The following is a 57,671-nucleotide window of genomic DNA, read 5'->3' as shown; positions in this document are numbered from 1 at the left end:
CCTTGATAAGCTTGCTCGAAGGCCTCTTGTATCTGTTGTTCTGTCACACCGTCAGCCAGTTTCATGGTAATGGTCGCTAAAATGCCACGCTTAAAGTTGCCTAGGTGCGGGGTGAAAATCACATCACATCCTAGATGTGCAGCCATTTCAGGTTGATGACGGTGGTTGAATACACCATAAGCTTGCAGGCTTACTTCGCAGAAGCTGTTGACCATACTCGCCTTGCGGCCTGCTCCAGTGACACCACTGGTCGCGTTAATCACCGGCCATTGATTCTCATCCAGTAGCTTCGCTTCAACCAAAGGCTTAATCGCCAGCTGTGATGCCGTTGGGTAACAACCCGCGACGGCGACAAGTTGAGCCTCTTTGATTTCTTGTTCGTTCCATTCAGCTAAACCGTAAGCCGCTTTGTCTAGCCATTGTTCGTGTTGATGTTCAAAACCGTAAAACTCTTGATAGAAGTTTTCGCCTTTAACTCTGAATGCACCCGATAGGTCGAACACTTGGCAATCGTTCTCAAGGAAGATTGGCGCTAGGTCGTGACTTACCTCGTGTGCAGTGGCTAAGAAAATCACATCAGACTGTTTAGCCACTTCTTCCGGATTTGTTAAAGGTTGCACTGGCATATCAATCAGGCCAGCTAACTTACCGTGCAGTGCCGCGATAGGTTTGCCCGCGTCTACACTATTGGCTGAGACATATAAACCTGATAGCGTGAGCTCAGGGTGTCTGTTTATCATTAGAGCCAGTTCTGCTCCTGTGTAGCCGCTTGCGCCAATGATCGTGGTTTTCAACATCTCAACACATCCATTCTTGAGGTAAGTTACATTTCAAATTTGACTATTCATACTTAATTTTTAGCTTTATTTGATTTCTTATGCATTAAATATGATTTAATATGTGTTTTACCGACTTATGGTTTTCCTGTCAATAGTAGAAGTGAAGTTATTATGCAATTACCGAGTTTTCTTGAGGTCTATAAAGGCCTAATTTCCACCGACTCCATTAGCTCCACCGATCCAAGCTGGGATCATGGCAACGAGAAAGTGATCGAAAAAATGGCTCAATGGTTTAAAGACGTAGGCTTTAGTGTTGAGGTGGTAGAGGTCGAACCCGGCAAGCATAATATGGTCGCAAAGATGGGTTCTGGAGAAGGCGGCTTATTGCTTGCAGGACACAGCGATACGGTGCCATTCGATGAAGGACGTTGGAATTTCGATCCTCACGCACTAACAGAACACAACAACCGCTTCTACGGATTAGGCACCGCCGATATGAAAGGCTTTTTCGCTTTCGTTTATGAAGCCGCGAAGAAGATGGATTGGAGCAAACAGACCAAGCCGCTCTATGTATTAGCAACCTGTGACGAAGAAACCACTATGTTGGGTGCACGTCATTTCACTGAGAATGCGCCATTTAAACCGGACTACTGCATCATTGGTGAGCCAACCAGCCTCGTGCCGATTCGTGGTCATAAAGGCCATGTCGCTAATGCTGTGCGAGTAACGGGTAAGTCAGGCCACTCTTCTGATCCGGCATTAGGCGTCAACGCCATCGAGATCATGCATGAAGTGCTGTTTGCTTTAATGCAGCTGCGTGACAAGTTAGTCAAGGAGTACCACCACCCGGGTTTTGCAATTCCAAGCCCGACCCTAAACCTTGGTCATATCCACGGTGGCGACAGCGCCAACCGTATCTGTGGGTGTTGTGAGCTGCACTATGATGTTCGTCCTTTACCGGGCATTAGCTTAGATGGCTTGGATAACATGCTGCGTAGCGCGCTTAAAGAAGTAGAAGCAAAATGGCCGGGCAGAATTGAGATTACTCCCCTGCATGAGCCAATCCCGGGTTATGAGTGCCAGCACGACCATCCATTTATTGGTGGCATGGAATCAGTTTGTGAAATTGAATCGCAAACCGTGAACTACTGTACTGAAGCACCTTTCCTTCAAGAGTTATGTCCAACCTTGGTGTTAGGTCCAGGCTCAATTGACCAAGCTCACCAACCGGATGAGTTCTTAAGCTTCGATTTTATTGACCCAACAATTGATGTTCTGAGTAAATCGATCCGTAAATATTGTTTCTAGTTATTACTTCCCTTCCAATATTTTCGTATATAAGCCACCCAAAAAGGTGGCTTTTATTCTGTTATCCCTGACACAGCCTGATCTTGTAATTAAATTTCACTTTTTCTCTAAGTTTTGAAAAATTTACTTCTCCCGCATTTTTAAACCTAATAATTGCAAACTTAGAATGCTTTATTTGACTAGATACAGCACTTTTCGCTAGATTGTGTACTTAACAAGGAACAATGGATGTAATTTTTTTACGAGGCAGGATGACAATGAACGAGAAATACGCCGCTCTCAAGAGTAACGTAAGCATGCTGGGACGCTTGCTAGGTAACACAATCCAAGATGCACATGGTGACGTTATCTTAGAGAAAGTGGAGACTATCCGTAAACTTTCCAAATCCGCCCGCGCAGGCAACAAAGCTGACCGTGACAGCCTAGTTGAAGAAATCAAAAACCTGCCGAACGAACAACTCACTCCTGTTGCTCGTGCATTTAACCAATTTCTCAACCTCACCAACATGGCAGAGCAATACCACACCATCTCTCGCCACTGTGAGGAGCATGTTTGCGAACCAGACGTGCTGCAATCTCTATTTTCTAAACTAAATCAAAATGACATCAGCAAGCTAGACGCGGCTCAAGCCGTTCGCGACCTGAACATTGAACTCGTTTTGACCGCTCACCCAACAGAAATCACTCGTCGAACCATGATCAACAAGCTGGTTAAGATCAACGAGTGTCTGTCTAAATTGGAATTAAGCGACCTATCACACAAAGAGCGCGTGAAAACAGAACGTCGCCTAGAGCAGCTTATCGCTCAAGGTTGGCACTCTGATGTGATTCGTCAGCAACGCCCGACACCACTTGATGAAGCTAAGTGGGGCTTTGCGGTTGTAGAAAACTCTCTATGGGAAGCCGTGCCTGATTTCCTACGTGATATGGATGGCCGACTAAAAGGTTACCTTGGTGAAGGCCTACCAATCGATGCACGCCCAGTTCACTTCTCATCTTGGATGGGTGGCGACCGCGATGGTAACCCATTCGTAACGCACACCATCACCAAAGAAGTACTGCGCCTATCTCGCTGGAAAGCCGCTGATCTGTACCTAGGTGACGTGAACGAGCTGATTACCGAACTGTCGATGACGAAGTGTAATGATGCCGTTCGTGAATTGGCTGGCGATGAGCACGAAGCTTACCGTGCAATCCTTAAGAGCCTACGCACTCTGCTGAACAACACGCTAGAAGTGCTTGACGCAAAACTGCATGATGCTGAAGTACCGAAGAAAGAAACACTGCAGAACATCGACCAACTTTGGACACCACTTTACGCGTGTTACCAATCGCTGCACGAATGTGGCATGGGCGTAATCGCGGATGGTTCTCTGCTTGATACCCTACGTCGCCTAAAAGCATTCGGTGTGCATTTAGTTCGTCTCGATGTTCGTCAAGAAAGTACACGTCACTCAGATGTCCTATCTGAACTGACTCGCTACCTAGGCATTGGCGATTACGACCAGTGGAGCGAGCAAGACAAGATTGCTTTCTTAACCAATGAATTAAGCTCAAAACGCCCACTGCTACCACGCGACTGGGAGCCATCTGAACAAGTCAAAGAGGTTTTAGACACCTGTAAGGTCGTTGCTGCTCAACCTCGCGAAGCCTTTGGTGCTTACGTAATTTCTATGGCTCGTACAGCATCGGATGTGCTGGCTGTTCACTTGCTGCTGCAAGAATGTGGTTGCCCGTACCGCATGGACGTATGTCCATTGTTCGAAACGCTGGACGACTTGAACAACTCAGAAGCAGTAATGAAACAGCTAATGAGCATCGATTTGTACCGTGGCTTTATCCAGAACCACCAAATGGTGATGATCGGATATTCTGACTCAGCAAAAGATGCTGGCGTAATGTCTGCAGGGTGGGCGCAATACGACGCAATGGACAAGCTGGTTAAGGTTTGTGAAGAAGAAGGCATTGAACTGACTCTATTCCACGGTCGTGGTGGTACGGTTGGTCGTGGTGGTGCTCCAGCGCATGCTGCACTTCTTTCTCAGCCACCTAAGAGCTTGAAAGGCGGCTTACGTGTAACAGAGCAAGGCGAAATGATCCGCTTTAAACTTGGCTTGCCAGATGTTGCCGTAAACAGTTTCAACCTATACGCAAGTGCGATTCTAGAAGCAAACCTTCTGCCGCCACCTGAGCCAAAGCAAGAGTGGCGCGATCTAATGGAAGTGCTTTCTCAAGTTTCTTGTGAGGCTTACCGTAACGTGGTTCGTGGCGAAGAGAAATTTGTACCTTACTTCCGTCAAGCGACACCAGAGCTAGAGCTCGGCAAACTGCCACTCGGTTCTCGCCCAGCAAAACGTAACCCGAACGGTGGCGTAGAAAGCCTACGTGCGATTCCATGGATCTTCTCTTGGAGCCAAAACCGTTTGGTACTTCCAGCATGGTTAGGTGCAGGTGAAGCAATCCAATACTCCGTAGATCAAGGCCATCAAGCGCTGCTTGAAGAGATGTGTCGCGAATGGCCATTCTTTTCTACTCGTCTAGGTATGCTGGAAATGGTGTACTCGAAGTGCAACATGGAAATTGCGAAGTACTACGACCAACGCCTTGTTGATAAAGAACTGCTGCCGTTAGGTGAGTTACTGCGTGAACAGCTGCAAAAAGACATCAAAGCGGTACTAAATGTAGAGAACAACGAGAACCTGATGCAGAGTGACCCTTGGGGACTTGAATCGATTCGCCTTCGCAACATCTACGTTGAGCCACTAAACATGCTTCAAGCGGAACTGCTTTACCGTACTCGTAAGTGTGAAACACCACCAGCAGAGCTAGAAGAAGCACTAATGGTGACGATTGCAGGTATTGCAGCAGGTATGCGAAATACTGGTTAATTAGTGATTCCTACTATAACCTGATCAGCATTTACATCTAAAAAAAGAACAAAAGGTCGCCATGTGCGGCCTTTTTATTTCACCAGATAACCACTAGTAAGTATTTTGTCAGTTTTTTGGGTTATTTTGTCCATGTATTCTACTTTATGCTTATTATTTAGATATACTACTGCTCCGCTGCGGAAACACTCCAAAAAAATAATCTGCAGCAACTTGACCTATAAACTGGTCAACCTAGGTGATAAACGGCTTTGTAAGGTGACATAACCAACCGCCGAGTTGGTGCTACTTAGACATAACCAATATAACGTGCCACTAGAAGCACACTTGTTGTCTAAGTATTTGTTTACTGTTTACCATTTGGATTTCAGACATGTCATTACCACACGTAATTCTAACCGTTTTAAGTACACGCGATGCTACTGGTTACGATATCACAAAAGAATTCTCCTCAAGCATTGGTTACTTCTGGAAAGCTAGCCACCAACAAGTTTACCGCGAGCTAAATAAAATGGCTCAGAACGACCAGGTAACTTGCGTGCTTGAGCCTCAAGAAGGCAAACCTGATCGTAAAGTTTACTCTATCACTGACGCTGGCCGTGGCGCGCTAGGTGAATGGTTTGAACAGCCAACTGCACACCCAACCGTTCGTGACGAGTTCTCAGCTAAGCTAATGGCTTGTGCTGTACAACCTGCTGACGCTTACCGTGTACAACTTGCTGAGCTAGTTGAAGAGTCTCGCAAACTGGTTTCTCACTACAAAGAAATCGAAGCGGCTTACTACGCAACGCCATCTACACTAGACAAGCAAGCACGCCTAGAGCGTTTAACGCTTCGTCGTAACCTACTTATCCGTGAAGCATGGATTGTTTGGGCGGACGAAGTACTGCTTGAACTTGGTGCTCTTGCTTAAGTTAAGTTAGACGCTAGAAAAGCAAAAGGCTTGAACTCTTAGAGTCCAAGCCTTTTTTGTATCTATCGGATTTGAGATTTACAGCAAATAGCGCTTTAACAAGGCTGAAGCTTAATTACAGCGCAGCAACTTGTGGGCGAACACCTAGAGTATGGCAAAGTGCGTAGGTCATTTCTGCACGGTTTAGCGTGTAGAAGTGGAAGTCTTTCACACCTTCACGGCTCAGCGTACGAACCATATCGATCGCTTGGCTCGCACCGACTAACTGGCGAGTCGTTGGATCATCATCCAAGCCTTCGAATTGCTTCGCCATCCAGCCCGGTACTTTTACGTTATTCATCGCAGCGAAACGAGACGCTTGTTTGAAGTTAGAAACAGGTAAGATGCCCGGAACAATCTCAACATCAACACCAGCCGCCACACAACGGTCACGAAAACGTAGGTAGCTTTCTACATCGAAGAAGAACTGAGTGATGGCACGGTTAGCACCGGCATCCACTTTACGCTTTAGGTTAATTAGGTCAGATTGAGCGCTTTTTGCTTCAGGGTGAACCTCAGGGAATGCCGCTACTGAGATATCAAAATCGTGGCGAGATTTAAGTAGCTCGACTAGATCAGATGCGTACATCTCTGGCGCACCGCCGCCTGCTGGGATGTCACCACGCAACGCAACAATGCTTTCAATACCATTTGCCCAGTAGTCGTCGGCAATTTGAATCAACTCTTCGCGGCTCGCATCAATACATGTGAGGTGTGGTGCTGCCACTAGACCCGTTTGGTTCTTAATTTCTTTAATGATTGAGTGGGTACGGTCACGTTCACCCGAGTTTGCACCGTAAGTTACCGATACAAATTTTGGTTGAAGTGTTTTAAGACGGTGAACAGAGTTCCACAAGGTCTCTTCCATCTTCTCACTGCTTGGTGGAAAAAACTCAAATGACACATTGATGTTGTCAGAAAGCTCAGCGATATTCTGATTTAAAGCGTCGATATGACTAGCGTGTGTGTATCCCATCTTACTCTCCCTGTGGCAAAAGCAACCACTAAAACTCAAATCCTTAAACGACGTTTAGACGTCTATATGTCTGTAGAATGTATTGAATACGATTTAATGTCAACAGATCCATTATGAATTTTTCTCAAGTAGATCGTGAATAAAACTCAAGTCGTTAGATGGGTCGCAAAGCAGAAATAATGTAGAAAAAAGGCTGACAAACACATCGTGCTTTCAGCCTTATTTATCTTAGTGAATAGTATGCTATTTAGACACTAAACCAACCGATCTGAAAGTCAAAACAGGCTAGACATTCTGTTTAAGTCAGATTGAATTGCACCAGCAGTGACTTCACGCCCTGCACCTGGGCCACGGATCACCAATGGATTATCTTTGTACCATTTGCTCTCAATCGCAAAGATATTATCGCAAGGCAACAGGTTCGCCAGAGCATGCTCTTTAGACAGTGCTTCAACGCCTACGGTTGCCTTACCGTTCTTCTCCAAACGCGCTACGTAACGTAGAACTTTCTGTTGAGAGTGCGCTTTTTCCAAACGCTCAGCTAACTCTTCGCTCAGCACAGAAGCCTTATCAAAGAAATCATCCACCGATAGCTCTTGCAACTCTGCAGGTACTAACGATTCGACTTTGACGTTTTCAGGTTCAATATCCAAACCCGATTCACGCGCCAGAATCACCAGCTTACGCATGACGTCTGAACCATCAAGGTCAGCACGCGGGTCCGGTTCCGTCAGGCCTTGTTGCCACGCTAAGTCAACCAGCTCGCTGAATGGCACCGTGCCATCAAACTGTTGAAACAACCAAGATAAAGTGCCAGAGAAAATACCAGACAGCGCAATGATATCGTCACCGCTCTCACGCAGGTCTCGCACAGTGTGGTTGATAGGTAAACCAGCACCCACTGTCGCGTTGTACAGCCAGTGGCGGCTGATCTTAGCGAAAGCATCTTGTACCTGATGGTAATACTCGCTCGATGCAGATCCTGCCACCTTGTTAGCCGAGATCAGGTGGATACCTTGTTGTGCAATTTGTAGGTATTTTGCAGCAAGCACAGGGCTTGCAGTTACATCGAGTACTACTGCTTCATCGTAACCCTGAATAGAACCTAAACGCTCTAGCCAGTCGTTACCATTGTTGGCAATCGCTTCATCATCAAAACGTTTACCAACTGAAGTCGCATCAATGCCTTGATCGTCGAACCAATAGGTTTGGCTATCAACCACCGCAACCAATTCAAAGTTCATTCCACGACGCTTTTCAAGTTCCGCTTTTTGCTCAGCAAACAGGCTTAACCAGCTTGAACCAATGTTACCCTTACCACACAAGGCAATCGCAACACGCTTCTGCGCTTGGAACAGCTGAGAGTGAATGCCTTTCACTAGACTTGATGTTTCACTCTTACGAATCACAGCCACCAAGCTTAAGCCTGAGTTTGCTTCTGAGATAAACTCAACTGGCGAGCTCTTGAGCTGCTGGTAGAAACCGTAGCAATGGTTCGGGTTCTTAGTCACACCCGCACCCACTGCAGCAATCAGAGAAAAACCTTCTTTCAGTTTAATCTCAGCTTCAATCGCGTGGTCTTGTAGATATTCTAATGCACCACCAGCGATCTCTTCCGTGTAAGCAAGGCGCAAGCAGTGTTGATCGGGTTCTAATTCATAAGCAAGCGGCTCTAATTGAGCACGCTTAAGCCCTTCAAGGACTTCACTCTCCAGACGGTCGAAATCATGGCCGTGACCAAAAGTCAGTTGCACGATAAGCACTTCATCCAAAGAAGTAATGATTTTTGCACCACGCCCCGATGCCAATACTCGCTCTATCTGTGTAGAGCCCGCCTCCGGCTGATAGCTGCAGCGTAAGCTTAAGTCCATAGCACTTTGAGCGACAGGCTGTAGCGTTCGGCTATGAAGCACTGGAGCCGCAAGACGAGCTAACTCACTCGCTTCATCAAGACGAAGCAGAGGCAGTAAACACGCATCCGAAACCAAACGAGGGTCTGCGCTGTATACGCCCGCCACATCACTCCAGATTGTCACGCGTTCAACTTCAGCCAGAGCACCAATCACGGTTGCTGAGTAATCCGAACCGTTACGACCAAGCAGTACCGTTTCGCCTTCGCAGTTCTGAGCCATAAAGCCAGTAATTACCACGCGGCAATGTGCATGCTGCGCCAAGGCTTCTTTAATCAGAGGATAAGAGCGTGCGCGGTCAACTTCAGGTTGAGCACCCGCTTCTGCACGTAAAAAGGCACGCGCATCTTGAGCAACTGCTTGTAAGTCATGCTGGCACAACAAGGTCGCCAGCAAACGTGAAGACCAAACCTCACCATGACCCAGTACTTGTGCTTTTTGTGCTTCACTCAAGGGAGCCGTTAGCTCACCCAAAGCGGTAAATTCTTGTTGAATGGTTGCCGTTAGTTGCGAGGCGGCTTCACCTTCAAGCAGAGCCTCAATCAGTTCAAGTTGAAACTGACGAAGGGTTTGCAGGCATTCATGAGCAATACGACCATCTTTGTCGAGCGCTTCGACAAACTCAATTAAGCGGTTGGTTGTTTTGCCTGCGGCCGATACCACCACCAAATCCGTCGCTGATGAATATTCTCTAAGAATGTTGACCACGCGTTGGTAACACTCAGGGTTCGCTAAACTGCTGCCACCAAATTTATGTAGCTGGCGAAAGGTTGCCATTATTAAACCTCCCCTTCAGCAATAAAGCGTTGTGTTTTTTCAAACGCTTGCTTGAGATCGTCGATTAGGTCTTCCGCATCTTCAAGGCCAACAGAAAGGCGCAGTAATTGTTGAGAAACACCCGCTTCTGCCAATGCTTCTTCGCCCATCGCACGGTGAGTCATCGACGCAGGGTGACAAATCAGGCTTTCAACCCCACCCAGTGATTCAGCCAAAGAAAATAGCTCTAACTTATCTACAAAATATTTAAGTGCTTCAAAAGAGCCCGCAAACTCAAAGCTCAACATGGAACCAAAGCCCAACTGCTGTTTCTTCGCGATCTCGTGACCCGGGTGTTCAGGAAGGCTTGGGTGGTAAATAGTGCCCACCAGATCTTGTTGTTGCAGAGCCGTCAGAATTTCACGTGAACTCTCTTCGTGAACACGCATACGCGCACCTAGCGTACGAATACCACGTAGAGTCATGTAACTATCAAATGGTGTGCCGGTCGCACCAATACAGTTGCCCCACCATGCAAGCTCTTCAGCGTGCTCTTCAGTTTTCGTCACGACAACGCCACCAATAACATCTGAGTGTCCGTTGATGTATTTGGTGGTTGAGTGGATAACAAAATCAGCACCCAGCTCTAAAGGCTTTTGGAACACAGGCGTCAAAAATGTGTTATCGACAGCAACCAGAGCACCAACCTCTTTCGCTTTACGGCAAGTCTCTGCAATATCAACCACACGAACCAACGGGTTCGATGGCGTTTCTATTAAGATCAACTTTGGCTTGAGCGCGATCGCCGCATCCAACGCTGCTTGATCCGATTGATCAACGAACAAAACTTTGAAGTCACCTTTTAACGAGCGGGTATTAAACAGGCGGTAAGTACCACCGTAGCAGTCGTGTGGTGCGATAATAAGATCATCACCGCCTAAGAAAGCGGATACCCACAAGTTAAGTGCCGAAGTACCGCAGTTAGTCACCACTGCACCTTTGCCAGACTCAAGCTCAAACAATGCCGTTTCTAATAAACCACGATTTGGGTTACCAGAACGGGTGTAATCGTACTTTGGCACTTCACCAAAAGCGGGAAACCCATAGTTAGTCGAAAGATAAATAGGTGGGACAACGGCATGGTGTTGCGTGTCTGACTCGATACCAGTACGTACTGCGATTGTTGCTGGCTTCCGGCTGCTCATAGGTGCTTCCTTACAAGTTTTGCGTCTGAGAATCACAGCGGCTTGTCGGCATTCTGCGGCTGTGTTAGATATATGTTATTCACTTTACTTTCATAAATGTGAGACGTCAACACTTCTGGACGTCTATATGTCTTTGCTTATGGCAGTAAATCCCGCTAAAATCACCACTATTAATTTATTCTAACAACTAAAGTGATGAAGGTACGCAATGGCCGACTGGAATGGTGAATACATAAGCCCATATGCTGAGCATGGAAAGAAAAGCGAACAAGTAAAAAAAATTACAGTTTCTATCCCTCTAAAAGTGTTAAAGGTTCTTACTGACGAGCGCACTCGCCGCCAGATTAATAACCTACGCCATGCAACAAACAGTGAGCTACTGTGCGAAGCCTTTCTACATGCGTACACAGGCCAACCACTGCCAACGGATGAAGATCTCCGTAAAGACCGTCCAGACGACATCCCGACTGAAGTGAAAAAGCTGATGACAGAGATGGGTATCGAATTCGAAGCGTTTGACGAAGAATAAAAACAACTCAGTCACTGCCTTCAATATTGATTCGCTATAGCTGAACCTTATTTGTCACATCACCCACTACGTTATCGGTAGCTGCTCTGTGAATGATAGACATAAAAAAACCGACTCCTATGAGTCGGTTTTTTATTATTCTTTTTCGCTCAATAGAGCAACAGCTATTAAGCTATTAAGCTATTAAATTATTAAGCCATTAAGCCATTAAGGCATTAAGCCATATAGTTAGCAGGCATCTCAATACGAGCTACGCCAGATTCAACGGCCGCTACTGCAACCGCTTTTGCTACGCGAGGAAGTAGACGTGGATCCATTGGCTTAGGAATGATGTAGCCTTTACCAAACTCCAGTGCAGTCTCACCTGCAGCGGCGAGTACTTCAGCCGGAACTTCTTCTTTCGCTAGTTCACGAATCGCTTTAACCGCAGCCAGCTTCATCTCATCATTGATTTCGCTCGCACGCACATCAAGCGCACCACGGAAAATGAATGGGAAACAAAGTACGTTGTTTACTTGGTTCGGGTAATCGCTACGCCCTGTACCCATGATAAGGTCAGAACGAACTTCATGAGCAAGCTCTGGCTTGATCTCTGGATCTGGGTTTGAACATGCAAACACAACAGGCTTATCAGCCATCAGCGTGAGTGCTTTAGCTGGTAGCAGGTTAGGACCCGATACGCCCAAGAACAGGTCAGCGCCTTCGATAACATCTTCAAGCGTGCGCTTGTCCGTATTATTTGCGAATAGCGCTTTGTATTCATTCAAGTCTTCACGACGAGTGTGGATCACACCTTTACGGTCAAGCATGTAGATCTTCTCACGCTGAGCGCCACACTTAATCAGCAGTTCCATACAAGCAACCGCCGCTGCGCCAGCACCCAAGCAAACGATCTTACACTCTTCAAGCTTCTTACCTTGAAGCTCAATCGCGTTCAGCATACCTGCAGCCGTTACAATCGCTGTACCGTGTTGGTCATCGTGGAAAACAGGGACATCACAACGCTCAATCAGGCGACGCTCAATCTCAAAACAGTCAGGTGCTTTGATGTCTTCTAGGTTAATACCGCCGAATGTATCTGCGATATTCGCAACCGTATCAACGAACTCATCGATTGTGCGGTGTTTTACTTCAATATCGATAGAATCTAAACCAGCAAAACGCTTAAACAGTAGCGCTTTACCTTCCATAACAGGTTTAGAAGCAATAGGGCCAAGGTTACCTAGGCCAAGAATCGCTGTACCGTTAGAGATAACTGCAACCATGTTGCCTTTACCTGTGTACTTATAAACGTTATCAACGTTCTGTGCGATCTCGCGAACAGGCTCAGCCACGCCTGGGCTGTATGCAAGTGCTAGGTCTTCTGCAGAGTTTGCAGGCTTCGTCAGTTCTACGGCAATTTTGCCTGGAATTGGGAACTCATGGTAATCAAGAGCTTGCTGACGGAATTGTTCTTGAGGCGATAACGCTTGAGAGGATTGATCTTGGCGGCTGTCTTCAGACATAGGTGTAGGTTCCTAGGATATTATTATTTGGGGGATCTTGTTCATGTTAATAGATGTACTTCAAAGTTCCTAGGTGGTTAAAGCCTCTGTCTCATTAAAAAACGAGATTTCACTACTAATAAGACCAGTGAGCAGTTGAAATTACTATCGCTTGTTGAACTTTCGAGCGGATTTCAAGAATGAAGTGTTGGGTGTAAGTTATGAAACAAAATTCAAGCAGGTTGCCTGTCGTTTTCGATATGTTGATAGCTGAATAAGATTCAGCGTTTTCTTAAATTTCAGGCAACAAAAAAGGACACCGAAGTGTCCTTTTTATGTCTAAATAGCGAGAATTACTTCTTGCTAGAAAGAGCACCGAAACGCTTGTTGAAGCGATCAACACGGCCGCCAGTATCTACGATACGTTGCTTACCAGTGTAGAATGGGTGACATTTGTCACATACGTCTAGGTGGATAGATTCTTTTGCAAGCGTTGAGTTGAACTCAAATGTGTTGCCGCAAGAACAAGTTGCAGAAACTGCTTTGTATTCTGGGTGGATACCAGTTTTCATGGGATAACCTCAAGTAGGCCGTGTCGCTATACGATTCTAAGCCGTACACCACACGTAGTTAAAAAATAAAATAAAGACACCGCTGCATCACTAAACTGCGATAAAGCCATACCTTTAAGGCGCAGTATAGTAATGAATCTATAAGGCAGGATCAACTGATTTGATACATTTTTCACCAATAGCCTCTTTATTTCCTTTGTCGGCCTGAAATTTCGGGCTCTCGTTATCTTCCTGCGTTAACTCGATACTCTCATCCAAACTGCTCCTCGAATTTAACGCCCTTATCCATTAGACTGTTCGCTCTCGTCAACTCAGATAAAGCTGTCCCTTTATGCGTCCAATGATTGCCCGCGTGGCACTGCCTGTTCCACTAGACAAGCAGTTCGATTACAAGATTCCTAACCACCTATTCCCTATTATTGGTGGACGAGTCTCTGTGCCTTTTGGACGACAAACCTTAACAGGTATTGTTACAGCTCTGGTTAACGAATCTGAATTCGAGCTAGACAAGCTCAAGCCCATTAAAGCCTTATTAGACAACCAACCTGTTTGGCCAGAATCGGTCTACTCACTCTTGGTATGGTGCAGCCAGTTCTATCAGTATCCACTGGGTGAAACCTTGGCTAATGCTCTACCAAGCGCTTTACGAAAAGGCAAAGCTGCCGACTTCGCAACGCTTGTCGAGTGGCAATTGACCCCATCAGGCAGAGATCAACTGATGCAAGGCTTTGGTCGTGCGGTTAAGCAAGCCAAAGTGATGCACATGCTTGAGCACGGCCCTGTTCCTCATCAAGAATTCATTGATGAGGAAGTCGGGAGCGCGGTGCTTAAGACGTTGGAAGAGAAAGGTTGGATTGAGTCGGTAGAGAAAAAGCCAAAGCGCCAACCGTGGCCAGTTGAACTTGAAAACGAACAAGACAAGCCGAAGCTCAATGCTGAACAAGCGATCGCGATTGCGACAGTAAATAGCCAAACCGATTTTAGTTGCTTCTTGCTCGAGGGGGTTACCGGCTCAGGTAAGACCGAAGTCTACCTGAATATGATCAAGCCGATTCTCGAGCAAGGTAAACAAGCGTTAGTCTTGGTACCGGAAATAGGCCTCACTCCACAAACGATTAATCGCTTTAAGCGTCGTTTTAATGTGCCTGTTGAGGTGATTCACTCTGGATTAAACGATTCTGAACGACTGAATGCTTGGTTATCAGCGCGAGACAAAATAGCGGGCATTGTGATTGGTACGCGCTCGGCTCTGTTCACCCCCTTCGCTGATCTGGGAATTATCATTGTCGATGAAGAGCACGACGCCTCTTATAAGCAGCAAGATAGCCTACGCTACCACGCTCGTGATGTAGCGATCATGCGTGCTCATAAAGCGCAGATTCCGGTGGTCTTAGGCTCGGCGACTCCGGCCTTTGAGACGCTGCACAACGCACAGATCGGTAAATACAGTTACCTCACCCTGACCTCACGCGCGGGTGTCGCACTGCCGACCACCAATAAGGTGTTGGATGTTAAAGGTGAATATCTAGAAAGTGGCTTGTCTGCTTCTTTGATTGCTGAAATGCAAAGACACCTCAAAGCAGGCAACCAAGTGATGTTGTTTCTCAACCGTCGTGGGTTCTCTCCCGCATTGATGTGTCACGATTGTGGTTGGACAGCCGAATGTAAGCGTTGTGATGCCTACTACACCTATCACCAGTACAGTAATGAAATGCGCTGCCACCATTGTGGTTCGCAACAGCATATCGTGCACAATTGCCAAGGCTGTGGTTCAGCTAACTTGGTGACGGTGGGTGTAGGTACCGAACAGTTAGAGGCTCAACTTGGTCAGCTATTCCCTGAATACAAAACCATTCGTATTGACCGAGACAGTACCCGCCGCAAAGGCAGCTTAGAAAGTGCGTTAGAGTCGATTCGTAAGGGTGAATACCAAATACTGATCGGTACACAGATGCTTGCTAAAGGTCACCACTTTCCTGACGTGACACTTGTGGCGTTATTGGATGTGGACGCCTCTTTATATAGTAGTGACTTCCGCGCCTCTGAACGGTTGGCTCAACTGTTTACTCAAGTCGCCGGTCGAGCAGGCCGTGCCAGTAAGCCGGGTGAGGTTATCTTACAAACTCACCATCCAGAACATGGCTTGTTACAAGCGTTGCTGCACAAAGACTATAACCACTTTGCCCAAACCGCATTGGCCGAGCGTAAACAAGCGATGCTGCCACCTTATACCTTTATGACTCTGTTTAGAGCGGAAGCCAATGACACACGTTTGGTGGAAGAGTTCTTGCGTCAGGTTCGTCATACATTAGAATCGCACCCCTTGTTTGACCAATATTGCATGGTTCTAGGCCCCACCCCAGCGCCACTGGCCAAGCGAGCGGGCAAATCACGCTGGCAGTTGATTCTACAAACTCAGACTCGTTCGTTAATGCAGAAGTTATTAATGAGTGCCAAGCCGGCAATTAATATGTTACCTGCTGCGAAAAAAGTCCGTTGGTCACTCGATATTGAGCCGCAAGATTTGAGCTAAACCTACTTGGGTTAAAACTAATGATAAGTTTGTTCACAAATATTTCATATTTCTCGTGAGCAACCTCACACTAGTCATGTGATTTTTGTTAATCTAGCCGTAACTTTACACGGATGAAACGAATAAAATATTGCAATAAAAAAAGTGTTAGCAACACTTTCATAATATCTATCCGATTGTATTAATTATTCACGCCTTAAATACTTAGGCGACAAAGGAACTTAAAAGAGGGTTTAATTTATGGCGACAATGAAGGATGTTGCCCAGCTAGCAGGCGTCTCAACCGCAACGGTATCACGTGCATTGATGAACCCTGAAAAAGTCTCGGTTTCGACTCGTAAACGAGTTGAGACAGCAGTACTTGAAGCTGGATACTCACCCAATACATTAGCTAGAAATTTACGTCGCAACGAATCAAAAACCATCATCACTATCGTTCCTGATATCTGTGACCCTTACTTCGCCGAAATCATTCGTGGTATCGAAGATGCCGCTGTAGAGAATGACTACCTCGTTCTACTGGGTGACAGTGGTCAACAAAAGAAGCGTGAGTCTTCATTTGTTAACTTGGTCTTCACAAAACAAGCAGACGGTATGCTACTGCTTGGCACTGATCATCCGTTTGATGTCAGTAAGCCTGAGCAAAAGAATTTACCGCCAATGGTTATGGCGTGTGAATTCGCACCTGAGCTTGAACTGCCAACGGTTCACATCGACAACCTAACCTCTGCATTTGAAGCCGTGAATTACCTCGCTCAGTTAGGTCATAAGCGCATCGCTCAGATCTCTGGACCAACGACTGCAACCCTGTGTAAGTTCCGTCAACAAGGCTACCAACAAGCATTGCGCCGCGCTGGAGTATCAATGAACCCAGCTTACAGCACTGTGGGCGATTTCACCTTTGAAGCGGGTGCGCAAGCGGTTCGTCAATTACTAGCACTTCCTGAACAACCTACAGCGATCTTCTGTCATAACGATGCGATGGCGATTGGTGCGATTCAAGAAGCGAAGAAGCTAGGTTTACGCGTTCCTCAAGACCTATCGATTGTTGGCTTCGATGACATCCAATTCGCTCAATACTGCGATCCACCGCTAACCACTATTTCTCAGCCTCGTTATGAGATTGGACGCCAAGCGATGTTGATGATGCTTGATCTATTGAAGGGCAACGATGTGCAAGCAGGTTCGCGTCTGCTTGAAGCTAAATTAGTCGTTAGAGGCAGCACCGCACCACCTCGAATGTAACCCTCAGAAATACCCTTATAAATCTGCGGCACATTTTGATGTGCCGCTTCCATTTCTGCACTATTATCCTCGCGCAATCTGGATTACCATGAGGACAGAATCAGCAACTATTGAATTGTCTTGTGGCTAATAGAGATTATGTAAAGCGCGGTCGTGGCACGAAAAAACCGACCAAGAAACAAGCCCCTCGCCGTAAACCTTGGCGCAGTGGTCTTTTGGCGATCCTCCTTGCCGGTGGTTTTGGTTATGGACTTTACTTATTGAGTAATGATCCTGAGCCGCCAGCACCAACACCTGTGGCTACCAAACCAAAACCTAAGCCAAAACCAGCGAAAGTGATTCCACCGCCTCCAGAAGAGAAGTGGGACTACGTTGAAACGCTGCCAAGCCGCGAGATTGAAGTTAAAGCCAAAGAACAAGAGATCTCTAAGATCCCTTACGTGATGCAGTGTGGCGCTTACAAAACGTCAGCACAGGCAGAAACGCGCAAGTTAGATATTGCGTTCCAAGGTATCTCGAGTGAAATCCGTAAAAAAGACGGCAGTAGCTGGTACCGTGTGGTTCTAGGACCATACAAGTTGAAGCGTGACGCCGAGCGCGATCGCCATAAGCTGCAACGGGCGAAAATCGAACCTTGCGCTATTTGGAAAGACACCGATTAGATTTAGCGATAGTCGTAGTCTTAATCTTAGCAAAAGCCGAAAAACAAACTCCGAAAGCCTCCCATTGTGGAGGTTTTCTTTTATTTACTCCCTTTAGTCAGTTTTCCTTACAACTTCCGCCGATAAGTTGCGCGACATCACTCGCCCTTCCTTGAATTATCCGAGCACCATCCTCATATACTTTTTATACCCAAAGATAAGAAATATTAAGAGGCCCTACTCGTGACTACCATTGTATCTGTACGTCGTAATAATAAAGTCGTCATCGCGGGTGATGGACAAGTATCTCTAGGCAATACTGTAATGAAGGGCAATGCCCGTAAAGTACGTCGCCTATACAACAATAAAGTACTGGCAGGTTTTGCTGGCGGTACGGCAGATGCTTTCACGCTATTCGAAAAATTTGAAAGCAAACTGCAAATGCACCAAGGCCACCTAACCAAAGCTGCCGTTGAGCTGGCGAAGGATTGGCGTAGCGATCGTGCTCTACGTAAATTAGAAGCACTGCTAGCAGTCGCGGATGAAACCGCTTCACTGATCATTACTGGTAACGGTGACGTCGTTCAACCAGAGAACGACCTGATTGCGATCGGTTCGGGCGGTAACTTCGCTCAAGCAGCAGCGACTGCACTATTAGAAAATACTGATTTAGATGCGCGTGAAATCGCAGAAAAGTCGCTGAACATTGCTGGCGATATCTGTGTATTCACCAACCATCACCACACTATTGAAGAACTAGAAAGCACCGTTGAGCTGCCAAAGCCAGAGTAACGACCGCTTCCATCAATAACGTTGTATTCAACAGTGATTAAAGAATTAAGGAAAAACCATGTCTGAGATGACTCCTCGCGAAATTGTTCACGAACTCAATCGCCACATTATCGGCCAAGACAACGCTAAGCGTTCAGTGGCTATCGCTCTACGTAACCGCTGGCGTCGTATGCAGCTTGAAGAAAGCCTGCGTGTTGAGGTTTCGCCAAAAAACATCCTGATGATTGGCCCAACGGGTGTGGGTAAAACTGAAATTGCTCGCCGTCTAGCGAAACTCGCTAATGCGCCGTTCATCAAGGTAGAAGCGACTAAGTTCACCGAAGTTGGCTACGTTGGTAAAGAAGTTGAGACCATCATCCGTGATCTAACGGACGTTGCGATCAAGATGACACATCAACAAGCGATGGAAAAAGTACAATACCGTGCTGAAGAGCAAGCTGAAGAACGTATTCTTGATGCCCTTCTACCACCAGCACGCGATGCTTGGGGTCAGAACGAGCAGTCAACGGAAGACACCACCTCTTCAAACACTCGCCAGATTTTCCGCAAGAAACTGCGCGAAGGTAAGCTAGACGACAAAGAGATCGAAGTCGATGTAGCGGCACCGCAAATGGGCGTTGAAATCATGTCACCTCCTGGTATGGAAGAGATGACCAACCAGCTGCAAGGCATGTTCCAAAACCTAGCGGGCGACACCAAGAAAAAGCGTAAGATGAAAATCAAAGACGCATTCAAAGCACTGACTGAAGAAGAAGCTGCGAAGCTTGTGAACCAGGAAGAGCTAAAAGAGAGCGCAATCTTCAACGCTGAAAACAACGGCATCGTATTCATCGATGAGATCGACAAAATCTGTAAGCGTGGCGACAGCTCAGGCCCAGACGTATCTCGTGAAGGTGTTCAGCGCGACCTACTGCCTCTAATCGAAGGCAGCACAGTATCAACGAAGCACGGCATGGTTAAAACTGACCACATCTTGTTTATCACATCAGGTGCTTTCCAAGTGGCTAAGCCATCTGACCTGATCCCTGAACTGCAAGGTCGTCTACCAATCCGCGTAGAACTTGAAGCGCTTTCTGCACATGACTTCAAACGTATTCTTACTGAGCCAAAGGCATCACTGACCGAGCAGTACATTGCCCTGATGAAAACAGAAGATGTCGGCATTGAGTTCACTGAAGATGGCATCAACCAGATTGCAGACGCAGCATGGCGTGTGAACGAAACCACTGAAAACATCGGTGCGCGTCGTCTACACACAGTCATGGAGCGCCTAATGGATGAAATTTCATTTGACGCAACAGACCGAGCAGGCAGTAAATTGCTGATTGATGAAGCTTATGTAATATCTAAGCTTGGCGAGCTCGTAGAAGACGAAGACCTAAGTCGCTTCATCCTGTAGCACACAAAATTCCAACTTATTGCTCTATCTCAAAGAAATAGCAGCTAATAAGCGAATTCAAGGCCCACTTTCGAGTGGGCTTTTTATTACCCGAAAAATGGGCGTATACTCAAATCACAGTTTGAAACGAAGACTTACAAAGAAATAGACCTACGATGAAACAATCTCTACTGATTTGGCTTGATGCCGCACGACCAAAAACTCTGCCTCTCGCACTCGTCTCTATTCTTACAGGAAGTAGTTTAGCGTTCGCCGGCGGTCAGTTTTCTCTATCAATAGCCCTACTGGCTTTTTTAACTGCCACCTTATTACAAATCCTGTCGAACCTAGCCAATGACTATGGCGACGCAGTAAAAGGCACCGACAACGAAAACCGTCTGGGGCCAACACGCGCAATGCAATCCGGCGCGGTGACCGCGAAAACCATGAAGCAAGCCATCATCCTCAACATCGTGTTTACCATGCTCGCTGGGCTGATTCTTATTTTTCATGCCTTAACCTCGATTGAGAGTATCTTATCTTTCATTGCGTTAGGCGTATTAGCCATTGTTGCAGCCATCGCTTACACCGTGGGCAATAAACCTTATGGTTATATTGGCCTTGGCGACTTATCGGTATTTATCTTCTTCGGTTTGTTAGGCGTTTCAGGCACATACTTCCTACACACTGGTCACGTTGAACCAAGCCTATTTCTTCCGGCCTTAGGCTGTGGATTAATGGCGGTTGCGGTACTCAACATCAACAACATGCGTGATATAGAGAACGACAGTGAATGTGGTAAGCGCACCATGGCGGTTCGCCTAGGGCAACGCAAAGCCAAACACTATCATTTTGCACTGCTTGGACTCGCCCTTGCTTCTTTCGCTATCTACCTACTGATTCAAGAAAAACCGGTCTGGATCAGCCTGCCGTTTTTACTGAGCATTATTATTGTTTACAAACATGGCAAGGCCGTTTGGGAAACCGAAAAACCAGCGCAGATTGCACCAATGATGCCAGTGATTGTGAAATGCTCACTGGTCACTAACCTATTGTTTGCAGGGGTTGTCGTAGCTCAAACTCTATTGAGTTAAATGAGACTAATCATTGCAAAGGGATCAAGCACCGATATACTCAAAGTAAGCTCATTGTTCAAAAGGTATACTAATGGAATACAACACTTCAGCACTGTGCGACATATATTTGGATCAAGTTGATGTCGTGGAGCCCATGTTCAGCAACTTCGGTGGACGTGCATCCTTCGCAGGACAGATCACGACATTAAAGTGTTTTGAAGACAATGCTTTGATTCGCTCCGTATTAGAGCAAGATGGTCTGGGACGTGTGTTGTTAATCGATGGTGGCGGCTCACTACGCAAAGCGCTGATCGATGCTGAGATTGCCCTACTTGCCGAAGACAATGAGTGGGAAGGTATTGTGGTTTACGGCTGTGTTCGTGAAGTCGATGAGCTAGAAGACATGAACATTGGTATTCAGGCTTTGGCTTCTATCCCTGTTGGTGCGAGCCAAGAAGGTGTCGGCGAATTGGACGTACCGGTCAACTTTGGCAGCGTGACCTTCTTACCGGAAGATTACCTCTACGCTGACAACACCGGCATTATTCTTTCGGCAGAGCCTTTAGATGTAGAGCTTGATCTGGATGTTGAAGAAGAAGAGATCGAGTAACTCTCACTCAGCTTCAAATAATAAAACAAACCATAAGAACACGAAGTATAAGAATACAAACAAAAACGCCCGCTACTCAGTAGCGGGCGTTTTTTTAAATCTGAAGAGTCAATTACTCTACGTCATCCATTTTACCAAGAAGGTTACGGATGCGATCTTGCCACGCTGAATGCTCTTCCTGCATTTGCTGAGTTTTTTGCTCTAGCTCGTGACGGCTTTCTTTAAGCTCACCAGCTTCTGTTGCTAGTGCTTGTTTCTCTTCTTTAAGCTCTTCCACTTCCATTTGAAGAAGTGCAATTGTATCTACTGCTGTTTGAATTTTTGCTTCTAGCTGCTCTAGTACTTCAAAAGACATTCTGGCCTACCTTTAAGTTATCCGTTTGATGGTGAAGGTCTACTCCACTTATTTCCCCATTCTACTCAGCAGAGCAAGGATAAACACTCAATATATTCGATATTTTGCGCCATTCGATGAAAAAAACAGCGCTTTTTACCGAATATTGACGTGAATTATTACTACCGCGACAACAGACTGATTATTTTGATGAATATTACCTGTTTTCACCCGCAAATTGATCAAGAGCAATCCCCAAAAAACAAAAAGGCAAACGTTTCCTTTGGGATATGGTAAAATTCGCCGCGAAATTTCTATTCCCCTTTTGAAAATTTTGGAGTCCGCATGAAACGCGATTTAGCAATGTCATTCTCTCGTGTCACTGAAGGTGCAGCACTAGCTGGTTACAAGTGGCTTGGCCGCGGCGATAAAAACGCTGCAGATGGCGCTGCTGTAGAAGTAATGCGTAGCCTACTGAACAAAACCGAAATTAGCGGTGAGATCGTTATCGGCGAAGGTGAAATCGATGATGCACCTATGCTATACATCGGCGAAAACGTCGGTATTGGCGGTGATGCAGTAGATATCGCCGTTGACCCAATTGAAGGGACACGCATGACAGCAATGGGGCAATCAAATGCATTGGCTGTATTGGCTGCAGGCGAAAAAGGTAGCTTCCTAAAAGCACCTGACATGTACATGGAAAAATTGGTTGTTGGCCCTGGCGCAAAAGGCGTGATTGACCTAGAACTACCACTGACAGAAAACCTAGAAAACATTGCGAAAGCACTAGGTAAAACACTCGATACGCTGGTAGTAACCACACTGGCTAAGCCACGTCATGATCAAGTGATTGCCGACATGCAAGCAATGGGTGTTCGTGTATTCGCAGTGCCAGATGGTGATGTTGCTGCTTCTATCCTCACGTGTATGCCAGACAGTGAAGTCGACGTAATGTACTGCATCGGCGGCGCGCCTGAAGGCGTGGTTTCGGCTGCGGTTATTCGCGCACTCGACGGCGACATGCACGCACGTCTGCTTCCTCGTCATGAAGTAAAAGGCGATACAGAAGAGAACCGCAAACACGGTGAGCTTGAACTAGAGCGTTGTGCTGAAATGGGCGTAACGGCGGGTATCGTGTTGAAGATGGAAGACATGGCTCGTAGCGACAACGTTGTGTTCTCTGCAACGGGTATTACTAAGGGTGACCTACTAGAAGGCATCACTCGTACAGGCAATATCGCAACCACAGAAACACTGCTTATCCGTGGTCGCTGCCGTACTATTCGTCGCATCAAGTCTATTCACTATCTAGAACGTAAAGACCCAGAAGTGATTGGTCACATCCTGTAAACCTAAACTAGGTTCAACAGAACACGCGAAGGCTGATACCAAGTATCAGCCTTTTGTTTTATTGGCCATCAATAACCTGTGCATTTCACCTACGCCATAGTAAATGGTTTGCTTTATAAACACCTTGCCTCATAATAGTAAGGTTCATTAGGTAGAGATAGTATGAAAACAAGCGACAAAATCTTACAGACCATTAAGCGTCAAGGCGCGGTAACCGCGAAACAGTTGTCAGAAGAATTTGGCATGACGACAATGGGTGCCAGACAGCACCTACAAAGTTTGGAAGATGACGGTATTCTTGCGTTTCATGATGTTAAAGTAAAAGTAGGTCGCCCAACTCGCCATTGGTCACTGACTCAACAAGGCCATGGTCAATTTTCAGATCGACACGGTGAACTCACCATTCAAGTGATCGATGCTGTCGAGAACCTGTTTGGTAAAGAGGGGTTAGCTAAGGTTGCGGCCGAGCGCGAACAACACACTCTTAAGCAATATCAAACCGCGCTGTCTGATTGTGACTCGCTGATCAGCAAGCTTAAAAAACTTACCCAGCTGCGTGAAGACGAAGGCTACATGGCTGAACTTCAAGAGCATGACGATCACTACATCTTGATCGAGAACCACTGCCCTATCTGCAAGGCTGCGACTCGCTGCCCTAGCCTGTGCCAATCTGAGCTCAATGTTTTCAAAGAATTACTCAAAGATGAATGTCATGTGAGCCGCACTGAACACATCATTACTGGCGAGCGTCGTTGTACTTATACCTTAACGCCAAGTTACTGATCCTGTCTCAATATTGAGAAAACACCAATAGATTAAAATTTGTACAAATTTCTTTCTTAAGCTTAAAGCATATGAAACATGCTTAATGCTAAGGAAGGAATCATGGCACATCCACAGCCCAATCAAAAACTGCCCCCTTTTGATGAACTAGTCCAACTCGCGAAAAGCGATCCGAAAGCATTCGATCAATTCAAACACGAGATGTGCGAACAGATGATTTGCTCAGCCTCAGAGACCATGCAAAACAGGCTTCGCGCTCAACAAAGTCATATCGATTTAGTCGTCAGCCGCTGCAAGAATCCACATCACGCTAATGTTGTTCTGATGCAAGAGCTGCGCTGTCAGGTCTGTAAATTCCAAGATGCACTCAAAGGCCGCTGCGATTTTGAAGAATCTCTGCGTGAAAATGTCGTGCCTTTCAGGCCAAATACAGAGCCAAAAATGTACTAGCCGTTGAAATGGACTAGCGACAAAAACCCATTCAAAGAAAAAGGGAGCACAAGGCTCCCTTCTTACTTATCAATCATTCAACCTTTAAACGGGATCTTCGCCGTAATCATTGCGGCCTTCTGTGCCTTTCAACAAGCCACACTCAATCAGAATCCACAAGCCACACACTAATGCTGCAACGGTTGCCGCCATATGAACTGGCGATACCGGCTCTGTCGTGGTCGCTGCCATTGGTGATGCAAGTCGCCCGAGTACAAGCGGTACATTCAGCAATAGCCAGTAGTTAGACTTGTTGCGGTCATGCCAGCGCTTAGCGGTAACAGCAAGATCTGGAATAACAAGTAATAGAAGGAAGATTGGTAACAGGAGATAGGAGTATGCTGGGAACAAAACCGAGATACCGGTGGCAAAACCAGTAATCGCGATATAGTAGAAAATATTCCAAATCCAGTAAGTCTTACGACCAATTCTCCCTTTGAAAGAGAGCAGTAAATCTTTCATCGACATCTTAAATACTCAAAAAATTAATACGCTACCAAAAAGTTAGCAGCAAATAGTCAGTTAATCACTTTCAGTTCGTTGATTATTTTTAGCTAGTTAATCACTTTCTGAAAGCAACTTTTATCCATATCCCTTATGTTGACCGTTAGGCTGCGGATATGGCTTGCCTGTTCTTGTAAGGTTTGCATCAACAAACGCGACAATTCTCTTTTCTGTTCTTCGGTACGCCCTGAAAGTAACTCGAAGCTAATATGAACAAAATCCACATTGTCCTCTTCATCACCGACCAACCAGTTATGACAGCGCAGTGAACGAGACTTCACAGAAGGTACATCAAACAAACCACAGTTTAATGTAACTTGATGAAGATCTTCCAGTAAACCTTGGATATTCACTCGCTCATCCACTGAATTTGAGTACTCTAGAACTAGATTCGGCATTATTACTTCCTATTGTTAACGCAATCGTTTGTCCCTTAATAGCAACTAACGATAAAAAATCCGAGAAGTTAGCTATTATTCTGTCTGCCGGATCACTGATATATGCTCAAAATCTACTCTGACCATTGAGTAAGATCCAAGAAAGTCATGACCACAGTCATGATCTGTTGATATTATTCTGTTATATTATTTCGTAATAAAGTTTACTTTTTTACATTCGATTTATTTAAATACTTTGGAGATATTCCTATGCGTCATCCTGTAGTTATGGGTAACTGGAAACTAAACGGCAGCAAAGAAATGGTTGTTGATCTACTAAACGGTCTTAACGCTGAACTTGAAGGCGTAACAGGCGTAGACGTAGCAGTTGCTCCACCAGCACTTTTCGTTGATCTTGCTGAGCGTACGCTTACTGAAGCGGGCAGCGCGATCATCCTAGGTGCTCAAAACTCTGACCTAAACAACAGCGGTGCATTCACTGGCGACATGTCTCCAGCAATGCTTAAAGAGTTCGGCGCATCTCACATCATCATCGGTCACTCTGAGCGTCGTGAATACCACGCTGAGTCTGACGAATTCGTTGCTAAGAAATTCGCATTCCTAAAAGAGAACGGCCTAACTCCAGTTCTTTGTATCGGTGAGTCTGATGCACAAAACGAAGCAGGCGAAACTGTTGCTGTATGTGCTCGTCAACTTGACGCTGTTATCAACACTCAAGGTGTTGAAGCTCTTGAAGGCGCTATCATCGCTTACGAACCAATCTGGGCTATCGGTACTGGTAAAGCAGCTACAGCTGAAGATGCACAACGCATCCACGCTCAAATCCGTGCACACATCGCAGAGAAATCTGAAGACGTTGCTAAGAAAGTTGTTATCCAATACGGCGGTTCTGTTAAGCCAGAAAACGCAGCAGCTTACTTCGCACAACCAGACATCGACGGTGCTCTAGTTGGCGGCGCAGCGCTAGACGCGAAAAGCTTCGCAGCTATCGCTAAAGCAGCAGCTGAAGCAAAAGCTTAATTTAAACGTCACCGTTTAGATTAAATGAAAGGTCAACTTAGGTTGGCCTTTTTTATTGCCTGAGATTTGGTTTTAAAACAACAGGCACAAAAAAACCGCTGATAAATCAGCGGTTTTTAATATTTTAAACGAACGCTAAACGTGGCTTAGAACAACTCTTCTGCAACGCGGAACAGCTCAGAACGGTCTGGGTTCTGCATGTTCTCGATACAGTCGATGATGTCGTGGTGAACAAGCGCTTCTTTCTCGATACCAACACAACGACCACCGTGGCCTTCTTGAAGAAGGTGAACAGCGTAGTTACCCATGCGAGAAGCCAGTACACGGTCAAATGCAGTCGGGCGACCACCACGTTGGATGTGGCCAAGAACCGTTGCACGAGTTTCACGACCTGTTGAAGCTTCGATCTCTTTCGCTAGTTCATTCGCATCCATCATTAACTCAGTTAGAGCGATGATTGCGTGCTTCTTACCTTTCGCAATACCATCTTGGATATTACTGATAAGCTGATCTTTATCTAGGCCAGTCTCAGGTGTGATGATGTACTCACAACCACCCGCGATTGCTGACATAAGCGTAAGGTCACCACAGTGACGGCCCATGATTTCAACAATAGAAATACGTTGGTGAGAAGAAGACGTGTCACGTAGACGGTCGATTGAATCAATAACAGTGTTAAGCGCTGTTAGGTAGCCGATTGTGTAGTCAGTACCCGCGATATCGTTATCGATTGTGCCTGGAAGACCGATACATGGGTAACCCATCTCAGTCAGTTTCTTAGCACCCATGTAAGAACCGTCACCACCGATAACAACGAGTGCTTCGATACCGTGCTTCTTAAGGTTCTCGATGCCTTTCTCACGAACAGCAACGTCTTTGAACTCAGGGAAACGTGCAGAACCTAAGAAAGTACCACCACGGTTGATCACGTCAGATACGCTTGAACGGTCAAGCTTTTCGATACGGTCTTCAACAAGGCCTTGGTAGCCATCGTAAATACCGTAAACTTCAATGCCAACTGATAGCGCAGTACGAACTACACCACGAACTGCTGCGTTCATGCCTGGAGCGTCACCACCACTGGTCAAAACACCGATCTTCTTAATCATGCTCACCCTCGATTTTTGGGAATCTATTATTCAATTCTTATTCTTGCTGATTGTATATCAACAAGATTTTAAATCTATATTTGTGCGTTATGTTACATTTCCTCAACAGGAATAGCACTTAAATCGCGTAAAATTATGTAACATTTCTACTTCTGTAAGAGTATTACAGTTTTACTCAGTAACTTTGTTGATTCACATCAGAATCAACATTAATTGTTACTAAGGTGGTTTTTGAATCACCGAAGAATTAGTAATTTTTACTCACTTTAGTTCAAAAGCCACCTACTTACCATTTGCCAACCCTTTTTTAGCTCGCTTACCATGAGTGAAATTTCTGCTGCTTCTCGGGTCCAAATACGACCGAATACGGGTCTTGATGAATTAATACATCAGCATCAGGGAAAACAGAGATAAGCTTGTCTTCTACTTCGTCAGAAATGCGGTGCGCTTCAATAAGTGGGATATTATCTTCGAGTTCTAAATGCAATTGAATGAACCGAACAGGCCCTGAACGACGCGTTCTTAGTTGATGCACGCCAAGCACACCCTCCACACTCAGCGATGTCTCTTTTATCTGTTTTAATTCTTCATCTGGCAGCTTTCTATCAAGCAAAGATTGAATGGCTTCTGTTGCCATTTGGTAGGCACTGTAAAGAATGTAGATACCGATACCAATCGCGAATACCGAGTCCGCTTGACCAATGCCAAACCAGCTCAGTGCTAGCGCGAGCATGATCGCTGCATTCATATAAAGGTCGGATTGATAATGCAGTGAATCGGCGGCTATCGCTTGGCTGCCCGTTTTGCTGACAACATGTTTTTGGAATCGAACCAAACCAAAGGTCATTACGATCGCGAACAAGCTGACATAAATACCAATTTCAGGAGAGTTCAGCTCATGCGGTCGGAAGAAACGCTCAATACCATTAAGAATAAGGAAACAAGCGGAACCGGAAATAAACATTGCCTGCGCTAATGCAGCAAGAGACTCAGCCTTACCATGACCAAAGGTATGTTCTTTATCGGCAGGCTGAAGAGAGTAGCGAACCACCACTAGGTTGACGACAGAAGCGGCGATATCCAACAGCGAATCAACCACAGAAGCTAATAAACTGACTGAACCTGTCACCCACCACGCAGCAACCTTCACAACCAATAATATGGAAGCAATGATGGTGGCAGCCCAAGCGGCGAGCGTAACTAAACGTGCGTATTCTTGTTTCATAAATTGGCTATAAAGTGACTGATAGCACAAAGTATAACCCGCAAACAACCGATTGAATATGACAGCCATGATGTAATACATTCATTTTTAAAGATCAAAAAAGCGGCACTAGGCCGCTTTTTTCTAAACACTTTCAATCAATTCAGCTTTCTCAAGCCATGAATTACTTGTCTTTGTTCATGCGTTTTTCCATTTTGTCAGCACACTTCGCCATGCGCTCTTGTTGGATTTCTTTCAGCTGAGTCTTTTGCTCAGGCGTTAGTACGCTCATCATTTGGTGTTGCTTCTTAAGCATTGCTACGCGACGCTCTGTTTGCTTCTCAACCATTTGGCTTGCTAGGTCGTTTGCTGCAGCTTCATCAAAAGTATCAGCTAGAACTAGATCTTGAACTTTCTCGTGATGCGCTTTCATTTGCGCCATTTTATCTGCTTTGTTGCCTGAGTGTTTTGCTTTCATCTCAGCGCGGTTCGCTTCGCGCATCTCTTTTAGTTCTGTTTTTTGAGCATCCGTCAGGTCTAGTTGGCGCATCACTTTCTTATCGAAGCCACCACACTTACCGTGCATACCTTTGTGATCACCTTTATCACCACCGCCGTATGCAAACGCACTCGCTGTACCTAACATAAGTGGAAGTGCCGCTGCTACTAGTACAAGTTTCTTAGTCATTTTCATAATTGTTGCCTCGATTCGGTATAATAAGTCATGTATTGCGTCTGTTTCTCAGCGCTTAGATATAGATTAGTCTTTCCCTCGTAAAGTGACGTTTAGAAAGCGTAAAGAATCGTAAAGAGTGAAAGTTGACGAATAATTAGCAGTATTATTAACCTGTAAATAGTAGATAACCGATTAAGGCTTCCCAATGGCGAACATTCTTCTTATTGATGACGACACAGAACTAACCAGCTTACTGAAAGACATCCTGAGCTTTGAGGGCTTCACTGTTTCCGAAGCCAATGATGGCTATGCGGGACTTGACGCTATCAATGATGAGATTGATCTGATTCTTCTGGATGTGATGATGCCGCGCCTTAACGGTATGGAAACGCTAAAGAAACTGAGAGAAAACTGGGAAACACCAGTATTGATGCTGACTGCCAAAGGCGAAGAGATCGACCGTGTTATTGGCCTTGAACTTGGTGCAGATGATTACTTGCCAAAGCCGTTCAGTGACCGAGAGCTGCTCGCTCGTATTCGTGCCATCTTGCGTCGAACACAGACTAACACCGCGCCTAAATCAACCAGCGACACCATTCAATACCAAGACATCGAAGTCTTCCCTGGCAAACAAGAGGCTTACTGTAATGGACAGATTATCGATCTCACCACCACAGAATTCGCCTTGCTGAGCCATCTCATCCAAAACCCGGGGCAAGTGATCACCAAGGAAGCACTGAGCTTGGATGTTTTAGGCAAAAGGCTGGCGGCGTTTGACCGCGCGATAGACATGCACATCTCCAATCTACGCAAGAAGATTCCAGAGCGCAGCGATGGTAAGTCTCGCATCAAAACCTTACGAGGCCGTGGCTACTTATTGGTAGAGGAAGATTAATGCGCATCCCTAAAATCACCAGCTTATATGGACGTATCTTTGCCATCTTTTGGTTCACCATGTTACTGGTGCTTTTGTCGGTGCTGTCACTTCCCCATTTAGACCCTCGAGTGGCGCGAGATGTGCCCGCAGATCACCTAGATAAACTCGAGCGTATCGCTAAAATTACAGAGAAACGCTACGCCAAAGAACCTAATCTAGGCAAAATTGTGTTCCAACTTGAGGCACCACGTAGCCGCAAGGATTCTCGTGCTCGCATCTATTTAACCGACCTAGAAGGTGCTGTCCTTACGTCAAAAAGACATTCGGACTATAAGCTTAAGGCGATTCGCAACTTTGTTACCTCGATTGATAACCCTGAAGTACCAAAACAGAAACTATACGGACACTACATGGTGGCAGGGCCAGTACCTATCACACTCGCTGGTGAAGAATTACTGATGTATGCCGGAGTAAAATGGAACCAACCACCGCCATTTTTGCTACGACTGTTTGATAGACCCTTACAACTGTTACTTGCGGTAATGCTAGCAAGTACCCCGCTATTGCTATGGCTAGCTTGGGCATTGAGCCAACCCGCACGTAGGCTAGAGCGCGCAGCGCAACGCGTAGCAAAAGGTCAATTTGAGGTCGACCCTCAACTTGAAAAAGGCACCTCAGAATTCAGACAAGCGGGTGAAAGCTTTAACCAAATGGTGGAAGCGGTAAACCAGATGATTTCGGGGCAACAGCGCCTACTTTCTGATATCTCACACGAACTGCGCTCGCCATTGACTCGTCTACGCATGGCCAATGCACTGGCAATTCGTAAGCAAGGTGAGAGCCAAGAATTAGAACGTATTGATACCGAAGCGCAGCGTTTGGAACAAATGATCAGTGAGCTACTGACGCTATCTCGTATGCAGGTCGACAGCCACATCACTCGCGAGGTTCAACCTATCTCGAGCTTATGGGAAGAGATCTTAAAAGATGCAGAGTTTGAAGCTGAACAGATGGGTAAATTACTGACGTTTTCAGAGATCCCAGAGCGTTCTATTTCGGGTAACCCTAAGCTGCTGATGAGTGCCTTGGACAATATTACGCGCAATGCTATCTACTACGGCAAAGACCAAGTGGATGTGCAATTCCATGTTGTCCAAGATCAGCTGACGATTTGCGTCAATGACAACGGTGATGGTGTACCGGAGGATGAACTGGATTCTATCTTCAGACCGTTCTACCGAGTTTCAACGGCACGCGATCGTAATTCAGGTGGCACTGGGCTTGGCCTCACCATTACAGAAAGTGCGATTCGCCAACACAGCGGAACCATCACTGCAAGCCGTAGCCAGCTCGGTGGATTACAACTCGAAATCACCCTGCCAATCTTGCCGGTATAATACCCCCACAAAGATCACAGTTGATAATGATTGTTATTATCATTATGGTAAATCCTCTAATTAAGGAGGATTTACCATGTCACACACTTTCCCTGCTTTACCCTACGCTTACGACGCCCTAGAACCTTACATTGATGCTAAGACGATGGAAGTGCATTACAGCAAGCACCATAGAACCTACTACGATAAGTTTGTTGCGGCTGTTTCTGGCAGCGAGCTAGAGCAACAGTCTCTGACCGAGATCTTCGCTAACATTTCTCAGCACAGTCCTGCGGTTCGTAATAATGGTGGCGGTTACTACAATCACATCTTGTATTGGAACTGCATGTCGCAAGACGGTGGGGGTGAACCCACGGGCGAGCTTGGCGAAGCTATCAAAAGTACTTTCGGAGATTTCGAGACATTCCAAGATCAGTTCGCTCAAGCGGCAATCAATACCTTTGGTTCAGGCTTCGCTTGGCTAGTGGTGGAAGAAGGACAACTGAAGATCATCTCGACCTCAAATCAAGACAACCCGTGGATGGATACCGTTGCCAGTAATGGCGAGCCCATTCTTGCACTCGATGTTTGGGAACACGCCTATTACATCAGCTACCAAAACCGTCGTCCTGATTACATCAATGCTTGGTGGAACGTAGTGAATTGGAATGCGGTATCTGAAAACTACGCGCAGGCACTAGCGAACCAAGCCTAAGCTGAGGGTGGCGAACTGTACTCACTCAGCTTGCCACCGTATACTCTGGCTATCTTTGATTATTCTTGTGAACCAACATGTTTGATATCGCTCTATACGAACCAGAAATCGCGCCCAACACGGGTAACATCATCCGCCTATCAGCTAACTGCGGCGCAAACCTGCACCTTATCGAGCCGCTTGGTTTTGATTTCGAAGAGAAGAAGGTTCGTCGTGCGGGTTTAGATTATCACGACCTCGCACGAGTAAAGCGTCACAAGAACCTAGAAGCCTTCCTTGAGTATCTAGAGAATGAACGTGAGGGTGACTACCGTATCTTTGCTTGTACGACCAAGACCACTGGCCACCACGTTGATGCGAAATTCCAACAAGGTGATGTACTGATGTTTGGCCCTGAGTCTCGCGGCCTGCCTGCTGAGTTCATCGAAAGTATGCCAATGGAGCAACGTATTCGTATTCCAATGATGCCAGAAGCACGCAGCTTGAACCTGTCTAACGCAGTGGCCATTATTGCGTTCGAAGCATGGCGACAAATGGGTTTTGAAGGCGCGGTATAACCGAACGCTCAAGCTTATCTGTTATCTGTTATCTGTTATCTGTTATCTGTTATCTGTTATCTGTTATCAATAATAAACATTAAGTAACAGTAAGTAACAGTCGGCGACACGCAATAAAAAGGCTCTTACCATTATCACTTTCTTGCGAAGGATAACGGTAAGAGCCTTTTCTGTTTGTCTCTCTATATAAAGAGACAAACCATTAATTTAAGCGGTTACGATCGTTGTCATCGTCTTTCTTCTCAAATTCACCCTCAAAAGTGTTGCCGTCTTTTGATTGATCTGATGGGTCGCGATTGAATGGGTCTTGTCCAAATGGGCTCTGGCCAAAACCAGCCTGCCCACCCGCATGGAAACCGCCAGACATATTGGTCACCACCATTTTTTCCATCATTTTCTTGGCAATCATCGCTCTTGGTGCAGGCAGCAATACCAACATGCCGAGTGCGTCTGTCATAAAACCCGGAGTCAGCAGTAAAACACCTGCAACCGCAAGCATTACGCCTTCAAGAATCTGTTGTGCTGGCATTTCGCCTTGTTGCAACCGACCTTGAACAGACATAAGTGTCTGAATGCCTTGGCTACGAACCAGCGATGCACCCACAAATGCAGTGATCAAAACCAACGCGATAGTTGGCCACAATCCTAAGAAGCCACCAACTTGAATAAATAGCCCAATCTCAATGATGGGTACGAAGATAAAGAGTAATAATAAGATAGGAAACACACGCCCTCCTTTGTTACGTCCAGTTTACGCTGAAAGCCCTACCAATCTCAAATTTATCCTGTAAATAAGCGTGTTTATTGACCCGGAATAAGTTTGCTAAATATTGACGAAACAAAAACGAAAAAGGTGATCAACTTAATATTTTTATGCGCTAAGTACAGTATCATGTGCCACATAAGTCAGGACGGATTTATCAGCCCAATATTCTAGCGAACGGAGTATTTGCACACAGAATAGGCTAATAACTAACTATATAATCAGAATAATTCTCTAAGGATCCTGTTATGGCTACTCAATCAGAAGCTCAAGTTGAAGCTCCTCAAGCTACTCGTCTCGAAGAAGATCTATTAGGTCAACGTCATGTTCCGGCTGATGCTTACTACGGCATCCACACTCTACGCGCAGTTGAAAACTTCAACATCTCAAATGTAACGATCTCAGATGTACCTGAATTCGTTCGCGGTATGGTGATGACAAAGAAAGCAGCGGCTTTAGCAAACAAAGAGTTAGGTGTAATTCCAAGCGAAGTGGCTAAATACATCATCGAAGCTTGTGACCTCATTCTAGACACTGGCAAGTGCATGGATCAGTTCCCATCGGACGTTTTCCAAGGTGGTGCTGGTACTTCTGTAAACATGAACGCGAACGAAGTCGTTGCGAACGTGGCACTTGAACTTATGGGCAAAGAAAAAGGCCAATACGAGTTCATCAACCCAAATGACCATGTAAACCTCAGCCAATCTACAAACTGTGCTTACCCAACGGGCTTCCGCATCTCTGTTTACAACAGCGTTCGTAAACTGATCGATGCTATCGAATACCTAAAAGGTGCATTTGAGCTTAAGAGCCAAGAATTCAACACAATTTTGAAGATGGGTCGTACTCAACTTCAAGATGCTGTGCCTATGACGGTTGGCCAAGAGTTCCACGCTTGGGCTGTAACCATCAACGAAGAAATCAAAAACCTAGAATACACTTCAAAACTACTGCTTGAAGTTAACCTAGGCGCAACGGCTATCGGTACTGGTCTGAACGCAGCACCGGGTTATCAAGGCCTAGCAGTTAAGCACCTAGCAGAAGTAACTGGCCTAGAGTGTGTAGCGGCTGAAGATTTAATCGAAGCAACGTCTGACTGTGGCGCATACGTAATGACGCACGGCGCACTTAAACGTCTAGCGGTTAAACTGTCTAAGATCTGTAACGACTTACGTCTTCTTTCTTCAGGTCCACGTACTGGCTTCAACGAGCTAAACCTACCGGAACTGCAAGCGGGTTCTTCAATCATGCCTGCTAAAGTAAACCCTGTTGTACCTGAAGTAGTAAACCAAGTTTGCTTTAAAGTTCTAGGTAACGACAACACGGTTTCTTTCGCAGCAGAAGGCGGTCAGCTTCAATTGAACGTAATGGAACCTGTTATCGCACAAAGCATGTTTGAGTCTTTAGACATCCTGACAAACGCATGTGTGAACCTACGCGACAAGTGTGTAGACGGCATTACTGTAAACAAAGAAGTATGTGAATCTCACGTATTTAACTCTATCGGTATCGTAACTTACCTAAACCCATACATTGGCCACCACGAAGGTGACATCGTTGGTAAGATTTGTGCGGAAACAGGTAAGAGTGTTCGTGATGTAGTTCTAGAGCGCGGTTTATTGAGCGAAGAAGAACTTGATGACATTTTCTCTGTTGAAAATCTGATGCATCCTCAGTATAAAGCTAAACGCTACGAATAACGGTAGCGAGAAAGGGCTCCAAACGGAGCCCTTTTTTAGGCTCCAATACGGTTAACCCTGCTGATCTTGTGGATTTCCGTTAGTTGCGTTTTTGCTTAATTAAACCTAAACCATAGAACTATTATGTGAACATTCCAGTGGCGAATGTTCACATAATAAAATCTAAAATGAGGTGTTACTTATGATTGCAGTAGAACTATTTGTCGTCCTGCTCTTTATCTTTTTGGGGGCCAGAATTGGCGGTATCGGTATTGGTTTTGCCGGTGGTGCTGGTGTTATTGCCCTTTCATTAATTCTTGGTGTTCCAACAAGCCAATCTTTTATCCCGGTCGATGTAATTTTGATCATCATGTCGGTTATCACCGCAATTGCAGCAATGCAGGTTGCTGGCGGTATGGACTGGTTGGTACAAATTGCAGAAAACTTTTTGCGTAAACACCCTGAACGTATCACCTTTTACGCGCCGATTGTGACCTTTGTAATGACACTGATGGCGGGTACTGGTCACACAGCATTCTCTACGCTGCCTGTTATTGCAGAAGTAGCAAAAGGCCAAGGTGTTCGTCCTTCTCGTCCACTGTCTATCGCAGTTGTAGCCTCTCAAATTGCGATCACAGCTTCGCCTATTTCGGCAGCAGTTGTGGCTTTCGCAGCGATGCTGGCACCCTTTGGTGTCGATTACCTAACGCTATTGATGGTTTGTATTCCAACAACCTTCATCGCTTGTATGGTTGGTGCGGTTGTCGCGAACTACATGGGCAGCGAACTGAAAGACGATCCTATTTACCAAGAACGTCTAGAGAAAGGTCTAATCAAGCTAGCAACAGAAGAGAAACGCGAAATTCTACCAACAGCGAAGAAAGCGACTTACATCTTCCTAGCAGCGATTGGTTTCGTGGTTTGTTACGCAGCGGCTATCTCTAGCTCTGTTGGCCTAATTGAAAACCCAGCTCTAGGCCGTAACGAAGCGATCATGTCTGTGATGCTGGCAGCAGCAGCGGCAATCGTGATGTTCACTAAGATTGATGCAGCGAAGATTTCTTCGGCTCCAACATTCCGCTCTGGTATGACAGCATGTGTTTGTGTACTGGGTGTGGCTTGGTTAGGTTCAACGTTTGTGAATGCACACGTTGCTGAAATCAAAGACGTTGCTGGTGCTCTACTTGCTGACTACCCTTGGATGCTGGCTCTTGTTCTGTTCTTCGCTTCTATGCTGCTTTATTCTCAAGGCGCGACAACGGTTGCACTGATGCCTGCAGCTCTAGCGATTGGCGTAGCACCACTAACAGCCGTGGCTTCTTTTGCTGCGGTAAGTGCACTGTTCGTACTTCCAACTTACCCTACGCTACTGGCAGCGGTTGAGATGGATGACACAGGTTCAACTCGTATTGGTAAGTACGTATTTAACCACCCATTCTTCATTCCTGGTGTGGCAACAATCAGTACAGCGGTAGCACTCGGCTTCGCATTCGGCGGTCTGTTTATCTAACACTCGCTGAAAAACCAAACCTAAAAGGAAGCTTCGGCTTCCTTTTTTCTTTTCTGCACAATGTGTTTATTTGATACGTATCAAATAAACATTATAAACCTAAAAATCCGAACAAAAATAAAGTTTGAATAAAATTCCAATAATATTCACGCCATTCATTAACAATGCCTGCCAACGCAACCACCCCTTGTTTTCCTATAATTCACATCGAATATTAATCCAAGCTAACTAACCAAAAAACCTTGCTCTTTTTCTAACGTTTTTCAGCCTATTCATTGGTCACTATTTTTGTGAACAATACCAAACTTAAATTCCGACGTAAGGAATAAAATAACCGCAGTTAAATTAAATCTTAATTCATTTGGATATATAAATATAAAGATACTTATATTTAAAGTCGGCAACGTCATATAGATGCTCGCTCTATAAGGGCAAGAATTTTATATCGTTGAATGCTTTATAAATGTCACTGTATTTACAATCTATAAACATTAGTCGCTAATTCACGTCAATTCTATTTAGGATGATGTAAGGAGATAGCCATGACGACTCAGACGATACCAAGCGAGAAAAAAAAGGGCGGCTTCTTTGCCAACTTTAAATTCCCTTCTGCCTACACCATTCTATTTATTCTAATTGCATTCGTAGCCCTGCTTACCTGGGTTGTTCCAGCAGGCCAATACGACCGAGCAATGAATGAAGAGTTAGGTCGAGAAGTACCGGTAACCGGCACCTATCAAGCAGTAGAAGGTAACCCTCAAGGTGTGATTGACGTACTGCTTGCGCCTATTGACGGTTTCTACGACCACAATAGCTATGAAGCTGCAGCAATCGATGTTTCGCTGTTCATCTTAATCATTGGTGGTTTCTTAGGGCTAGTAACCAAAACTGGCGCCATTGATGCCGGTATCGAACGCGTCACCGCCCGCCTAGAAGGGCGAGAAGAGCTGATGATACCGATACTGATGGCATTGTTTGCTGCTGGCGGTACCGTCTACGGCATGGCGGAAGAATCACTGCCATTCTATACGCTGCTAGTACCTGTAATGATGGCCGCTCGCTTTGACCCTCTTGTTGCCGCTGCGACCGTACTGCTTGGCGCAGGGATTGGGGTGCTAGGGTCAACGATTAACCCATTCGCAACCGTGATCGCTGCCAACGCCTCTGGTATCCCATTTACTGACGGTATCGTGCTGCGTATTGCCATGCTCGTTATTGGTTGGATAATTTGTGTTGCCTACGTCATGCGTTACGCAAGAATGGTTCAAGCTGACCCAACAACATCGATTGTCTACGACAAATACGAAGAGAACAAAGCGCACTTCCTTGGTAACACGAGCGACGAAAAACTTGATTTCACCACAACGCGTAAATTAATCCTCACTATTTTCGGTGGCTCTTTCGCTGTGATGATTTACGGTGTATCGGTTGCTGGCTGGTGGATGGCAGAGATCTCAGCGATGTTCTTAGCCGCGACAATCATTGTCGGTATTGTGGCTCGCATGAGCGAGGAAGAGTTTACGACTAGCTTCATTGATGGTGCCCGCGACCTACTTGGTGTAGCGCTTATCATCGGTATCGCGCGTGGTATCGTGGTCGTGATGGACCGAGGTATGATCACCGATACGATTCTGTTCTCTGCAGAACAAATGGTAACGGGGCTTTCTTCAGTTATCTTTATTAACGTGATGTTCTTCTTAGAGATTTTGTTGTCCTTCTTAGTGCCATCAACGTCTGGTTTAGCCGTACTCACCATGCCTATCATGGCACCACTGGCCGACTTTGCTGGCGTAGGTCGTGACCTCGTTATCACCGCTTACCAATCGGCATCTGGCTTGGTGAACCTAATCACCCCGACCTCTGCGGTTGTGATGGGTGGCTTGGCGATTGCCCGCGTCCCTTATGTTCGCTGGGTTAAATGGGTAATGCCATTAGTCGGTATCTTAATGGTGTTCTGCATCGTTGTACTAAGTATTGGTGCGCTGATCTAACTTAAAGCACTTCACTCCGTTCTCATCCAAAGCCGCTTCCATAGCGGCTTTTTTTATTGCTATCTAATCCAACTCCAACCCAATCACCAAAACAACCTGCCGAGCTGCACACGCTTCATTTAACGCCTCTCTATGACCTATCTCAGTAGCAAAGCTTAAACAAGCAAAAACCACTTGCGACAAAGAGTCAGCCAACGTTTAAACATCAAGGTTAAAGCTAATAAATCGCCAACTATTCTTCGCTCTTATATTTATACAAATATTTAGTCATTTATTAGCGTTAATTATATTTAAAGTAATTTACACAGTAATAACCAAAGAGAAAATAGTAGTAATTTTTATAGGAAACTGGCTTAAAAAACCCAATTATAAAGTGTGACCACAATAGCTTTATTCGCATTTATTTTGTTAACAACTAATTAATTCCACATCCAAAATTAAATATCTAAATAAAAACACTGCATACTTCCAAACTAAGCACACTCTTATCAATAAAACTATTCTGCATATAATCCCTCACAAATCGGATTCTAGCTAGGCGAATGAAAAAAGCATGCATAATATTCCCAAGGAGTTAACTATTTAGAAAAGCCTGACAATAGTTGAAAGTGCATAAAGTTTGTTAAAACCCTTGATTTTAAAGGGCTGCGGGATAAAAAACGATTTGTGATAGATCTCTAAGAATACCTGACTAGCAGGCGTAATATTAATTCCAGACAAGAGATATGAATAAAATAATTCATTATTCTCAACTGAAAATAAATAATTACTCTTAGCAATAAAAGTAATTCAAATATATAAGAGAGAGACGATCATGAGTAAGTTCTATGTAGGTTCTGAAATAGGTCAATTACGCCGCGTTCTAGTTCACCGCCCAAGACGCGCACTGACTCACCTAACACCCTCTAACTGTCACGATTTGCTATTTGATGACGTACTGGCTGTTGAGCGTGCAGGTAAAGAGCATGACGCATTTACTCAAACGCTACGTGATCAAGGTGTTGAGGTTCTTCTTCTTACTGACTTACTAGCCGACACACTAGCGGTGTCAGAAGCGAAAGATTGGCTACTAAGCTGCCAAGTATCTGATTACCGTTTGGGTAAAACATTCGCCAATGATGTGCGCTGCTACTTGGGCGATTTACCAAACCTAGAGTTAGCAAAAATCCTAACGGGCGGTTTGTCTTACGCTGAGATGCCAATGAAATCATCTTCAATGATGCAAGGCATGCACGCACCAACTGACTTCATTATCGAGCCACTACCAAACCACCTATTTACTCGCGATACATCTTGCTGGGTATATGGCGGTGTATCTATCAACCCAATGGCGAAACCAGCTCGTCAACGTGAAACAAACCACGTTCGCGCTATTTACCGTTGGCACCCAACATTCGCAGGCCAAGACTTCATTAAATACTTCGGCGATGAAGAAAAAATCAATTACGACAACTCAACGATTGAAGGTGGTGACGTTCTTGTACTTGGTCGTGGCGCGGTGCTTATCGGTATGTCCGAGCGTACAACAGCACAAGGTGTTGAACACTTAGCATCTAGCCTATTCAAACACGGTCAAGCGACACAAGTTATCGCAATGCAGCTACCAAAACACCGTTCTTGCATGCACTTAGACACCGTAATGACTCACATGAACGAAGATACGTTCTCTGTTTACCCTGAAGTGGTAAGTAAAGACGTGCAGTGCTGGAACCTAACTGGCGATGAGTCTGGCGCTGTAAAAGTGAAAGAAGAAGGCTACTTCGTAACGGCTATCGAAAAAGCACTTGGCGTAGACAAGCTAAACCTAATCACAACCGGTGGCGACAACTTCCATGCAGAACGTGAACAGTGGAACGATGCAAACAACGTTCTAACGGTTAAACCTGGCGTCGTTATTGGCTACGAAGGCAACACCTACACCAACGAAAAATACGACAAAGCAGGCATCACGGTTCTTCCGATTCCAGGAGACGAACTTGGTCGCGGTCGCGGTGGCGCACGCTGCATGAGCTGCCCAATTGAGCGTGATGGTATCTAATCACTAAGACGAAAACGGCCAAGTTGAACGATCTTAAATAATCTCAGCTTGGCCAGAATGAGAGAACACAATTATGACTAAGCAAACTGTTGTTGTTGCACTCGGCGGTAACGCCCTACTTCGTCGCGGTGAGCCGTTAGAAGCCGATGTTCAACGCCGTAATATTGAAACCGCGGTTAAAACCATCTCTGAAATCGCGAAAGTGTACAACGTGGTTCTGGTACACGGTAATGGCCCACAAGTTGGTTTACTTGCTCTGCAAGGTTTGGAATACAAAAAAGTAAACCCGTATCCGCTGGATGTATTGGGCAGTGAAACTCAAGGCATGATCGGCTACATGCTGATGCAAGAGTTCAAGAACTACCTACCTGACCGCAACATCTCGTGCATGTTGACGCAAATGACGGTTGATCCAAACGATCCAGCATTTGCGGATCCAACAAAGCCGATTGGTCCGATCTACGAAGAAGCAGAAGCGCGTGAATTGGCAGAGAAATTCCACTGGATAGTAAAACCTGACGGCCAACATTTCCGTCGCGTGGTACCAAGCCCACGCCCTACCGGCATTGTTGAGCACGAAGCGATCACACAGCTTATCGATGCAGGCCACCTAGTAATTTGTACTGGCGGTGGTGGCATCCCAGTGAAAAAAGAGAATGGCAAATTAGTGGGTGTTGAAGCGGTTATCGACAAAGACATGTCAGCGGCTTTCTTAGCGAAACAACTGGATGCGGATGCGCTGCTTATTTTGACCGATGCTGAAGCTGTGTACCTTGATTGGGGCAAACCAACTCAACATGCACTGCGCAGCACCACACCAAGCGAATTGGCGAAGTTCACATTTGATGCAGGCTCAATGGGGCCAAAGATTGAAGCATCGTGCGAATTCATTCAGCAAGGCGGCAAAGTAGTGGGTATCGGTGCACTCGAAGATGGTTTGCAAATCCTGCAAGGCCAAGCGGGCACCAATATCACCAAAGGTTAACGTACTAGCGAGCTTTATCACCTTGAAAAACTTAAAGCTTGCGAAAACAGAATTAAACGAACAAACAGAACCGAACAAATTTAACTAAATATTGAATCGCGCTTTCTTGAATTTTCTTTCCCTGTAACAAGGAAGCGCCTAAATCTAAAAAGGAATACATCATGGCTTTTAACCTACGCAATCGTAACTTCCTAAAACTACTAGATTTCACTCCACGCGAAATTCAACACTTGTTAGATCTTTCTATGGAGCTAAAAAAAGCGAAGTACAACGGTTACGAACAGCCAACACTGACTGGCAAAAACATTGCGCTTATCTTTGAGAAAACCTCCACTCGTACTCGCTGTGCATTTGAAGTTGCCGCATTCGACCAAGGTGCTCGAGTTTCTTACTTAGGCCCATCTGGATCTCAAATTGGCCACAAAGAATCAATGAAAGATACCGCTCGCGTTCTTGGCCGTATGTACGATGGCATTGAATACCGCGGCTTCGGTCAAGAAATCGTTGAAGAGCTAGGCGCTTACGCAGGTGTACCGGTATGGAATGGTCTGACTGACGAATTCCACCCAACACAGATCCTTGCTGACTTCCTAACTATGACGGAATACGGTCGTGGTAAACAACTGCATGAAATCAGCTTTGCTTACCTAGGTGATGCTCGCAACAACATGGGTAACTCTCTGATGGTTGGCGCTGCGAAAATGGGCATGGACATTCGCCTTGTTGCTCCAAAACAATTCTGGCCACAAGAAGAGCTATTAGCTCAATGTCGTGAAATTGCAGAGCACACGGGCGGCAAAATCACACTGACAGAAGATGTTCAAGAAGGCGTACAAGGTTGTGACTTCCTATACACCGACGTTTGGGTATCGATGGGCGAAGCGAAAGAAGCATGGGCTGAGCGCATCAACCTAATGATGCCTTACCAAGTCAATATGGACATGATCAAGGCAACAGGCAACCCACATGTGAAATTCATGCACTGCCTACCGGCTTTCCACGGCGAAGATACCACAGTAGGCAAACAGCTTGCTGCTGAATATCCGCAGCTTAAAGATGGCGTAGAAGTGACAGATGAAGTGGTCGAGTCTGAATTCTCTATCGTGTTCGATGAAGCAGAAAATCGCATGCACACCATCAAAGCAGTCATGGTTGCAACGTTAGGCAGCTAATTACCTAAGAAACTAACCAGTTAAGACGTTAAAAATTAAGAAGCTAAGCACTCACTTGTTGGCAAGACGTTAATAAGTTAAGTGCAATGACAGGGAAATGCGGGTGGCGTTCTTGGGATTTTGACCTTGGATAAAGCTCGCATTTTTTTTCATGTAGTTGAATAGATTATTACCTAAAAAAGCCTGAGATTCTCAGTTCCAACAAAGGCTTAAATGGAAGCTTAAAACGGACGTTATTTCGCATAAAAATCCATTAAATGAATACTTTACAGAAAGTATTGCATGGCCTTTTTATCTGAGTATAATCCTCCGCAATTTGTCTTAAGAGAGCAAAAAATGAACCGCAATTTTGTCGCACATGATTGTCAACCAATACGCCTTAGAATGGCGTTGGTGTCATTTTTATTTTGCTCTATTGATCGTTTCGAAGCCTCCTATTTTTAGGGGGCTTTTTTTTGTCCGCAATTTGACTGTATGCATAGAAAAAGGAAGACCCGTTATGGCGCATTCGTTATTTAACAAGCACATCATCTCCATTCCAGAGCTCTCTCGTGATGAACTGGAGCTTATCGTCGATACTGCCGCAAGACTCAAAGCAGAGCCAAATCCAGAGCTGCTGAAAAATAAGGTTGTCGCGAGCTGCTTCTTTGAACCTTCAACTCGAACTCGCCTTTCATTTGAAACCGCAGTTCAGCGCCTTGGCGGCACCGTCATCGGTTTTGATAATGGCGGAAACACATCACTGGCTAAGAAAGGCGAAACACTTGCCGATTCGGTGCAGGTCATTTCTTCTTACGTCGATGCCTTTGTGATGCGTCACCCACAAGAAGGCGCAGCACGTTTAGCCTCTGAATTCTCTAACGGTGTGCCAATTGTGAATGGTGGCGACGGTGCGAACCAACACCCAACGCAGACCTTGTTGGATCTATTCTCGATTTACGAAACGCAAGGCACGCTCGATAACCTCAATGTGGCATTCGTCGGTGACCTAAAATATGGCCGCACCGTGCACTCATTGACGCAAGCACTCTCAAAATTCAATAACGTGCGTTTCTTCTTTATCGCGCCAGAAGTGTTAGAGATGCCAGATTACATCTGTGAAGAACTGGAAGAGATGGGTATCCAATACAGCACCCACAGCAGCATTGAAGAAGTGGTGCCTGAACTGGATGTGCTGTACATGACTCGCGTACAGAAAGAGCGCTTTGATGCGTCAGAATACGCACACATGAAATCGGCTTACATTCTGACGGCCGATACGCTGAAAGACGCTCGCCAGAACATGAAGGTGCTTCACCCACTGCCACGCGTCGACGAAATAACAACTGACGTCGATAAAACGCCACACGCTTACTACTTCGAACAAGCTGAAAACGGTGTGTATGCACGTGAAGCTTTATTAGCCCTAGTTCTAAACGACACTTTATAAGCAGGAGATACAGTCATGGTTAAACAAACTCAGCTACAAGTAGAAGCGATCCGTAATGGCAGCGTGATTGACCACATCCCTGCTCATCTTGGGATTAAAATTCTCAAACTGTTCAAGCTGCATAAAACAGAACAACGCATCACGATGGGGTTAAACCTGCCATCATCAGCGCTCGGCAACAAAGACCTAATCAAGATTGAGAACATCTTTCTGACCAAGGAACAAGCCAACCAATTAGCTCTATACGCTCCACAAGCGACAGTGAATCAGATTGAAGAGTACAAAGTGGTCAACAAGCTAACACTTGTGCTGCCAGAACAAATCAACAGTGTGTTCGCCTGCCCAAATAGCAACTGTATTTCTCACGGCGAACCTGTCGAAAGTAGCTTTAAAGTGCAACTAAAACACGAAAACGTACAGCTAAAATGTCACTACTGTGAAAAAGTATTCTCTCGCGAGATCATGAGTGAAATTCGCTAACCCTTAGCGCTATTACCTCCGCAACAAAAACCCTTTATAGTTTATGGATATTTATTCCCAACACGGAATAAATATCCATTTAACCAAAGAATAAAACTCCACAATAAAAGCAATTAACCAGAATTTTGTTTGGTGATCGCCCTCAAAAAGATAACTATCCTTTAGTGTTAGACTCAATGAATAGATGATCATACATCTCGCATACCCTCCCTCTTATTTCGGGGTTCATCGGTAAGCCCTAATTAACAATCGTACTCTACGGCTTTGGGAGTGCGTTCTGCGCTATGGACAAGCGATATCAACACGTTGACCTTAAGGAGTTGTTCATGAACCAAATCACTGAGCACGGTTGCTTGTATTCAGCTGAAGATAAAACACTGACTGCCGCGTGCAAACGCTTACTACAACAACAAAGCTTCTCGACCCAGAATCAACTGCGCGAGAAACTGGTCGACATTGGCTATACAGGTATCAGCCAATCGACTGTCTCTCGCATTTTGTCACAGCTTGGCGTTGTCAAAATTCAGAATGCCTGTGGTAAAAAGGTTTACTGCATCACGGTTGAAAGCGCGCCTGTGCGTGTCGATGCCTCAATCTCATCACAAATCGAATTAATTACTCACAACCAGGCGATGGTGATCGTAAAAACAAACCCTGGTTGTGCACAGTTGGTCGCAAGATTAGTCGATATCGACCCACATACCGAGATTATAGGTACGGTTGGCGGCAATGACACCGTGCTAATTATCCCGAAAGACACGATGAACATTGATGCTTGCGAACAAGTAGTAAGAGCACGCTTGGGTGTTGCCTAAATGTCTTATTGGCAAGGGCAGTTCACTGCAGTTGCACTGCTAACCCTCTCTCGATTGCCTAAGAAAGCGGCTCACCCGCCCTAGCGGATATTTGCTGGTCGATGAAACTAATCACAAACTATTACGGTCTGATTGAGTTAAGATACCTTCAACTCCATTTTGATGACTAAATAGTATGCGACGACTTGCCACATTACTTTTTGTTTGTGTTTCCCTGTTCACCCAGCCTGCGTGGGCGCTTTTTGGAAACGACAACGCCGAGCCAAGCTTCGGAGGCAATAACAACGGTTTTGTCCCTGTAGACCAAGCTTTCCCTTTCAATTACTACCAGCAAGACGGCAAGGTCCTTCTCGACTGGCAAGTAAAAGAGGGCTACTACCTCTATCAACATAGCCTCTCGTTCACTGGCCAAAATCTCGCTATCGGCAATGTTGAAATGGAAGATGGCCAACCACACCAAGATGAATTCTTCGGTGAGGTGAGCATTTATACTCAGCCGTTATTCGTGCAAGTTCCACTACAGAGCTACCAAGATGGCTCACAGCTGATCGTTAAGTATCAAGGTTGTGCAGATGCTGGTTTCTGCTACCCACCAGAAACTCGAGTAATCGACATTGAACCGTTTACTTCGACGAATCCTGGGGATATAAAAAGCAGTGATGTGCAAAACAGTGGTGATGCCCAAAATAGCAGTGTCTCACAAGGTTCATCTGCTGCAGCTGGTGAAGCAGACAATTCAGTACAACCCTCTTCTCCTACAGCTGACACAGCAAGCAATGCCACTCAACAAACCAATGCTCCCGTTTCAAAAGAAGCAGGCTTAGCCGATAAGCTCGGTGACAGTTGGTGGACTCCATTACTATTCTTAGCACTCGGTGTTGGCTTAGCCTTTACGCCGTGCGTTCTGCCAATGTACCCAATTCTGACGGGTATCGTCTTGGGTGGCGGCAAGCTCAGCCAAGGCCGCGCGTTAATGCTGTCGTTCATTTATGTGCAAGGCATGGCGTTAACCTACACCTTATTAGGTTTAGTGGTTGCTTCAGCAGGCATGCAGTTCCAAGCGGCCATGCAACACCCTTACGTATTAATCGCGCTGAGTGTTCTGTTCGTGACGTTGGCGATGTCGATGTTCGGCGTTTATAACCTACAACTACCAAGCAGTATCCAAACCTGGCTCAACAATCAAAGCAACAAACAACAAGGTGGCAATACCTTGGGCGTGTTCGCGATGGGCGCTATCTCGGGCTTGGTGTGTTCACCTTGTACCACCGCGCCACTGTCAGGTGCGCTGCTGTATGTCGCTCAAAGTGGTGACCTATTAACGGGTGCGATTGCTCTGTATGCGTTAGCTATGGGTATGGGTATCCCGCTGATCTTGGTTGCGGTATTTGGTAATAAGCTACTGCCAAAAGCAGGCAGCTGGATGGATAAGGTGAAGATCGTATTCGGCTTTATCTTGCTGGCAGCGCCTATCTTCCTGCTAGAGCGAATTATTCCTGAATTATGGGCAACCGTGCTTTGGTCTGGATTAGGCTTCATCGCCTTTGGTTGGCTTTACCACAGCAAGAATGCACTGCCATTCGGCGGCTGGAAGCAAAGCGCTGTTGGTATCATCGCGATGCTCGGTCTGTTCGCTTCAGCGCAACCTGCACTCAATTACTGGTTCGCAGAAAAGAGCGTTGTGGTTGAGCAACAAATCCAATTTGCACGCGTCAACACGGTTGAAGAGTTAGAAATCCAGCTCATCGAAGCCAAGAAACTCGGCAAGCCAGTGATGCTCGATTTCTACGCCGATTGGTGTGTGGCATGTAAAGAGTTTGAGAAGTACACCTTCCACCAAGCTGATGTTGAGAACAAGCTTTCTGATTTCGTCCTACTTCAGGCTGACGTAACGAGAAATATGCCTCAAGACATTGAACTGCTTAAACAATTACAGGTACTCGGCTTACCAACCATAGAGTTCTGGGATGGCGAGGGTAACCATGTTCCAAATGCTCGTGTAACGGGTTTTATGGCTGCCGATGTATTCTTGAAACACATGCAAGACCACCAGCTATAACGGCACTATTCACCGGAATATCTGCCTAAACGAAAGCCGCACTGCCCCTCATTAACGAGATGGCAGTGCGGCTTTTTTGCTATTCAGAGTAACGCTTTCTTATTCCGGGGATAAAAGTCGATATGGTTCAGACTTTTCATGCATAGATATTGTCCACATACTCAATCAGGATGATAATAAATATTAACTAAATTGTTAAAAGTATGAACGTCATGGACTCGACCTATACCATCATCATTGCTGATGACCATCCTCTTTTTCGCAACGCCCTGTTTCAGTCAGTTCATATGGCGATCAGCGGTGCGAACCTGCTTGAGGCTGATTCTCTCGATGCCTTACTGACTCTGCTAAAAAAAGAAGATGAACCAGACCTGTTGCTTCTCGACCTTAAAATGCCGGGAGCAAACGGGATGTCTGGCCTAATTCAACTGCGTGCTGAATACCCAGATTTACCAATTGTGGTGATCTCTGCCAGCGAGGATGCCAGCGTTGTCACTCAAGTGAAGAGCCACGGTGCCTTTGGCTTTATTCCTAAATCGAGTGATATGCGTGAATTGGTCAGCGCACTCAATCAAGTGCTGAATGGCGACCCGTTCTTCCCTGAAGGGCTGATCACCAACAATGCAGCCTGTAGCGACCTTGCGGAAAAGCTTTCCACATTGACGCCTCAACAATACAAGGTGTTAGGAATGCTATCGGACGGCCTACTGAACAAGCAAATTGCGTACGAATTGAATGTTTCGGAAGCGACCATCAAGGCACATATGACAGCCATCTTCCGTAAACTGGATGTGAAAAACCGAACTCAAGCAGTTATCTTGCTACAAGAAATCCACAATTAAGCTTCGTTTACATCCTCTTCTAAAGTCGTCTTAGGCAAACATAAACCCAGCTTGACGACTTTATGATCATCTATATCTGCAACCACCCAAGTGATGTCATGCCACTCAAAGCTGTCACCTAATACCGGGTGTGCCCCAAGCTCTTGATCTACCAATTTTTTTAGCGTCATCTCTCGCTCTTCTTCCGAGCCAAGTTCAATACCATAACAATCGCTTACCGCAGCGACCGATAACCCAACATCTAAGAAGAAGTCACCAAAGAATCGAGCGGCTTCTTCTGCCAAAGGAGCCTCACTGAAGAGCTCACTTAGGCTATCTAGATCTTTATCTTGACCAAGTACACAGAGAATATCGTTCGCCTCTAATATGGTACTGCCCGATGGGTGAAGCAAGGCATCTTGTCGAAACAGTGCGGTAATGCGTGTCCCTTCTGGCATCGATAAACGCTTGAGCGGTTCACCGACACACCACTTTTCCTCTTTCAGCTTGTAGACAAACATCTCCCATTCACTGGTCGGATAAATCTCGATACCGGTGCGAGAAATCGGTGTTGGCGTTGGCGGTAGAGTCACTTTAGCGAGTCTTGCGACTTTCATTAAGCTGCCACCTTGAACAATCAGCGAAACCATAACCACGAAGAAGGCGATATTGAAATACAGCTGAGCATTTGGCAGACCAGCCATCATCGGGAAAACCGCCAAAATGATCGGAACTGCACCACGTAAACCGACCCAAGAGACAAACCAGCGCTCCTTGGTGGTAAAGCTTCTGAACGGCAGCAAACCCAACCAAACCGACACTGGACGAGCAAACAAAATCATACCGAAAGCCAGTGCTAACGCAGGAAGTGCAATGTCCATTAAGGTCGATGGTGTCACCAATAAACCCAACACCAAGAACATCACGATCTGACTTAGCCACGTCATACCATCAAGAACATTAAGAATAGAGTGTCGAGAACGCGTTGGACGATTACCAATGAACAAACCCACAAGGTAAATCGATAATATGCCACTACCGCCAAGCATGTTAGAGAACGCAAACAGAGCCACGCCCCCACTGAGTACCAGAATGGAGTAAAGGCCATCAGCCAGTTGTACTCGATTGATTAAGCTCCATAGAACCCAGCCGCCGCCAATACCAATAAGAGTACCGATACCAAACTGCATCGCAAAGCTTTGCAGTAGGAAGTTCATTCCCATCTCAGCGTCAGGGTTACCTAACAGCGCAATTAAGGTCACCGTCAGGAAGACCGCCATTGGGTCGTTAGTGCCCGATTCGATCTCTAGAGTTGAACCCACACGCTCATTGAGACTCTGTCCTTTCAGCAAAGAGAATACCGCTGCCGCATCGGTTGAACCAACAATCGCCCCGACCAAGATGCCCTGCATTAATGACAAGTCAAACAGCCAAGCCGCCATTAATCCGGTTAAGGTTGCTGTACATGCGACACCTATCGTCGCCAGCGAGAGCGAAGGCCAGAAGGCGACCTTGAAGCTAGCCACCTTGGTTCGCATACCGCCATCCAACAGAATCACGGCAAGCGCAAGGTTACTCACCAAGTAGGTCAGTGAGTAATCATCGAAATGAATATTACCGGGTCCATCTTCACCCGCTAACATACCAACGAACAAAAAGATCAAAAGAATAGGAACGCCCAATCGAGAGGACACTTGTGAGAAAAGCACGCTGATGGCGATGAGTACGGCACCAGTCAAGAATAAGTGGTTAATGGTTATTGCGTCCAATTCGTTCCCCCAAAGAATAAAATCCGAGCTTTAAGCCTGTTGATCTTTTGCCACTAGCTTGTTGATCTTCTGCCGTTTAGCAAGGCACGGTCGGTGAAAGTGCCGTAGTTACTATAACAAACTTATGTTTCGCTTCGTGTCATAAGCAGGGCTAAATACCGTTTCTCGGTCATTTAGTTGTTAAATTTTATGACTCGCAGTCTAATTCATCCCTTTTTGTTAGACCTTTGGCTAATTTAACAATACTGTAACATCACATTTTTCTATGGTTATGTCTCCTAGCTCCCATATTTCAGTACATTAGCGCTAATACCATCCCGACTAAAGTTGCACAGATCCCTTGACTTATCCTTGCTACATTCTAAATCGTAACATTACGTTAACACGCTATTTTACAAAACGGTTTCACAAAAACGGTTTCTACGAAAACGGAATAAAGGAGAAGGCAATGGCGTTCGAATCTACGGAACATGCTCAAGCCTACTGGAAGGAAAACTTGGGAATAATGGGAACACTACTCGCAATATGGTTTGTGGTGTCTTACGGCGCTGGCATCTTATTTGTGGATGTCCTCAATACCATTCAATTTGGCGGATTTAAGCTAGGTTTTTGGTTCGCTCAACAAGGTTCAATTTATACCTTCGTGGCGTTGATATTTATTTACGTTGTTCGCATGAATAAGCTGGACAAAAAATACAACGTACAGGAAGACTAGAGGCTAGAACATGGATATTCAAACTTGGACGTTTATTCTCGTCGGTATTACTTTCGCAGTATATATCGGCATCGCAATCTGGGCTCGCGCTGGAACAACCAGTGAATTCTACGTTGCTGGCGGCGGCGTACACCCAGTAGCAAACGGCATGGCAACAGCCGCTGACTGGATGTCGGCAGCATCATTCATCTCAATGGCAGGTATCATCTCATTCGTTGGTTACGACGGTGCGGTTTACCTTATGGGTTGGACAGGTGGTTACGTACTACTTGCGCTATGTTTAGCACCTTACCTACGTAAGTTCGGTCAGTTTACGGTTCCTGATTTCATCGGTGAACGTTACTACTCGAAAACAGCACGTATGGTAGCGGTATTCTGTGCAATCTTCGTATCATTTACGTACGTTGCAGGCCAGATGCGTGGTGTTGGCGTTGTATTCTCTCGTTTCCTAGAAGTTGATATTAACCTAGGCATCATCATTGGTATGGGTATTGTGTTCTTCTACGCAGTGCTTGGTGGCATGAAAGGCATCACTTATACGCAGGTAGCTCAATTCTGTGTCCTCATTTTCGCCTTCCTTGTTCCAGCAATCTTTACCTCAATCATGATGACGGGCAACCCACTTCCACAAGTTGGTATGGGTTCAACGCTATCAGGCACGGATGTTTACCTTCTTGATAAACTGGATGGCCTAACCGAAGAGCTCGGATTTACCGCCTATACCGAAGGTAACAAGAGCATGGTAGATGTATTCTTCATCTGTGCAGCTCTAATGGTCGGTACTGCGGGTCTTCCACACGTAATCATTCGCTTCTTCACAGTACCCAAAGTACGTGATGCTCGTATCTCAGCGGGTTGGGCACTACTGTTCATCTCATTGCTATACACAACAGCACCCGGCGTTGCAGCGTTCGCTCGTGTAAACATGATTGAAACGATTAACGGTCCTGACATGCAAGGTGTCGCAGCAGTAGACGCACCAAGCTGGTATAAAAACTGGGAAAGCACTGGCCTAGTAGGTTGGGAAGATAAGAACGGCGATGGCAAAATGTTCTACTCGGGCGATGAACGCAACGAGATGAAGATTAACCGTGACATCATCGTACTGGCTTCTCCAGAGCTAGCAAAACTACCTAACTGGGTTGTAGCACTACTTGCAGCCGGTGGCCTAGCAGCCGCACTATCAACAGCCGCAGGTCTACTATTGGTCATCTCAACGTCGATTTCACATGACTTGTTGAAGAAAGGCTTTAGACCAAACATGACCGACAAGCAGGAGCTATTAGCCGCTCGTTTGGCAGCGATGGTCGCGATTGTCGGTGCTGGTTACTTGGGTATTAACCCACCAGGCTTTGTAGCACAGGTAGTAGCGTTTGCCTTCGGCTTAGCCGCAGCATCCTTCTTCCCTGCCATCATCCTAGGTATCTTCTACAAGAAGATGAACAAGGAAGGCGCTATTGCAGGTATGTTGTCAGGTATTGCCTTCACAGCAAGCTACATCATCTACTTCAAGTTCATTAACCCAGCAGCAAGCACACCGGAAAATTGGTGGTTTGGTATCAGCCCAGAAGGCATCGGTACGCTAGGTATGTGTCTAAACTTTGTAGTATCAATTGCAGTGAACAAAGTGACCGCTGAAGTTCCTGAAGATGTACAAGAGATGGTTGAATCTATCCGTTATCCTAAAGGTGCTGGTGAAGCTCACGACCACTAAGAAGCTCGCGACTTAGTGACTAGGATAATAAGCACTTAGAAAATGCATCAGTACTTACATTGTAGGGATTAGGTACTGACTCAAGAAAGCCGATACTTTATGTATCGGCTTTTTCTTTTTCCCTGCTATTTTATAAAAAGACTAAAGAAAGGGTTGTTTTTAAACTTTCATTTGATAATAATTATCATTAACATCCATTAAAGAGATGCAAATGATGATGAAAGAGCAGCAGGTTCTCTATTCAAGATTTTACAAAGCACAGGATCGCTTTGCTTCATTAGAGCAAGTTCAAGGTAACGAACCGTTTGTGATTCGAGACTATATCGAATGCGCACTCACTCTGTCGGCTTACTATGAAAAGCATGCCGCTCAAGAAAATATCTTGTTGTGTGAACTGTACCTGCGCCAAGTTTTCTTTCATTTAATTGAAGCGATTGAGTCTCCTGACCACAGTTTCGCCTTTCGTCATATCTGCCTAGACTCTATTCACTCTCCACTATTTTATTTAAAACGCCACTACCGCCAGCAACCGCACGGCCAAGCGCGTTTTTTGAATATCAGCCAGACACTACAACAAGTCCAAGCCCCACTTGGCTAACAAGGATAGAACATGACCCAAGAATTTCGAATTGAGAAAGACAGCATGGGCGAAGTTAAAGTCCCTGCCGATGCGCTATACCAGGCACAAACTCAACGTGCCGCGGATAACTTCGCGTTTAGCTCGCACAAGATGCCTACTAGCTTCATTCAAGCACTGGCGTTAATTAAGCTGGCCGCCGCCGATACTAATGCTCAGCTAGGTTTACTGGAAGGTGATATTGCGAACGCGATAGCCGAAGCAAGCCAAGAGATCATCGATGGTAAACACCTCGAGCAATTCCCTATTGATGTATTTCAGACGGGCTCTGGCACCAGCTCCAACATGAATGCTAACGAAGTGATTGCCACGCTCGCTTCAAGAAGCTTACAAGGCGACGTAAACCCCAATGATCATGTAAACATGGGGCAAAGCAGTAACGATGTAGTGCCAACAGCAATCCAAGTCAGTGTCGCTTTGATGGCGGAAAATAAGCTGCTGCCTGCACTTACTCACCTTTCTGCGGCGCTTACCGTAAAACAGCATGAACTTGCTGAAGTAGTAAAAACAGGCCGTACTCACCTAATGGATGCGATGCCGATTACCTTTGCTCAAGAGCTTGGTGGTTGGAAGTTCCAGATTGAACACGCTAAGCAAGCCATTGAAAGCAGCTTGCCAGCAATCAAGGCGCTTGCTCAAGGTGGCACAGCGGTAGGTACGGGGATCAATGCCGACCCACGCTTTGCCGATAAGTTTGCAAGCAACCTGTCTCAATCGACAAAGATCCGTTTTACCTCCAGTGAAAACTTCTTTTTTAACCTCAGTAGTCAAGACGCGATCGTTGCGTTTTCTGGTCAGCTTAAAACTGCAGCAGTTGCGATCCTCAAGATCTCAAACGATCTTCGCTGGATGAACTCAGGCCCGCTGGCTGGCTTAGGGGAAATTGAGTTACAAGCGCTGCAACCGGGCTCGTCTATCATGCCAGGAAAGGTCAACCCTGTGATTCCAGAGGCTGCAGCCATGGCAGCAGCGCAAGTGATTGGTAATGACACCACGATCACGATTGCTGGCCAATCGGGTAACTTCCAATTGAATGTGATGCTGCCGGTTATTGCTCATAACGTTCTAGAAAGCATAGAGTTGTTAGCAAACAGCTCAGTCGCACTGGCTGATAAAGCGATTGCTACCTTCACCGTGCGCCAAGACAATCTCGATTTAGCGCTTTCAAAGAACCCAATTCTAGTGACGGCGCTCAACCCTGTGATTGGCTACCTAAAAGCAGCAGATATTGCCAAGAAGGCCTACAAAGAAGGCTTACCGATTCTTGATGTGGCAGAAAGAGAAACCGATCTTAGCCGAGAAGAACTCAGCAAACTGCTCAACCCAACCACACTGACGCAGGGTGGTATTGCTGGTTAGTTAATCAATGAACAAGAATTAACGCTCCTTACCGAAACAAAAAAGGCCTCATACGAGGCCTTTCCACTATCCGCTCACAAGTCCGAACGTGCTAATCCGAACCTGTTAATTCAAGTTAACTCACTCGATTCAATACCGCTCTAAGTTTTAGCGGTTTCACTGGCTTGGCTATAAAACTAAAACTATTGGCCTTTATCGCTGCCAACATGTCATCGGTTCTATCAGCACTGATAATGACCCCTTCAAAAGAGTCCCCAAGGCGTAAACGACACTGCTGCAGGACTTCGAGTCCGGTTCGACCATTATCCAAACGATAATCAGAGAAAATCACATCCGGCTGCCAACCATCATCTAGGCACTTCAAGCTTTCAACTAGATCAACGGCTGTCTTAACCTCACACCCCCAACGACCAATCAAGTTCTCCATACCGACTAAAATCTCTCGTTCATTATCGACACACAATATTTTCAGATGCTCGATGTCGCTGGTCGCCATTGGCGTCGAAGCTTGCACAACCGGAGCCACTTTTTCCGCCCGAGCCAAGGTGATGGAAAAGACGCTACCTTGCCCCGGCCATGATCGCATCGATATTTGATGACCAAGCACATGGGCAATACCTTTGGAGATGGCTAATCCTAGCCCTAACCCCTGATCAGCACGCACTTGGCTACCACGAGTAAATTCTTCGAAGATCTCTTGTTGCTTGTCTTCATCGATACCGGTTCCGTTATCCCACACATCAATTCTAACCTGACCATTCACTCGTCTCGCACCCAGTACTACTTTCCCTTCCGGGTTGTAACGAAACGCATTGGTCAAAAAGTTCTGAATCACTCGTCTTAATAATTTAGGGTCAGAATGAATGAACAATGACGATGGGATCATTTGAAACTGGATTTTTTGTTGTATCGCTAAAGCGCTAAATTCCGCATTCAAATTGGTTAGTACATCATGCACGGCAATCGCATGAATGTTGGTTTCTAACTTACCGGATTCCAAGCGCGAGATATCCAACAAATCACCAATCAGATCTTCAGCCGCACCAAGGGCACTCTCGATGTGGGATGAAAGCTGTTTGACCTCTTGTTCTTTTGCCGCCTCAGATAGCGAAGAAGCAAACAAGCGAGCAGCATTTAATGGCTGCATCAAATCGTGACTCACAGCCGCAAGAAAACGACTCTTGGATTGTGATTCTTGGTCAGAGATTTGCGTCGCCTTTACCAAGCGATGGTTAAGCTTCTCGAGTTCTTGAGTTCGTTCATGAACTCTCGATTCCAAACTTTCGTTAGCATCTTTTAGCGCTTGCTCTGCTTGTCGGAATACCGTGATGTCGGTAAAGCTCATCACAAAGCCACCGCTTGGCATCGGATTACCTTGTACTTCAATGACTCGACCATCAGGACGAATACGAGAAGAGGTGTGTCGAGTGCCTTGTTCAAGGTGATAAACACGGCGGCGAACGTGATCTTCCGGGTCGCCCGGACCGCACAAACCTTGCTCAGCATTGTGACGAATCACATCTGAAATGGGTCGACCAACCTGAATCAAGCCAGCAGGGAACTCAAACAGTTCTAAGTAACGTTGATTCCACGCCACCAGCCTCATTTGTTTGTCTATTACTGCAATGCCTTGGCCAATATGTTCAATCGCGCCTTGCAGTAAACCACGGCTGAAGTCGTACAATTCCGAGGCTTCATCAACGATGGTCGCCACTTCTTCAAGCTGCATGTTTCTGCCTTGCAAAGCAGAAGTGAGTACTAACTTAGCAGACGAAGCACCGAACACACCAGCAAGCACACGCTCTGCGTGTCTAATCAGGCTTGCGGGCGCCTGTTGATTGGGAAGTAACGGCTGACCGTGCTGCTGCCAATAGCTGTGTAAGGCGCTTTTCGCTCGCTTGCGACCCACAAAACGTGATGCCAACATCTCTAATTCAGCGACTGTCACACGGTTTTGATAGAGGCTGATGTTCTCATTTTCAGGCAGTGGTGTACCAACAAATGCTGCCGATTGTAAGCGCTCACTTAGGCTTGGTCTGGTCGTCATCGAGACCACGGCATAGCACAAGGTATTGAGTAAAATACTCAGCACTATGCCCCAATTTGAGCTGCTAACATCCCAACTTCTCAGCAGTTCTGGCGGCGTGATAATCCACAGCAGTAAGTTACTTTCGCTATCGCCCGCTAGCATGCTGGTTTGACTCATCAGGGTAATCAGCCAGATCACCGAACCGACAAGCAAACCGACATAGACACCCTTACGGTTTCCGGGACGCCAGTACAATCCACCAATTAATGCAGGAGCGAACTGAGCAATCGCAGCAAAAGAAAGAAAGCCAATCGCCGACAATGAATGGATAGTATCGAGGGCCTGATAAAACAACCAAGCACCAAGTAACAGCAGCAAAATTAACCCACGTCGAATCACCAGTAACAGGCCAGAAAAATGTCGATGTGTTCTTTGGGTTAGACGCATACGACGCAGCAGCAATGGCATCACTAAATCATTCGATACCATGATCGCTAATGCTATGGTCGATACAATCACCATGCCACTCGCCGCCGAAGTACCTCCGAGGAAAGCTAACAAAGCAATGTGATTCGCACCTTCTGCCATTGGCACACTGATAACGTAAGTATCAGCCGGCATGTCAGTGAGCAACCCTTGTCCTGCCCAAGCAATTGGCAGCACGAACAGTCCCATCA

General features: G+C 45.8%; 49 protein-coding genes (2 of these 49 cut by a window edge). 34 read left to right on the top strand and 15 right to left on the bottom strand.

The genetic code is table 11. The features are described 5' to 3' along the window. A protein-coding gene (gene argC, locus AACU28_RS09005; RefSeq protein ID WP_017077605.1) for an N-acetyl-gamma-glutamyl-phosphate reductase crosses the window boundary here: on the bottom strand, positions 1-797 show its 5' portion. It extends 208 nt beyond the left edge of the window; only the first 797 of its 1,005 coding nucleotides appear in the window; it begins with the start codon at positions 795-797; its stop codon lies beyond the left edge, outside the window. Positions 798-950: 153 nt separating this feature from the next. Here argC and argE point away from each other — a divergent pair, with 153 nt between their 5' ends. The 3 genes from argE (at position 951) to AACU28_RS08990 (ending at position 5,888) form a co-directional block, all read left to right on the top strand. Beyond that, a complete protein-coding gene (gene argE, locus AACU28_RS09000; RefSeq protein WP_004729680.1) occupies positions 951-2,087 on the top strand; it encodes an acetylornithine deacetylase in 1,137 nt (378 codons plus the stop codon). A 251-nt stretch (positions 2,088-2,338) separates the two neighbouring features. Then, complete coding sequence (ppc, locus tag AACU28_RS08995) at positions 2,339-4,975, top strand: phosphoenolpyruvate carboxylase (protein WP_017077604.1); 2,637 nt, start codon at positions 2,339-2,341, stop codon at positions 4,973-4,975. Between the two features lie 373 nt (positions 4,976-5,348). After that, the gene (locus AACU28_RS08990) at positions 5,349-5,888 is read left to right on the top strand and encodes a PadR family transcriptional regulator (RefSeq protein WP_004729682.1); all 540 of its coding nucleotides are present in this window, start codon (positions 5,349-5,351) and stop codon (positions 5,886-5,888) included. Positions 5,889-6,003: 115 nt separating this feature from the next. Here the strand turns inward: AACU28_RS08990 and metF are convergent, their stop codons facing one another. The 3 genes from metF to AACU28_RS08975 all read right to left on the bottom strand — a co-directional run bounded on the left by metF (position 6,004) and on the right by AACU28_RS08975 (position 10,774). Then, on the bottom strand, positions 6,004-6,903 hold the full coding sequence (gene metF, locus AACU28_RS08985) for a methylenetetrahydrofolate reductase (protein ID WP_004729683.1): 900 nt from the start codon (positions 6,901-6,903) through the stop codon (positions 6,004-6,006). A 275-nt stretch (positions 6,904-7,178) separates the two neighbouring features. After that, positions 7,179-9,590 (bottom strand): bifunctional aspartate kinase/homoserine dehydrogenase II, encoded by a 2,412-nt coding sequence (locus tag AACU28_RS08980; RefSeq protein WP_017080191.1) that lies wholly within the window; start codon positions 9,588-9,590, stop codon positions 7,179-7,181. A 2-nt stretch (positions 9,591-9,592) separates the two neighbouring features. Beyond that, positions 9,593-10,774: an O-succinylhomoserine (thiol)-lyase gene (locus AACU28_RS08975; RefSeq protein ID WP_029222061.1), complete on the bottom strand. Its 1,182-nt coding sequence runs from the start codon at positions 10,772-10,774 to the stop codon at positions 9,593-9,595. Positions 10,775-10,982: 208 nt separating this feature from the next. Here AACU28_RS08975 and metJ point away from each other — a divergent pair, with 208 nt between their 5' ends. Next, entirely contained in the window at positions 10,983-11,303 is a 321-nt protein-coding gene (gene metJ / locus AACU28_RS08970) for a met regulon transcriptional regulator MetJ (protein ID WP_004729686.1), read from the top strand. 215 nt (positions 11,304-11,518) lie between these two features. On the opposite strand, the gene AACU28_RS08965 is transcribed toward metJ, so the two are convergent. Together AACU28_RS08965 and rpmE are read right to left on the bottom strand one after the other, a co-directional pair. Continuing rightward, positions 11,519-12,808: a malic enzyme-like NAD(P)-binding protein gene (locus AACU28_RS08965; protein ID WP_004729687.1), complete on the bottom strand. Its 1,290-nt coding sequence runs from the start codon at positions 12,806-12,808 to the stop codon at positions 11,519-11,521. A gap of 332 nt (positions 12,809-13,140) precedes the next feature. Beyond that, positions 13,141-13,359: a 50S ribosomal protein L31 gene (gene rpmE, locus AACU28_RS08960; RefSeq protein ID WP_004729688.1), complete on the bottom strand. Its 219-nt coding sequence runs from the start codon at positions 13,357-13,359 to the stop codon at positions 13,141-13,143. A 331-nt stretch (positions 13,360-13,690) separates the two neighbouring features. Between rpmE and priA the strand changes: the two genes are divergently transcribed. The 7 genes from priA to rraA all read left to right on the top strand — a co-directional run bounded on the left by priA (position 13,691) and on the right by rraA (position 21,634). Next, entirely contained in the window at positions 13,691-15,892 is a 2,202-nt protein-coding gene (priA, locus tag AACU28_RS08955) for a primosomal protein N' (RefSeq protein WP_017083806.1), read from the top strand. Between the two features lie 240 nt (positions 15,893-16,132). Further along, on the top strand, positions 16,133-17,137 hold the full coding sequence (gene cytR / locus AACU28_RS08950; RefSeq protein WP_004729690.1) for a DNA-binding transcriptional regulator CytR: 1,005 nt from the start codon (positions 16,133-16,135) through the stop codon (positions 17,135-17,137). A gap of 122 nt (positions 17,138-17,259) precedes the next feature. Then, complete coding sequence (ftsN, locus tag AACU28_RS08945; RefSeq protein WP_029222060.1) at positions 17,260-17,799, top strand: cell division protein FtsN; 540 nt, start codon at positions 17,260-17,262, stop codon at positions 17,797-17,799. 222 nt (positions 17,800-18,021) lie between these two features. Beyond that, positions 18,022-18,570: an ATP-dependent protease subunit HslV gene (hslV, locus tag AACU28_RS08940; protein WP_004729692.1), complete on the top strand. Its 549-nt coding sequence runs from the start codon at positions 18,022-18,024 to the stop codon at positions 18,568-18,570. Between the two features lie 58 nt (positions 18,571-18,628). Further along, positions 18,629-19,969, top strand: a complete 1,341-nt coding sequence (gene hslU, locus AACU28_RS08935) for an HslU--HslV peptidase ATPase subunit (RefSeq protein WP_017077598.1) — start codon at positions 18,629-18,631, stop codon at positions 19,967-19,969. Positions 19,970-20,124: 155 nt separating this feature from the next. Continuing rightward, positions 20,125-21,042, top strand: coding sequence for a 1,4-dihydroxy-2-naphthoate polyprenyltransferase (locus tag AACU28_RS08930; RefSeq protein WP_102534358.1), 918 nt, complete (start codon positions 20,125-20,127; stop codon positions 21,040-21,042). A 73-nt stretch (positions 21,043-21,115) separates the two neighbouring features. After that, positions 21,116-21,634: a ribonuclease E activity regulator RraA gene (gene rraA / locus AACU28_RS08925; protein WP_004729695.1), complete on the top strand. Its 519-nt coding sequence runs from the start codon at positions 21,116-21,118 to the stop codon at positions 21,632-21,634. A gap of 112 nt (positions 21,635-21,746) precedes the next feature. On the opposite strand, the gene zapB is transcribed toward rraA, so the two are convergent. Further along, a complete protein-coding gene (zapB, locus tag AACU28_RS08920) occupies positions 21,747-21,989 on the bottom strand; it encodes a cell division protein ZapB (RefSeq protein ID WP_004729696.1) in 243 nt (80 codons plus the stop codon). A gap of 324 nt (positions 21,990-22,313) precedes the next feature. Here zapB and glpX point away from each other — a divergent pair, with 324 nt between their 5' ends. The 3 genes from glpX (at position 22,314) to AACU28_RS08905 (ending at position 24,554) form a co-directional block, all read left to right on the top strand. After that, on the top strand, positions 22,314-23,321 hold the full coding sequence (glpX, locus tag AACU28_RS08915) for a class II fructose-bisphosphatase (protein ID WP_004729697.1): 1,008 nt from the start codon (positions 22,314-22,316) through the stop codon (positions 23,319-23,321). 162 nt (positions 23,322-23,483) lie between these two features. Beyond that, on the top strand, positions 23,484-24,104 hold the full coding sequence (locus AACU28_RS08910; protein WP_004729698.1) for a helix-turn-helix transcriptional regulator: 621 nt from the start codon (positions 23,484-23,486) through the stop codon (positions 24,102-24,104). A gap of 102 nt (positions 24,105-24,206) precedes the next feature. Beyond that, positions 24,207-24,554, top strand: a complete 348-nt coding sequence (locus AACU28_RS08905) for a DUF3135 domain-containing protein (protein WP_121602820.1) — start codon at positions 24,207-24,209, stop codon at positions 24,552-24,554. Between the two features lie 84 nt (positions 24,555-24,638). Here the strand turns inward: AACU28_RS08905 and AACU28_RS08900 are convergent, their stop codons facing one another. Then, the gene (locus tag AACU28_RS08900; RefSeq protein ID WP_102456462.1) at positions 24,639-25,061 is read right to left on the bottom strand and encodes a DUF805 domain-containing protein; all 423 of its coding nucleotides are present in this window, start codon (positions 25,059-25,061) and stop codon (positions 24,639-24,641) included. An 86-nt stretch (positions 25,062-25,147) separates the two neighbouring features. Next, the gene (locus tag AACU28_RS08895) at positions 25,148-25,495 is read right to left on the bottom strand and encodes a 5-carboxymethyl-2-hydroxymuconate Delta-isomerase (RefSeq protein ID WP_004729703.1); all 348 of its coding nucleotides are present in this window, start codon (positions 25,493-25,495) and stop codon (positions 25,148-25,150) included. A gap of 249 nt (positions 25,496-25,744) precedes the next feature. On the opposite strand from AACU28_RS08895, the gene tpiA reads away from it, so the two are divergent. Next, the gene (gene tpiA, locus AACU28_RS08890; protein WP_004729704.1) at positions 25,745-26,515 is read left to right on the top strand and encodes a triose-phosphate isomerase; all 771 of its coding nucleotides are present in this window, start codon (positions 25,745-25,747) and stop codon (positions 26,513-26,515) included. Positions 26,516-26,661: 146 nt separating this feature from the next. On the opposite strand, the gene pfkA is transcribed toward tpiA, so the two are convergent. The 3 genes from pfkA to AACU28_RS08875 all read right to left on the bottom strand — a co-directional run bounded on the left by pfkA (position 26,662) and on the right by AACU28_RS08875 (position 29,522). Further along, complete coding sequence (gene pfkA, locus AACU28_RS08885) at positions 26,662-27,624, bottom strand: 6-phosphofructokinase (protein ID WP_004729705.1); 963 nt, start codon at positions 27,622-27,624, stop codon at positions 26,662-26,664. Between the two features lie 316 nt (positions 27,625-27,940). After that, positions 27,941-28,849 (bottom strand): CDF family cation-efflux transporter FieF, encoded by a 909-nt coding sequence (gene fieF, locus AACU28_RS08880; RefSeq protein ID WP_026012358.1) that lies wholly within the window; start codon positions 28,847-28,849, stop codon positions 27,941-27,943. 163 nt (positions 28,850-29,012) lie between these two features. Then, positions 29,013-29,522 carry a CpxP family protein gene (locus tag AACU28_RS08875; protein WP_017077588.1) on the bottom strand — a complete coding sequence of 170 codons (510 nt, stop codon included), beginning with the start codon at positions 29,520-29,522 and terminating at the stop codon, positions 29,013-29,015. Positions 29,523-29,709: 187 nt separating this feature from the next. Here AACU28_RS08875 and AACU28_RS08870 point away from each other — a divergent pair, with 187 nt between their 5' ends. From AACU28_RS08870 to AACU28_RS08855, 4 genes are all read left to right on the top strand, one after another. Further along, complete coding sequence (locus AACU28_RS08870; RefSeq protein ID WP_121602819.1) at positions 29,710-30,399, top strand: response regulator; 690 nt, start codon at positions 29,710-29,712, stop codon at positions 30,397-30,399. Continuing rightward, entirely contained in the window at positions 30,399-31,778 is a 1,380-nt protein-coding gene (gene cpxA / locus AACU28_RS08865; protein WP_004729709.1) for an envelope stress sensor histidine kinase CpxA, read from the top strand. The genes AACU28_RS08870 and cpxA overlap by 1 nt, the downstream gene beginning before the upstream one ends. A gap of 76 nt (positions 31,779-31,854) precedes the next feature. Beyond that, complete coding sequence (locus tag AACU28_RS08860) at positions 31,855-32,472, top strand: superoxide dismutase (RefSeq protein ID WP_017088984.1); 618 nt, start codon at positions 31,855-31,857, stop codon at positions 32,470-32,472. A 77-nt stretch (positions 32,473-32,549) separates the two neighbouring features. Further along, positions 32,550-33,029 carry a tRNA (cytidine(34)-2'-O)-methyltransferase gene (locus AACU28_RS08855; protein WP_004729711.1) on the top strand — a complete coding sequence of 160 codons (480 nt, stop codon included), beginning with the start codon at positions 32,550-32,552 and terminating at the stop codon, positions 33,027-33,029. Between the two features lie 202 nt (positions 33,030-33,231). Here the strand turns inward: AACU28_RS08855 and AACU28_RS08850 are convergent, their stop codons facing one another. After that, positions 33,232-33,756 carry an FxsA family protein gene (locus tag AACU28_RS08850; protein ID WP_012604974.1) on the bottom strand — a complete coding sequence of 175 codons (525 nt, stop codon included), beginning with the start codon at positions 33,754-33,756 and terminating at the stop codon, positions 33,232-33,234. A 284-nt stretch (positions 33,757-34,040) separates the two neighbouring features. On the opposite strand from AACU28_RS08850, the gene aspA reads away from it, so the two are divergent. The 11 genes from aspA to AACU28_RS08795 all read left to right on the top strand — a co-directional run bounded on the left by aspA (position 34,041) and on the right by AACU28_RS08795 (position 48,792). Beyond that, positions 34,041-35,492, top strand: coding sequence for an aspartate ammonia-lyase (gene aspA / locus AACU28_RS08845; RefSeq protein WP_121602818.1), 1,452 nt, complete (start codon positions 34,041-34,043; stop codon positions 35,490-35,492). Between the two features lie 181 nt (positions 35,493-35,673). Continuing rightward, positions 35,674-36,981: an anaerobic C4-dicarboxylate transporter gene (locus AACU28_RS08840; RefSeq protein WP_004729714.1), complete on the top strand. Its 1,308-nt coding sequence runs from the start codon at positions 35,674-35,676 to the stop codon at positions 36,979-36,981. A gap of 542 nt (positions 36,982-37,523) precedes the next feature. Next, complete coding sequence (locus AACU28_RS08835) at positions 37,524-38,972, top strand: YfcC family protein (protein WP_017094774.1); 1,449 nt, start codon at positions 37,524-37,526, stop codon at positions 38,970-38,972. A gap of 814 nt (positions 38,973-39,786) precedes the next feature. Then, positions 39,787-41,010 (top strand): arginine deiminase, encoded by a 1,224-nt coding sequence (gene arcA, locus AACU28_RS08830; protein WP_017088985.1) that lies wholly within the window; start codon positions 39,787-39,789, stop codon positions 41,008-41,010. Between the two features lie 73 nt (positions 41,011-41,083). After that, the gene (gene arcC / locus AACU28_RS08825; protein WP_004729718.1) at positions 41,084-41,995 is read left to right on the top strand and encodes a carbamate kinase; all 912 of its coding nucleotides are present in this window, start codon (positions 41,084-41,086) and stop codon (positions 41,993-41,995) included. 161 nt (positions 41,996-42,156) lie between these two features. Beyond that, positions 42,157-43,167, top strand: a complete 1,011-nt coding sequence (locus tag AACU28_RS08820) for an ornithine carbamoyltransferase (protein WP_017094773.1) — start codon at positions 42,157-42,159, stop codon at positions 43,165-43,167. Between the two features lie 499 nt (positions 43,168-43,666). Beyond that, positions 43,667-44,596 (top strand): aspartate carbamoyltransferase, encoded by a 930-nt coding sequence (gene pyrB, locus AACU28_RS08815; protein ID WP_017083816.1) that lies wholly within the window; start codon positions 43,667-43,669, stop codon positions 44,594-44,596. Positions 44,597-44,611: 15 nt separating this feature from the next. Next, positions 44,612-45,076 (top strand): aspartate carbamoyltransferase regulatory subunit, encoded by a 465-nt coding sequence (pyrI, locus tag AACU28_RS08810; protein WP_004729721.1) that lies wholly within the window; start codon positions 44,612-44,614, stop codon positions 45,074-45,076. A gap of 326 nt (positions 45,077-45,402) precedes the next feature. Then, positions 45,403-45,891 (top strand): arginine repressor, encoded by a 489-nt coding sequence (locus tag AACU28_RS08805; RefSeq protein ID WP_004729722.1) that lies wholly within the window; start codon positions 45,403-45,405, stop codon positions 45,889-45,891. Between the two features lie 175 nt (positions 45,892-46,066). Next, positions 46,067-47,950: a protein-disulfide reductase DsbD gene (locus tag AACU28_RS08800; protein WP_065682701.1), complete on the top strand. Its 1,884-nt coding sequence runs from the start codon at positions 46,067-46,069 to the stop codon at positions 47,948-47,950. Between the two features lie 212 nt (positions 47,951-48,162). Then, positions 48,163-48,792, top strand: coding sequence for a response regulator transcription factor (locus AACU28_RS08795; RefSeq protein ID WP_004729724.1), 630 nt, complete (start codon positions 48,163-48,165; stop codon positions 48,790-48,792). On the opposite strand, the gene AACU28_RS08790 is transcribed toward AACU28_RS08795, so the two are convergent. Beyond that, positions 48,789-50,540, bottom strand: coding sequence for a potassium/proton antiporter (locus AACU28_RS08790; protein ID WP_121602817.1), 1,752 nt, complete (start codon positions 50,538-50,540; stop codon positions 48,789-48,791). The two genes, AACU28_RS08795 and AACU28_RS08790, sit on opposite strands and share 4 nt — an antisense overlap. Positions 50,541-50,988: 448 nt before the next feature. Here AACU28_RS08790 and AACU28_RS08785 point away from each other — a divergent pair, with 448 nt between their 5' ends. From AACU28_RS08785 to AACU28_RS08770, 4 genes are all read left to right on the top strand, one after another. After that, positions 50,989-51,255, top strand: coding sequence for a DUF4212 domain-containing protein (locus AACU28_RS08785; RefSeq protein ID WP_004729726.1), 267 nt, complete (start codon positions 50,989-50,991; stop codon positions 51,253-51,255). A gap of 10 nt (positions 51,256-51,265) precedes the next feature. Then, positions 51,266-52,969 carry a sodium:solute symporter family protein gene (locus AACU28_RS08780; protein ID WP_004729727.1) on the top strand — a complete coding sequence of 568 codons (1,704 nt, stop codon included), beginning with the start codon at positions 51,266-51,268 and terminating at the stop codon, positions 52,967-52,969. A gap of 211 nt (positions 52,970-53,180) precedes the next feature. Then, positions 53,181-53,567, top strand: a complete 387-nt coding sequence (locus AACU28_RS08775; RefSeq protein ID WP_004729728.1) for a hypothetical protein — start codon at positions 53,181-53,183, stop codon at positions 53,565-53,567. Between the two features lie 12 nt (positions 53,568-53,579). Further along, positions 53,580-54,965, top strand: a complete 1,386-nt coding sequence (locus AACU28_RS08770; RefSeq protein WP_121602816.1) for a class II fumarate hydratase — start codon at positions 53,580-53,582, stop codon at positions 54,963-54,965. Between the two features lie 115 nt (positions 54,966-55,080). Here the strand turns inward: AACU28_RS08770 and AACU28_RS08765 are convergent, their stop codons facing one another. Next, positions 55,081-57,671, bottom strand: partial view of a hybrid sensor histidine kinase/response regulator gene (locus AACU28_RS08765; RefSeq protein WP_241904800.1) — the 3' portion only. The gene runs 841 nt beyond the window's last position; 2,591 of the gene's 3,432 nt are visible here — the last part of the coding sequence; the start codon falls outside the window, past its right edge — the gene reads right to left on this strand; the stop codon is at positions 55,081-55,083.

This window comes from Vibrio sp. SBT000027 (assembly GCF_963894355.1).
GTDB classification, from domain to species: domain Bacteria; phylum Pseudomonadota; class Gammaproteobacteria; order Enterobacterales; family Vibrionaceae; genus Vibrio; species Vibrio splendidus.
This window is presented reverse-complemented; position numbering and strand designations above follow the sequence as displayed.

Bases quoted from the DNA above. Each gene is read 5' to 3' on its own strand.
- aspA (WP_121602818.1), top strand. From the start codon at position 34,041: ATGGCTACTCAATCAGAAGCTCAAGTTGAAGCTCCTCAAGCTACTCGT.
- metF (WP_004729683.1), bottom strand. From the start codon at position 6,903: ATGGGATACACACACGCTAGTCATATCGACGCTTTAAATCAGAATATC.
- AACU28_RS08855 (WP_004729711.1), top strand. From the start codon at position 32,550: ATGTTTGATATCGCTCTATACGAACCAGAAATCGCGCCCAACACGGGT.
- arcA (WP_017088985.1), top strand. From the start codon at position 39,787: ATGAGTAAGTTCTATGTAGGTTCTGAAATAGGTCAATTACGCCGCGTT.
- cytR (WP_004729690.1), top strand. From the start codon at position 16,133: ATGGCGACAATGAAGGATGTTGCCCAGCTAGCAGGCGTCTCAACCGCA.
- pyrB (WP_017083816.1), top strand. From the start codon at position 43,667: ATGGCGCATTCGTTATTTAACAAGCACATCATCTCCATTCCAGAGCTC.
- arcC (WP_004729718.1), top strand. From the start codon at position 41,084: ATGACTAAGCAAACTGTTGTTGTTGCACTCGGCGGTAACGCCCTACTT.
- AACU28_RS08875 (WP_017077588.1), bottom strand. From the start codon at position 29,522: ATGAAAATGACTAAGAAACTTGTACTAGTAGCAGCGGCACTTCCACTT.
- AACU28_RS08800 (WP_065682701.1), top strand. From the start codon at position 46,067: ATGCGACGACTTGCCACATTACTTTTTGTTTGTGTTTCCCTGTTCACC.
- ppc (WP_017077604.1), top strand. From the start codon at position 2,339: ATGACAATGAACGAGAAATACGCCGCTCTCAAGAGTAACGTAAGCATG.
- AACU28_RS08990 (WP_004729682.1), top strand. From the start codon at position 5,349: ATGTCATTACCACACGTAATTCTAACCGTTTTAAGTACACGCGATGCT.
- AACU28_RS08775 (WP_004729728.1), top strand. From the start codon at position 53,181: ATGATGATGAAAGAGCAGCAGGTTCTCTATTCAAGATTTTACAAAGCA.
- AACU28_RS08870 (WP_121602819.1), top strand. From the start codon at position 29,710: ATGGCGAACATTCTTCTTATTGATGACGACACAGAACTAACCAGCTTA.
- cpxA (WP_004729709.1), top strand. From the start codon at position 30,399: ATGCGCATCCCTAAAATCACCAGCTTATATGGACGTATCTTTGCCATC.
- AACU28_RS08975 (WP_029222061.1), bottom strand. From the start codon at position 10,774: ATGAGCAGCCGGAAGCCAGCAACAATCGCAGTACGTACTGGTATCGAG.
- priA (WP_017083806.1), top strand. From the start codon at position 13,691: ATGCGTCCAATGATTGCCCGCGTGGCACTGCCTGTTCCACTAGACAAG.
- pyrI (WP_004729721.1), top strand. From the start codon at position 44,612: ATGGTTAAACAAACTCAGCTACAAGTAGAAGCGATCCGTAATGGCAGC.
- AACU28_RS08840 (WP_004729714.1), top strand. From the start codon at position 35,674: ATGATTGCAGTAGAACTATTTGTCGTCCTGCTCTTTATCTTTTTGGGG.
- rpmE (WP_004729688.1), bottom strand. From the start codon at position 13,359: ATGAAAACTGGTATCCACCCAGAATACAAAGCAGTTTCTGCAACTTGT.
- AACU28_RS08820 (WP_017094773.1), top strand. From the start codon at position 42,157: ATGGCTTTTAACCTACGCAATCGTAACTTCCTAAAACTACTAGATTTC.
- tpiA (WP_004729704.1), top strand. From the start codon at position 25,745: ATGCGTCATCCTGTAGTTATGGGTAACTGGAAACTAAACGGCAGCAAA.
- rraA (WP_004729695.1), top strand. From the start codon at position 21,116: ATGGAATACAACACTTCAGCACTGTGCGACATATATTTGGATCAAGTT.
- pfkA (WP_004729705.1), bottom strand. From the start codon at position 27,624: ATGATTAAGAAGATCGGTGTTTTGACCAGTGGTGGTGACGCTCCAGGC.
- AACU28_RS08860 (WP_017088984.1), top strand. From the start codon at position 31,855: ATGTCACACACTTTCCCTGCTTTACCCTACGCTTACGACGCCCTAGAA.
- argE (WP_004729680.1), top strand. From the start codon at position 951: ATGCAATTACCGAGTTTTCTTGAGGTCTATAAAGGCCTAATTTCCACC.
- AACU28_RS08895 (WP_004729703.1), bottom strand. From the start codon at position 25,495: ATGCCGAATCTAGTTCTAGAGTACTCAAATTCAGTGGATGAGCGAGTG.
- AACU28_RS08785 (WP_004729726.1), top strand. From the start codon at position 50,989: ATGGCGTTCGAATCTACGGAACATGCTCAAGCCTACTGGAAGGAAAAC.
- fieF (WP_026012358.1), bottom strand. From the start codon at position 28,849: ATGAAACAAGAATACGCACGTTTAGTTACGCTCGCCGCTTGGGCTGCC.
- zapB (WP_004729696.1), bottom strand. From the start codon at position 21,989: ATGTCTTTTGAAGTACTAGAGCAGCTAGAAGCAAAAATTCAAACAGCA.
- metJ (WP_004729686.1), top strand. From the start codon at position 10,983: ATGGCCGACTGGAATGGTGAATACATAAGCCCATATGCTGAGCATGGA.
- hslU (WP_017077598.1), top strand. From the start codon at position 18,629: ATGTCTGAGATGACTCCTCGCGAAATTGTTCACGAACTCAATCGCCAC.
- AACU28_RS08980 (WP_017080191.1), bottom strand. From the start codon at position 9,590: ATGGCAACCTTTCGCCAGCTACATAAATTTGGTGGCAGCAGTTTAGCG.
- AACU28_RS08910 (WP_004729698.1), top strand. From the start codon at position 23,484: ATGAAAACAAGCGACAAAATCTTACAGACCATTAAGCGTCAAGGCGCG.
- AACU28_RS08805 (WP_004729722.1), top strand. From the start codon at position 45,403: ATGAACCAAATCACTGAGCACGGTTGCTTGTATTCAGCTGAAGATAAA.
- AACU28_RS08770 (WP_121602816.1), top strand. From the start codon at position 53,580: ATGACCCAAGAATTTCGAATTGAGAAAGACAGCATGGGCGAAGTTAAA.
- glpX (WP_004729697.1), top strand. From the start codon at position 22,314: ATGAAACGCGATTTAGCAATGTCATTCTCTCGTGTCACTGAAGGTGCA.
- AACU28_RS08905 (WP_121602820.1), top strand. From the start codon at position 24,207: ATGGCACATCCACAGCCCAATCAAAAACTGCCCCCTTTTGATGAACTA.
- AACU28_RS08965 (WP_004729687.1), bottom strand. From the start codon at position 12,808: ATGTCTGAAGACAGCCGCCAAGATCAATCCTCTCAAGCGTTATCGCCT.
- AACU28_RS08835 (WP_017094774.1), top strand. From the start codon at position 37,524: ATGACGACTCAGACGATACCAAGCGAGAAAAAAAAGGGCGGCTTCTTT.
- AACU28_RS08930 (WP_102534358.1), top strand. From the start codon at position 20,125: ATGAAACAATCTCTACTGATTTGGCTTGATGCCGCACGACCAAAAACT.
- AACU28_RS08900 (WP_102456462.1), bottom strand. From the start codon at position 25,061: ATGTCGATGAAAGATTTACTGCTCTCTTTCAAAGGGAGAATTGGTCGT.
- AACU28_RS08795 (WP_004729724.1), top strand. From the start codon at position 48,163: ATGGACTCGACCTATACCATCATCATTGCTGATGACCATCCTCTTTTT.
- AACU28_RS08780 (WP_004729727.1), top strand. From the start codon at position 51,266: ATGGATATTCAAACTTGGACGTTTATTCTCGTCGGTATTACTTTCGCA.